A 41,203-nucleotide genomic window follows, 5' to 3' on the forward strand; every position below is an offset into this window, starting at 1 on the left:
ATGAAGTAGCCGTCGTTCTCCACCAGCGACGGCAGCGCCGGGGAGTCCTCGCCCCACTTCCCGTGGATGTGGGGGCACTGGGCGTGAACTCCCGAGATCTCCGCGAGAAAACCCTCTCGCTTGGCGCGGATGGTCAGGGCCAGCGCCAGGTTGGCACCGCCTGACTCTCCGGCTACCACGATGTGGGAGATGCCCAGCTCCGCCGTCCGGGACGCCACCCAGCGCAGGCCGTCGGCACAGTCGTCGAGCCCCGCCGGGAACGGGTGTGGGCCGAGCCGGCCGGCGCCGTTGCGGAACTCGACCCCGACCACGACAAGCCCGGTGGCGGCGAGCTCACGGCGCCACCGGTCGTGGGCGGAGTTGGCGGCCGACGCGATGACCATGCCGCCGCCGTGGAGGTGGAAGACGCAGGGCAGCGGGTGCGACACGCCGACCGGGCGAGTCACGTACAGCTCGATGGTGTGCCCGGCGGTCGCGGTGATCGTCAGCGTCTCGGTCTCGACTCCTTCGACCTCGGGCAGCCCCGTCATCAGCGCGTCGAACATGGCCTCTGTGCCGGATTCCATGCCCTCCGCGAACTCCAGCAGCTCGGCCCGCGGGCTGCTGGGGCCGACCGGCGGTGGCGAAGCCGGCTCCGCTGCCCCGAACGGCGCCAGTGCCGCGACGACCCGGGGGTCGACGCGAGGATCGGTCGCGAGCGACCGAGCGGGATCGCCGAGACGGCCCGGGGCCCCGTCTCGGATCTGCGTGGTAGGGGATGTGGTCATCGTTCGCTTCTCCTCGTGAGGACCCCGCGTCGGGGCCGGGTGCTTGTGCGGTGCGGGTTCGGTCAGTCGCGGAACAGCGCGCCGGCCGCCGGCACCGGGACGTGGACGCCGAGCGCGGACAGCACCTGCCACGACGTGGCGGTCGCGGCGGTGACGACCGGGAGCTCGACCACCTTCTCCGCGGCGGGAATCGCCGCCAGCGAGGGCATCTGCACGCACGCGCTCAGCACGACGGCGTCCGCTCCACGGGTGTCGAGCCTGCCCGCGATCTCCGGCAGCCGGGACGGGTCGAGGCGTCCGACGGCCAGGTTGTCGTCGACTTCGAGACTGATCGCGTCCTGCACTTCGATGCCTTCGCCCTCGATGTAGTCGACGACTCGCGCGGTCAGCGGCTTGAGGTAGGGCGTGATCAGCGAGACCTTGCGCGCGCCGAGCCGATGCAGGCCGGCGACCAGCGCTCCGGCGCTGGACACGACCTCGACGGCGTCGCCGGCTTCGGCCGAGGTACGGGTGAGGCGCTGCTCGATTTCCCGATGCGCGCCACGGCCCTGGGCCATGATCGCGACGAGGCACGCGTAGGCCATCACATCCATGCGGGCATCGGCCAGTTCGACCACCGCCCGGTCCGCGTCGGCGTTCATCCTGGCCAGCTCCTCGGCGCTGACCGTGTTCATGCGCATCCGGCTGGAGTGGAACGTGAACCGGTCGCCGGTCGCGGCCGCCACCCGGCGCAACACCTCGGGGACCTCGGTCTCCATCGTCGTGTTGGAACTCGGCACCAGCAGGCCGATGCGGTAGTCACTCACCGGGCTCATTGCTCCTTCGGGTCACGGGCCACGGGGACGGCCCGGATTTCGACGATGCCGCTCATCGACCGGTGGTGGAACGCCCTGCCGATAGTCGTATCCGGGGGGAGAGGCTGACGTGGCCGCCCGGAGGGTCTCCCTGCAGGTACGGGTATTCGCAGAGCGTTGTCCCGCGTTGTGCGCCGGCGTCATCGTCCTTCTCGACGATCAACCAGCCGATCGGAAGGACCGCTCGTGAACTACACACCCATGACCTCGTGGATCCAGCAGCGCAGAGGCACGGTCCTGCGCCAAGCGATCACCGGTTACGACGCGCTCGACGGTCTGCACGAGGACATGCTGACGCGGCAGGGTTTCGCCGGCCGGGACACGCAGCTGTACCGTCGCCACGAGCCGACGAAGTGGACGCGCGTGGAAGGCAACACCAACCACGTCGACATCGACGGCGCGCGGCTGGAGCCGACGGACCTGGCCGACCCGGCGGGCGGCCCGATGCGGTTGTTCCACAACGACGCGGTGTCGATCTGGGTGAGCCGGCGAAGCGCCGACATGCCGTTCTCGGTGCGCAACGCCGACGGCGACGAGATCTACTTCGTCCATCGGGGAACCGGCACTTTCTACACCGAGTTCGGGCCGCTTCCGTACGAGCCCGGAGACTGGGTGCTGGTGCCCAAGGGCGTCACTTACCGGATCCGCCCGGAGACCTCCGACAACTACCTGCTGCTCATCGAGTCGACCGAGGAACTCGGGCTCGCCGACGCCGGCCCGATCGGCCGCCGGGCGCCGTTCGACACCGATCTTTTCGTCGTCCCGACCCCGCAGCTCGACGAGCTCGGCGACGGCCGCAACGACGCGGGCGAGTACCCGTTGCGGCTCAAGTTCCGCAACGAGTACACCTCCATCTTCTACGACTTCGACCCCATCGACGTGGAGGGGTGGAAGGGCGATCTGTTCCCGATGAAGATGAACATCCGGGACTACCGGCCGGTGATGAGCGACCGGATCCACATCATGCCGAGCGCATACGGCATCTTCGCCTCGCCCAGCTCGTTGGTGGGCAACATGGTGCAGCGGCCGTACGAGACCGCTCCGGACGCCGAGCCGGTGCCGCCGTACCACCGCAACATGGACTACGACGAGTTCATCTTCGTCCACGGCGGCACGGCAATGGGCCTGCCGGTCGCCCCGGCCAGCATTTCGCTGACCCCGCAGGGCATGCACCACGGCCTCCCGGCCGACGTCGCCGAGAAGGCCCGCGAGACCATCCGCGGCGGCGGGGGGTCGGTGGACATGCAGTACATCATCGTGGACACGAAGGGCCAGCTGCACGTGGACCCGGGTGCCCTGAGGTTCAAGCGGGACGGGGACCAGATTCGCGAAGGGGTGACGGCCAAGTGACGGGTTCCGGCGAGGCCTCCGCGGCCGACGAGCAGCCCAGCGTCGGCACGGTCGGCATCGGCGTGGTCGACTTCGACCGGCTGCCCGCCGGTACCGCGTCGACGGTCGTGCCCATCCGCGCCGCTGACGGCGCCGCCTCGCGCGGCGTGCTCTACGCCCGGGGCGGCGAAAAAACCGTGATGGTGGTGTCGCATCCGCGCGGCGACCTGAGCCGGTTCTACGCCGCACCAGCGATCGTGGAGGCGGGATACGCCTTCTACGCCCACCAGACCCGGACGCTGAACAACGACGTCGACTGTGAGCACGAGCGGCTGCTCCTCGACCTCGCCGCCGCGCTGACCCACCTGCGCGACGAGCGCGGATTCGACCGGGTGATCCTCCTCGGCAACAGCGGCGGCGGTTCGTTGATGGCGTTTTACCAGCAGCAGGCGAGCACACCGCCTCCCGATCGGCTGCGTGACACCGCCGCGGGGGAACCGCTGGACCTCAACGAGGTCGCCATGCCGAAGGCGGACGGCGTCGTCCTGCTCGGGGCCCACCCCGGCCAGGGTTCGTTCATGCTCAGGGCGATCGACCCGTCGGTGATCGACGAGGGAGACCCGCTTGCCGTGGACCCCGAGCTGGACATGTACAACGCCGCGAACGGCTACCGCGAGCCACCGGAGCCGAGCACGTACTCGGAGGAGTTCCTGCAGCGGTACCGCGCGGCCCAGCGGGCGCGGGTGGCTCGGTTGGACGCCCGGGCTCGGGGGTTGATCGCCGAGCAGCGGCGCTACCGCGAGATGCGCGACGCCCCCGGCTTCGCGGACCTGCCGATCGAGGAACGAACCCGGATCACCCGCCGCGCGACCGTCGGGCACTACCTGGTCGTGCACCGGACCGAGGCCGACCCGGCGTACCTGGACGTGCGGCTGCACGCCGAGCGGTCCACCCGGAGGGCGGCTTCGATCCTCGGCCCGCGACCGGATGAGATCAACTACGCGCCCGGCGGCTTCGGCCGGCTGGTCACCCCGCGGGCGTGGCTGAGCACGTGGTCAGGACTGTCCACCCGGGCCGTGCTGGTCGAGTCGCTGAAGTCGGTGGACGTGCCGTTGCTGCTCGTCGGTTTCACCGGGGACAACCTCGGCTTCCCGGACGACACCCAGGCCCAGTACGACGCCAGCCCGGCCGCGGACAAGACAATCCGGTTCCACGACGGCGACCACTTCGGTTTTCCGGTCGTGCAGCGCGAAAAGGCACTGCAGACGGTCGTCGACTGGCTCACTCCGCGATTTCCCGCGGCTTCCGGCTCGCCCGAAGGAGTTCGATGATGGCGCACGTTGTCGTGACCCTCGCCTTCGTCGACGGTCCGCCCACCCCGGACGTCGCCGGTGCACAGAAGGAATTCCTGGAGCGGCTGCGGGCCGACGGTCTGCTCGGCCTCACCGGCGGGTTCACCGACGGCGTCGGCGGCATGGCAGTGCTTCGCGGCCTGTCACTGGATGAAGTGGCGACGCGGTACCGGGACAGCCCGATCGTGCGTGCCGGGCAGGCGACGGTCGCGGTCCGCGAATGGAACATCCAGATCGGAGCGATCGCGTAGTACTCCGGCCTGTCTCCGAAATCCCGGGGCCGATCTTGTTCGGCTCCGGGATTTCGACGGCCGGTACGACGCGGGAAATTGTTCTTCGAAAATCCGGCAACCCCAGTCCGCAGAAGGCGATGTCGTTGCTGGGCGGTCGCTTTCGTCACACGTTTGGTTGGTGCGGACCGAGCAGGCCGACGGGCATCATCTGACCATGGTCGATGGCGTGGCCGAGTTGGCGGCATTCCTCCGGGCACGGCGGGAACAGATCAAACCCGAGGACGTGGGTCTGGTCTCCCACGGCCGGCGGCGGACGCCCGGGCTGCGGCGCGAGGAGCTGGCCACCCTCGCCGGCATCAGCGTCGAGTACCTGGAGCGGCTGGAGCAGGGCCGCGACACCAACCCGTCCATCGGGATACTGACTGCGCTGGCCGAGGCGCTGCGCCTGTCCGAGGACGAGAAGCGGCATCTGGCTGCCCTGGCCGTCCGGCGTCAGGGGGAGGGCCTGCTGCCCCGGCACCGGCCCGAAGACGAAGTCCGCCCGAGCCTGCGGGTGCTGCTGGACCGGCTCGGTCAGACCCCGGCGTGCCTGCTCGGGGGGACGTTCGACGTGATCGCCTGGAACGGCGCGTGGGAGTCGATCGTCCGGCCGTTGGGATTCCTCGACCACGATTCACCCAACCTGCTGCGCTACCACTTCCTGCACCCGAGTGCGCGCCGGGTTTTCGGCGAGGATTGGGCGAGCACCGCCGACGAGCTGGTCGGCTGGCTGCGGGCGATTCAGGCCGACCAGGGCGTCGACGCTGCAGGCGCGGCGTTGGTCGACGAGCTGACCGCGGTGCCGGACTTCAGCACCCGGTGGACTGCTCACCCGGTCGCCTATCGCCGGGCCGGCGTCACCCGGCTGCGGCACCCCGACACCGGGCCGATCGACGTCAGCATCGAGATCCTCAAGGCCGCTGAGAGCAGCCACTGGCTGCAGGTCTGGGTCTCCTACGACTGAACCGGAACTTCGATCTTCCGCTGCGCAGCGGCTGACAAGTCGGGGCCGACTCGGTACCGTGTTTGTAAGCAGGTGCTTACAAACCGGACTTTCCGTCAGATTGGGAGTTCCCCGCATGACCACCACGCAGTCGGAGCCGCTTGCGTACCCGTTCAACGAAGAGGCGGGGCTCGCGCTCAACGCGGCGTATGCCGCCGCCCGTGACGCGGAGGGCATGATCCGCGTGCAGATGCCGCACGGTGAGCCGGCCTGGCTCGCCACGCGGTTCGCCGACGCCCGGCTCGTGCTGGGCGACCGGCGGTTCTCGCGCGCGATGTCGGAACAGAAGGACGAGCCGCGGATGGCCGCGCACCGGCGTTCGGGCGGCATCCTCACCATGGACCCGCCGGACCACACGCGGCTTCGCACGCTCGTCGCGAAGGCGTTCACCGTCCGGCGCGTGGAGCTGCTGCGGCCGCGTGTCGAGGAGCTGGCGACCGGGCTGATCGAGGACATGAAGGCGGCCGGGCAGCCCGCCGACCTGGTCGACGCGTACGCGCTGCCGATCCCCGTCGCGGTGATCTGCGAGCTGCTCGGCGTGCCGACCGAGGACCGCGCGAAGTTCCGCGTGTGGAGCGACGCCGCGCTGACCTCGAGCGGACTGACCGCCGAGGAGTTCGAGCGCAACCGCGCGGAGCTGCGTGAGTACATGTCGGGCCTGATCGCGCAGCACCGTGAGCAGCCGCAGGACGACTTGATGACGGCGCTGATCGAGGCGCGCGACGTGCGTGACCGGCTCACGGAGCTGGAGCTGGTCGACCTGTGTGTCGGGATCCTGATCGCCGGCCACGAGACCACGGCGAGCCAGATCCCGAACTTCGTCTATGCGCTGCTCGACCAGCCGGAGCAGTGGAAGAGGCTCGTCGAGGACCCGTCACTGATCAACGCCGCCGTCGAGGAGCTGCTGCGCTTCGTCCCGCTGGGCGCCGGCGCCGGCTTCGCGCGCTACGCCACCGAAGACGTGCAGGTCGGCGACGTGCTCGTCCGCGAGGGCGAACCGGTGCTCGTCGCGATCGGCGCGGCCAACCGCGACCGCCTCCAGTTCGCCGACGCCGACACCCTCGTGTTCGACCGCGAGGACACCCACCACCTCGGCTTCGGCCACGGCGTGCACCACTGCCTCGGCGCGCCGCTCGCCCGCCTGGAGCTGCAGGAGGCGCTGAAGGCTCTGACGCGCGAAATGCCGACTCTCCACCTCGCCGGCGATATCGTGTGGAAGACCCAGATGCTGGTCCGCGGACCACGCTCCATGCCGATCGGGTGGTGACGATGACCTGGAAAGTGGAAGTCGACGAACACACGTGCATCGGCTCCGGCATGTGCGCCTCGCTGATGCCGGAGCTCTTCGAACTGGACGGCCCGGTCGCCCACCCGCTGTCCGACACCATCGCCCCGGACGAAACGGCGCTCGACGCCGCCGACTCCTGCCCGGCCATGGCCATCACCATCACGGACGGCGCGGAGGTCGTAGGCCCTCGGCCTTGAGGTGAGCTCGGTGAAGGGCCCTTCCGCTTGCTGCGGAGGGGCCCTTTTTCCTATCCCCGCCCGAAATCGTGTTAACGCGCACCCCGGTGAACCGTAACGCGGCGGGGCGCATGTAACACGGCAGTGTTCCGGATGAAACGGTTCGGACTTCGCCCAGCGGTGCACTGTGCGGCATGAACTTCCAGCTCGACGGCCTGCACCGGCCGGTGATCGTGGTCGGCGGCGGACAGGCGGGGCTCTCGATGTCCCAGTGCCTGACGACCGCCGGGGTCGGGCACGTGGTGCTCGAGCGCGAGAGCGCGGGGCACGAGTGGCGCGACCGCCGGTGGGACAGCTTCTGCCTGGTGACGCCCAACTGGCAGTGCCGGCTTCCCGGTTTCCCCTATCCGGGTGATGATCCGGACGGGTTCATGGTGCGCGACGACATCGTCGCCTACCTCGAAGACTACAAGAAATCCTTCGACGTGCCGATCGTCGAGGGGGTCGAGGCGACGCGCCTGACGAGGGTGCCCGGGGGCGGGTTCCGGGTGGCCACCACGCAGGGTGAGCTGACGGCGGACCACGTCGTGGTGGCGACCGGCCCGTACCAGGTGCCGCTGACGCCGCGGCTGGCCGAGCGGTTGCCGGCGGCCACGACGCAGCTGCACAGTTCCCAGTACCGCAACCCGCAGCAGCTGCCCGACGGCGAAATCCTCGTGGTGGGCACCGGCCAGTCCGGCTGCCAGATCGCCGAGGACCTGCACCTCGCCGGCCGCCGTGTGCACCTCGCGGTGGGGTCGGCGCCTCGGGTGGCGCGGCGTTACCGGGGCCGCGACGTGGTGGCCTGGCTCGACGACATGGGTTACTACGCCAGGGGAATCGACGAGTTCGCCGACGCCGACGCCGTCCGGTTCCGTGCCAACCACTACGTGACCGGGCGCGACGGCGGCCACGACATCGACCTGCGCGCCTTCGCCCGTGAGGGCATGCAGCTCTACGGGCGCCTCACCGACGTCCGCGACCACACGCTGACCTTCGCCCCCGATCTGCGCCGCAACCTCGACGCGGCCGACGCCGTGTCCGAAGGCATCAAGGACTCGATCGACGCCTACCTCACCAAGAAGAACATCGACGCCCCGGTCGAACCGCGCTACACCCCCGTCTGGCAGCCGGACGACGAGCCGCGGACCCTCGACGCCACCAGGATCTCCGCCGTAGTCTGGAGCACCGGTTTCGGCCGCGACCACCGCTGGATCGACGTCCCCGTGTTCGACGGCAAGGGCTACCCGACGCACCGCCGCGGCGTCACGAGCTGCCAGGGGCTGTTCTTCCTCGGCCTGCCGTGGCAGCACACCTGGGGCTCCGGCCGCTTCTGCGGCGTCGGCGCCGACGCGGAGTACCTGGCGCGCCGGATCGTCGCGGGCGAGCGCGCGGCCGACGTCCGCTGGATCTCCGGCACGCCCCGCAACACCGCGCCGGCCGACGACTGGGTCGCCCCGAGGACGGTCGCGTGATGCGCTGGATCGCCGACGCCCACCGCCACCTCGGCGTGCTGCCCGCGTACCCGTTCTACGGCGGCCCGCCCGTCGCCCCGGACCTCGGTGCGCGGGCGACCATCGACGAGCTGCTGTCCGATCTGGACCGCGAAGGCACCGAACGCGCCCTCGTGATCCCCAACTACGGGGTGCCCGACCCGGAGATCGCGTTCTCCTTCAATGAGCTCTGCGTCGAAGCGTCCGAAAAGGACGACCGGATCGCGGCGGCCCTATGGGTGTCGCCGCGAAAAGAAGACGCCGCGAGAACCGACCAGGCGCTCAAGCTGGCCGGCGAACCCGGTGTCCGCGCGCTCAAGCTCAGCTTCCTCCTCGGCGGCCGCGCGAGCGACCCGGATTGCAAGCCCCAGCTCGACAAGATCTTCGCCACCGCCCGCGAGCACGACCTCGTCGTCCACGTGCACACCTCGCCCGGTGCCGCGTCCGATGTGGACGAAGTGGGCAAGCTCGTGGACGTCTACGCCGACGACGCGAAGCTGCACCTCGTGCACTTCGGCGGCGGGATGAGCGGGCACATCAAGCTCGCCGGCGGCCGCTTCTTCGACTGGATCGCCGCCGGCAAACAGGTCTACACCGACCTGTCCTGGGCGATCGGCTTCACCCCGCGCTGGCTCGCCGAGGAGATCTCCCGGCAGGGCATCGGGCACGACCGCGTGCTCTTCGCCTCCGACCAGCCTTGGGGCGACTACGAGGGCGAGCTCGCGAAGCTGACCGCGGTGGTCGGCGACGGCGAGCTGGCCGACCACGTTTTCCGGAGCACGTTCGAGGTGCTGTACGGACCGAAGAAAGGGAAATGACCGATGGCCGAGCTGACCGACCTCGAGAAGACCAGCCTCGACGAGATTCCGCACCCCTCCTTGCCGCAGGGTTCGAACCTCTACGGCGCCACCAAGATCTTCCCCGACTACCAGGCGGAGAACGGGGAGACGTACTTCACCCTCGTGCACGGCATCGCGCACGAGTCGTCGGTGAGCTTCGTCGCGATCCTGCAGGCGACCCGCGCGCTGCGCAAGGGTTTCGAGACCGCGATCTACTTCTACGGCCCGGGCTCACTCAACTGCCTGGCCACGCGCGGGTTCCCCACCACCGGCAACGCCGCGTTCCCCGGTGAGCTGAACATCAACGACCAGCTCAAGACGTTCATCGCCGAGGGTGGCAAGGTCTACTGCTGCCGCTTCGGGCTTTCGCTGCACGGCGCGCGCGAAGAAGACCTGATCGAAGGCGTGATCCCGGCACACCCGCTCGACGTGCAGGACGCTTTGATCCACTACGCGCGCAAGGGCGCGATCATCAACTCCACGTACATGTTCTAGGAGGCGGGCGTGCGCGTTGGCACCACTGACATCGACACCGAAGACAGTCTGGACACCCGCGCCGACATGGCCGTCCGCGGGGTGCGGATGGACGCACCCGTGCAGCGCAGCAAAGGCGCCGGGCCGAGTGACGACGGGCACCTGGTCGTCGACGGTGCCAACGCCACGCTGCCGCTCAACGACGAAAGTCCTTACCGAGTAAGGGAAGGCCGCGTCTTCCGTGGCTCGCTCGATCTCGGCCTGAGCGTCGAGCCCGTGGCGCGGCCGAAGTTCTACGATCTGTCCACCGCGGACGGCGTGCCGTACCGCAAGATCGCGCTGCTGCACGGGAAGGACGTGCTCGCGAGCACGGTCGTGCAGACGTGCATCCGCTACGTCGAAGACCAGCGCTGCCGGTTCTGCACCATCGAAGAGTCGCTGCGCGCCGATTCGACGGTCGCGGCCAAGACCCCGGCGCAGCTCGCCGAGGTCGCGGAAGCGGCGGTGCGGCTCGACGGAGTGAAGCAGATGGTGCTCACCACCGGCACCACGGCCGGGCCGGATCGCGGCGCGCGCCACCTCGTGCGCTGCGTCCGCGCGGTGCTCGAAGCCGTGCCCGGCCTGCCGATCCAGGTGCAGATCGAGCCGCCCGGCGACCTCGCCGTGCTGACCGAGCTGCACGTGGCGGGCGTGACGTCGATCGGCATCCACGTGGAGTCGCTCGACGACGACGTGCGCCGGCGGTGGATGCCCGGCAAGTCGAGCGTGTCGATGGCGGAGTACGAGGCGGCGTGGGACGAGGCCGTGCGCGTGTTCGGCCCCAACCGCGTGTCGACGTACCTGCTGATCGGCCTGGGCGAGGACCCGGACGAGCTCGTCGACGGCGCCGGCCGGCTGATCGAGCGGGGCGTGTACCCGTTCGTGGTGCCGATGCGGCCGATGCTCGGCACGCTCGCCCGGCGCGACGGCGCGGTGGCTCCCTCGCCCGCACTGGTGCGGGACGTGACGCGCCGGGTGGCGGAACTGCTGCGGGCCGCGGGCATGGTCGGGGCCGACCAGGGCGCCGGCTGCGCGGCTTGCGGAGCGTGCAGCGTGCTGAGCGCGGCGGGAGGCTGACGTGGACCACGACATCCTGGCGTTGCTCGGTGATTCTCGCAGCGCCGTTGCCCCGCCCGCGTTCCGGATCGAACCGGCCGACCACGGTGGACTGACGGCCTACCGCGCGCTGCGGCACGCGACGTTCGTGGAGCGCCAAGGCCTGTTCGACCACCACGACGTCGACGACCGCGACACCGACCCGCGGACGCTGGTGCTCGTCGCGCGCGACGCCGCCGGCACCGTGCTCGGCGGCGTCCGGCTCGGCCCGGCACAGGACGGTCCGGACTTCGGCTGGTGGACCGGCGGGCGGCTGGTCGTCGCGCCGGGCAGCCCGCACGGTGTCGGACGCGCACTCGTGCGAGCCGCGTGCGCCCGCGCCGAAACGGAAGGCGCGTTGCGCTTCGAGGCGACCGTGCAGGTGCAGAACGAGCGGATGTTCACGCGCCTGGGCTGGCAGAACGTCCGGCCGGTGACGGTCGCGGGTGTGGAGCACGTGCTGATGCGCTGGCCCATCGGCCGCGTGGCCGCGCTGGCGCAGGCCACCAAACGTCCACTGGGGACACTGCTGCCCGGGCTCACCGGCAGCCCGGGGTTCTTCGGTGACGACGGTGTGCCGATTCCGGACAGCGACCTGGTGGCGGCGTGCGACGCGATCGTGCCGTCGATGGTCGAGCGCGACCCGGAATGGGCCGGCTGGTGCTCGGTGCTGGTGAACGTGAACGACCTGGCCGCGATGGGCGCGGAACCCGTTGCGCTGCTGGACGCGCTGGGTGCGCGGGACGCGTCGTTCGCCGCGAGAGTCCTTTCCGGACTCCGGAAGGCGAGCAATGCGTACGGCGTGCCGGTGCTGGGCGGGCACACGCAGTTCGGCGTGCCGGCTTCGCTGGCCGTGACCGCGCTGGGCCGCGCGGCCGAGCCGGTGCCGGGCGGCGGCGGGAAACCCGGCCAGACGGTGTACCTGACCGCCGACCTCGAGGGCCGCTGGCGGCCCGGATACACCGGGCGGCAATGGGATTCGACGAGCTCACGGCGCACGCCGGAGCTGCGGGACCTGCTCGGCGCCGTCGCCCGGGCGCGGCCCGCGGCGGCCAAGGACGTGTCGATGGCGGGCCTCGCCGGCACGCTCGGGATGCTCGCCGAGGCGTCGGGTTGCGGTGCGGTGCTCGACGTCGCGAAGGTGCCACGCCCGGCCGGGACGACGGTGGGCGACTGGTTCACGTGTTTCCCGGGCTTCGCGATGCTCACGGCCGGGGCGCCCGCTCCGGCCCGCGCCGCCGTCACCGCCGGATGCGGTGAGCTCGTGGCGGGATCCGGCGTGCGGCTGCGGTGGCCGGACGGCGAGGTGACGACCGTCGTGGACGGCGGGGTCACGGGGTTGGGGGAGGCAGCATGACCGAGGAGAGAACATGAGCACGGTGCGGATGGCCGCGGTGGCGGCCCCCTTCGACCGCGATGTCGAGAGCGACTTCGCGCGGATCGAGAAGCTGATCGCGGAAGCCAGGGCCGAGGGCGTCGGATTGCTGGCGCTGCCCGAGGCGGCGCTCGGCGGGTACCTCGCGAACCTCGACGGCGACGCGGAGGGACCGCCCGCGCTCGACCCGGCGGGCCCGGAAATCCGCCGGCTGGCCGAGCTGGCGGGCGACCTCGTCGTCACGGCCGGGTACTGCGAGCGCGACGGCGACCGGCGCTACAACTCGGCCGTGTGCGTGACCGGCGACGGCGTGCTGGGGCACCACCGGAAGGTGCACCAGCCGTTGTCGGAGGACGCGAGCTACGGCGCGGGCAGCGGGTTCGCCGCGTTCGACACGCCGGTGGGCCGGCTGGGCATGATGATCTGCTACGACAAGGCGTTTCCGGAGTCGGCGCGGGCGCTGGCCCTGGACGGGGCCGAGGTGGTCGTCTGCATGTCGGCGTGGCCGGGCAGCCGGACCAACCCGAGCGCCGACCTCGCCGAGGACCGCTGGAAGCGCCGCTTCGACCTGTTCGACCGGGCGCGGGCGCTGGAGAACCAGATCGTGTGGGTCTCGGCGAACCAGTCGGGCACCTTCGGTGACCTGCGGTTCGTGGCGAGCGCGAAGATCGTCGACCCGGGTGGTGACGTACTGGCCGACACGGGCGTGGCCGAAGGCCTGGCGATCGCCGAGGTGGACGTCGCCGCCGCGTTGGCGGGCGCGCGGCGCGCGATGGCGCACCTGGCCGACCGCCGGCCCGCCGCGTATGCGGTGGGCGGGTGAATGGGCCGGCTCCGGATCGCCGCGGTGGCCGCGCACTTCGGGCGTGACCTCGAGTTCGACCTGCGGCGCATCGCCACGTTGATCGACCACGCGCGCCAGAGCGGTGCGGACCTGCTGGTGCTGCCCGACGCGGCGCTCGGCGGCTACCTCGCCGACCTGCGCCACCCCGACCCGGACGCGCTGCCGCCGGCGCTCGAACCCGGGTGCCCCGAGCTGAAAACGGTGCAGGCGCTGGCCGCGGAGATGACCGTGTGCGTGGGCTACTGCGAGGCCGACGGCGCGCGCCGCTACAACGCCGCCGTGTGCGTGACGGGCGACGGCGTGCTCGGCCACCACCGGAAGGTGCACCAGCCGCCGGGGGAAAGCGTTGCGTACGACGCGGGGGATTCCTTCGCCGCGTTCGACACCCCGGTCGGGCGCGTCGGGATGCTGATCGACTACGACAAGACGTTCCCGGAGTCGGCGCGCTCGCTCGCGGTGGACGGTGCGGAGATCGTCGCGTGCCTCTCGGCGTGGCCGACAAGCATCACCGACCGGGCGCCGCGGATGGCGCAGGACCGCCAGTCGCGGCTGTTCGACCTGTACGACCAGGCGCGCGCCGCCGAGAACCAGGTCGTGCTCGTGTCGTCCAACCAGACCGGCGCGATGGGCGGCATGCGGTTCCTCGGCCAGGCCAAGGTCGTCGGCCCCGGCGGCGAGATCCTCGCGCGCACCTGGTCGAAGGCGGGCCTCGCGGTGGCCGAGGTCGACGTGGTGGGGGAAGTCGCGAACGCCCGCCGCGTGCTGCACCACCTGGGGGAACGCAAACCTTTCGCGTACCGGGAGGGCTGACGTTGCGCATCGCGTTGCTGAGCTATTCGACGAAACCCCGCGGCGGCGTGGTGCACACGCTGGCGCTGGCCGAGGCACTGGCCGCGCTGGGTGAGGACGTGACCGTGTGGACGCTCGGTCGCGGCGGTGACAGCGGCTTCTTCCGGCCGGTGGACCCGCGGGTGACGACGGCGGTGGTGCCGTTTCCCGACGTGCCGGGTGAGTCGGTGGGCGCGCGGATCGTGCGCTCGATCGAGGTGTTGCGCGCGGCTTTTCCGGCCGGTGCGTACGACATCGTGCACGCGCAGGACTGCATTTCGGCCAACGCCGTGGACCGCTGCGTGCGGACGGTGCATCACCTCGACACGTTCACCACGCCCGAGCTGGCCGCGTGTCACGAGCGGGCGATCACCCGGCCGTTCGCGCACGTGTGCGTGTCGGCGTCGGTGGCCGAGGAGGTGCGTGCGGGCTGGGGGATCGAGGCCACGGTGATCCCCAACGGCGTTGATGCCGCACGGTTTTCTTCGGCGCCGTACGGGGATTGGCGGGAACGGTTCGGCCGGTACGTGCTCGCGGTCGGCGGGATCGAGCCCCGCAAGGGTTCGCTGGATCTGCTGGAGGCCGTCGCGCTGCTCGACCCTCCGGTGCGCTTGGTGATCGCGGGCGGCGAGACGCTCTTCGACTACCGCGACTACCGCGAGCGCTGGGACAAGCGGGCGGCCGAGCTGGGCGTGGATCCGGTGGTGCTGGGGCCGGTTGAGCATGACGTGCTGCCGTCACTGGTGCGTTCGGCGGCGGTTTTCGCCTTTCCTTCGACGAAGGAGGGCTTCGGTCTGGCGGCGATGGAAGCCCTCGCCGCCGGAGTTCCGTTGGTGACGCGGGATCTGCCGGTGTTGCGCGAAGTTTTCGGTGGGGTGGCGCGGTTCGCCTCCACGCCGCACGGCTTCGCGGCCTCGATCCGGGCCGCGCTGGATTCCGGGACGGAAGACCGCGCGGCGGGGGTGGCCTTGGCCGAGCGCCACACGTGGGCGGCTGCGGCGCGGGCGCATCTGCAGCTGTACCGGTCGCTCGTGGGGTAATTGCCTTGCCGGGCGGTCGGTCGGCTGGTCCGATGTGGCCGTGTTCAAGCTGAGGTGGGAACGGCCGCTGCACCAGCGACCCGTGACCGAGGGGTTCGCCGTCGCCGACGCTGACGTTCTGGCGCACGAACGGTCCACTCGCCTCGTCCGCCTCGCGGGCTCCGACGGCACGGTCCGCTGGGACGCACCGCTCGGCACGTGGCCGCACGCCGTTGTCGTGGACGGCCCCGACGTGTTCGCCCTGCCCCAGCTGCCCGGCCGCCTGTTCTGCCTCTCCTGGGCGAATGGCGAACCGCGCTGGACCCGCGACGTCGGGTGGCCTGCGGGCCACGTCGTGGCCTCCCCGAACCTCGTCCTCGTCGGCGGCCGGCGCGGCGACACCCCGCTGCGCGCCCTGGACCGCGCGACGGGGGAGCTGCGGTGGACCCGGTCCGGTGCCGTGGTCGGCGGCCGCACGCTGGACCCCACCTCGTGGCGTACCCACCCGGCACCCGCGGCCGCCGTCCCCCGCCCGACGAGCGGCGAACGCCTGGTCGGCTCGGTCGCGGTGGCCGACGGCCTGGTGACGCTCGACAACGCAGGCCACCTCGAACGCTGGGCCTCCGACGGCACCCGTCTCACGCGGACCCGTGTGGCCGGCCGGGCCGTGGGGCTGCACATGCTCGGCCCGGGCCGAATCGTCGTGGCAGGAAAGGGAACCGTCGCGGTCTACGACGTCGGCTGAGGAGTCCGGACGCCGTTTTCGGTCACCACGGCCGTGATGAGTGCGGCGGGAGTCACGTCGAAGGCCGGGTTGAAGACCTCGGCGCCGTCGGGGGCGATTCGGACGTCACCGAACCGGGTGAGCTCCGAAGGCCGGCGTTCCTCGATCTCGATGTCCGCGCCCGTGGCGATCGAGGCGTCCACAGTGGACTCCGGAGCGACGACGACGAACGGCACGCCGTGGTGGGCGGCGGCGATCGCGAGGCCGTAGGTGCCGATCTTGTTGGCGACGTCACCGTTCGCGGCGATGCGGTCGGCGCCCACGAGGACGCAGTCGACGAGGCCGCGGGACATGGCGAGAGCGGCGGCACTGTCAGGCTGGACGCGGTAGGGCACGCCGGCCTGGGCGAGCTCCCACGCGGTGAGGCGGGAGCCCTGCAGCAGGGGCCGGGTTTCGTCGACCAGCACGGACTCGACGAGGCCCCGCTCGTGCAGGTGCCAGACGACGCCGAGCGCCGTGCCCCACCCGACGGTGGCGAGGTGGCCCGCGTTGCAGTGGCTCAGCAGCCGCAGCGGGCGGCGGGTGGTCTCGCGCAGCACGACGTCCGCCGCGTGGCCCGAGGCGGTGCGGTTGAGGTGCTCGTCCTCGTCGAGCATCGCGAGCGCCTCGGCGAGGACGGCTTCGGGGCCTTCGCCGAGCTTGCCGAGGGCGCGGGTGACGCCCCAGCGGAGGTTGACGGCCGTCGGGCGGGCGGTCGCGAGGCGTTCGGCTTCGGCTTGCACGTTGTCGCCGGCGAACGCCGCCAGCGCGACACCAAGCGCCCCCGCGGCACCCAGCGCGGGAGCGCCCCGCACGGCGAGCCGCTGGATCGCGTCGACGAGGTCGTCGACCGTCCGCAGCTCCAGCGTCCGGTACGCGCCCGGCAGCGCGACCTGGTCGATGATCACGACGGCGCCGTCGGCCCAGTCCACGGTCCTGCGCATCTGCCCTCCCGAGCCCCGAAAATCGCTGGCCGGCCGCGCGGCGGGTGCACCACCATGCGGCCCCGTGACCATTCAACGGCAGAACCCGCCCGCCCTGCACGCGACGCCCGGCTACCACCACGTGACCACCGTCTCGGGCCGCACGACCGTGCACCTCGCCGGCCAGTGCCCGCTCGGGCTGGACGGCGCCGTGGTCGACGGTGACGTGCTCGCGCAGGTGGACCAGGTCGTCGCCAACACCGCCACGGCGCTCGCGGCCGCCGGCGCGGTGGCCGACGACGTGGTCCGTACGGTGATTTACGTGGCCACGGCCGACCGCGCCGTGCTCTCCGCCGTGTGGGACCGGTTCACCGGCTCGGCGATCCGGCCGGCGTTCAGCACCGCGAGCACGCTGCTGGGCGTGACGTGCCTGGGTTATCCGGGCCAGCTGGTGGAGCTGGACGTCACCGCCGCCGTGTCATAGGCCCGCCATCAGGTCCGTTTCCGTGATGCCGGGTCCGTGGCCCTCGCGGATGAACCACTCGACGCCGAACGCGTGGCCGAACGCCTCGTCGGGCATCGCGAGGAACCACGACTCCTCGCTGATCTGGCTCGGGTGCGCCCGCATGGCCGCGCGCTTCGCCGCGAGGTACGGCTTGACGTCGACCGCCGCCGTGATCTCCGCCTCGGGCTTGCCGAGCTTCTCCTGCGCGTCGACGTCCGGCACCTCCTCGCGCGGCATCGCCCCCATCTCCACGGCCAGCTCCAGCCCGCGGCGCATGTGGTCGCGGTTCGTGGTGGCCTGGTAGACCCGCGGCGTGCCCGCCAGCTCGGCGGCCCGCACGCCGACGCGGTGGACCTGGATGTGGTCGGGGTGGCCGTAGTTGCCGTAGTCGTCGTACACCGTGAGGACCTCGGCTTCTTCCTCACGCAGGATCTCGGCCAGCCGCTGGGCCGCCTCCTCGACCGACGCCCGCCAGAACGCGCCCGGCTCGTCGTTGGTCGGCTCGCCCATCATCCCGGAGTCGCGGTAGCCCAGGAACTCCACGCGCTTGACGCCGAGCACTTCGGCCGCCGCGTGGGTCTCGCGCACGCGGCGCTCCCACAGCTGCTCGCCGTCCGCGAGGAACCCGTCGGGCACCTCGCCCACCTCACCTCGCGTCGCGACCACCAGCACCACGCGGTGCCCGTCGTCGGCGGCCTTGCGCATCACGCCCCCGGTCACGATGCACTCGTCGTCGGGGTGGGCGTGGAACGTCACCATTGTTGCCATGTCATCGAACTTACCCGGGGGGACCGACAAAAGCCGAAGGTTCGCTCACGGCCGGACCTCGCCCGGGTAGGGGAGCCAGCGATAGCCGGGGGAGAACTCGCCGAACTCCGCCGGGGCGCCTTCCTGCCGCCAGAGGTCGTCGTCGACCACGAGCCCGGGAAACCGCCGCAGGTCCTCACCCCGCAGCTCCGCGAACGTCCGGAACAGGTCGGTCTCGACGCCGGCCAGGGCGAAACGGCACACGGGCGGGGCGGTCCGGAGCCGGTCGTAGAGCGCGTGCCCGGCCGCGGTCATGGCCTCCGCCTCGGCCGCGGACTTGGCGCCAGACCGGCTCAACCCCTCGGGAAGCACGCCGCACCACCAGTCGTCGCCGTCCGGGAAGACCCGCGTCGGCCAGTCGGCGAAATGGCGCGCGAGGGCCTGGGCGCGGTCCTCGTGGGGGCCGCATTCGGCGTTCAGGGCGTAGACCCAGGCCATTGGTTCACGACCTCATCTCTGCAGGCTCTGTTCCTGGTCCATGTGCGACAGCTTCTCCGGGTTCCGCACCGCGTAGATGCCGGTGACGAGCCCGTCGTCGATGCGCAGGGCCAGGACGGTGTCGAGGGCGCCGTCGAAGTGGACGGTGAGGGCGGGGTGGCCGTTGACCTGCGTGGGCAGGCGGGTGGCCGTGGCGAGGTGGCCCAGGCCGGCGCCCAGGATGCGCGCGACGCGTTCGGCGCCGACGACGGGCTTGAGGACGGCCTGCTTGACGCCGCCGCCGTCGCCGAGGAAGACGACGTCCGGGGAGAGGATGTCGAGCAGGTGCTGCAGGTCGCCGGTTTCGATGGCGTGCTGGAAGGCGTCGAGGGCGTCGCGGGTGGCGGTGCGCGAGACGGGCCCGCGCGGCCGGCGCGCGGCCACGTGCTCCCGCGCCCGGTGCGCGATCTGCCGCACGGCGGCGCCGCTCTTGCCGACGGCGTCGGCGATCTCGCCGTAGCCCAGGTCGAACACCTCGCGCAGCACGAACACCGCGCGTTCGGTCGGCGTGAGCGTCTCCAGCACGAGCAGCATGGCCATCGACACGCTGTCGGCGAGCTCCACGTCCTCGGCGACGTCCGGCGCCGTCAGCAGCGGCTCCGGCAGCCACGGCCCGACGTAGGACTCCTTGCGGCGCCCGAGCGTCCGCAGCCGGCCCAGGGCCTGGCGCGTGGTGATGCGCACGAGGTACGCGCGGTGGTTCTGCACCCCGTCGAAGTCGACGTCGACCCAGCGCAGCCAGGTCTCCTGCAGCACGTCCTCCGCGTCGGCGGCCGAGCCGAGCATCTCGTAGGCGATGGTGAACAGCAGGTTGCGGTGCGTGAGGAACAGCTCCGTGCTGCGGTCGGCCATGCGCTTCCCCCTTCGGTTTCGACAGTGTCCCCCACCAGATGCCGCCCGGTTGTGTTTCGTGACATGTCACAACGGCCGGGTCGCCGGCATCTGGTGGGCATCAGTTCGCGAAACGACGAGTGAGGACGACCCCATGACCCGCATGAACCCGATGGACACCGAGATCGGCGGCAAGTTCGCCAAGCGCTTCGCCGGTGTCAGCTCGCTGCTCGACCGCTCGCCGCTGCCCCGCGAGGTCCAGGAGCTGGTCAAGATCCGCGCCAGCCAGATCAACGGCTGCGGCTTCTGCCTCGACATGCACACCAAGGACGCCGTCGCGGCCGGCGAAACCCCCGTGCGCCTCGCCCTCGTCGCGGCCTGGCGCGAAACCACGGTCTACACCGACGCCGAACGCGCGGCCCTCGCGCTCACCGAGGAGGCCACCCGCCTCGCCGACTCCACCGGCCTCTCGGACGACACGTGGGCCCACGCCCGCAAGCACTTCGACGACGAGCAGCTCGCCGCGCTGGTGTGCCTCGTCGGGCTGATCAACGCGGCCAACCGGATGAACGTCATCGTGGGCATGCCGGGAGGGTCGTACGAGGCGGGAATGTTCGCGGATTTCGTGGAGCAGTGACCGGGTGCTTGGCTCGGGGTTCGGCCCCGGGCCGGGTGGGTCGTTGTCCCGGTGCGGCAACGAATCCAGCACTTCGCTGACGGGTTACTCCGCGGCCGACCCCAGCCGCGGATGGGTGAGCGCGTCGAAGAGCGTGGTCAGCCGGATCCGCAGCGCCGGTTCGGGCTGCCCGGTGATGGTCACGACGACGTGGTCGGCTTCGTCGGTCTCGATCCGCGCCGTCAGGGGAGCCTTGCCGACGAGCGGGTATTCCACTGCGCCCTCTTGGTCGAGGGCCGTGGAGATCGCCAGCCAGTCGGAGTCGTCGAACTCGTAGCCGACGTAGCCGCTGGTCAGCTCGAGGAACGACCGGAGACGCCCGGGTACGAGCCAGCCGGACGCCAGGTCCACTGTGGTCCGCGCGGGTTGCGAGGGGAAGTACGCCGGGCGAATTCCGTGCTCGGCCATCGCCGTCTCGTACGCGCCCAAGATTCCTTCGAGTTCCTCGGCCAGGTCTTGGGCGTGTTCGTGCGCTTCGGGTACCCCTTTCGCTTCGGCCGCCAGCTCGCGGAGCTCGGCCACGAGGATGGAGAACGAGTCGCCCGCGATGTGGATTCCGGGGAACGACCGTCCGGGCAACCGCAGGACTGTGTAGTTGCCCTGGCGCGAAAGCAGCTCGACCTCGAGTGGCGTCATCCGGCCATTGTGGTCAGTCGGCGAGTTCACCGTCCATCGATTTGCCCGCCAGGGCAACGATCTGCGGCTCGACGTCAGGTGTCTCGCGCGCCGGGAAGTCTGCGTCGGCACTTGCTCTCCCAAGATCCTCTGCAGACTCCGACCGCGCCATCGCGTACAGCCGATAACGGCACATCACCGCACCTCGGCCGACGCGGTGGTTTCCCACGCGAAACCGTCCGGGTCCGTGAAGGCTTCCGCTCCGCCGGTCACCGCGATGCGGTGCGAGCCGGTCCCGGCGGGGGCCACGCCGGCGTCCTTCGCCAGGGCGCGGCGGCGGTACAGGGCGAGCTTCACCGGGCCGGTCTCGAACTCCACGTACATGCGCCCGAAGCTCTTGCCCACGGTCAACCCGCGCGAGGCGTAGAACTTCTTGCTCGCCACCACATCGTCGACGCCGAGCAGCAACACGATGGCGTCGAACTCCCGCGAGGCGGGGCCGGTGTCCTTCTTGGCGGACGTCGCGACCTTCCAGATCGTGCCGTCGGGGGTCTGGACGACGCCGCCGTAGCCCCACATCGATTTGGCGGGCGCCTTGAGCGTCGTGGCGCCGGCGGTGAGGGCCGACGAGATGAGGGCGTCGACGTTGGCGGGCTGGGAAACCGTCAGCGAGAGGGTGAAGCCGCGGAAGCCGTCGGACGGTTCTTGCGACGCCCGCACCCGCAGGCGGGAGCCGAGCCCGAAGGCGTCGGCGTAGAAGCGTTCGGCGGCGGTGGGATCGGTCACTTCGAGGGTGATCGTGTCGATTGAGGTCATGTCCGGAACGGTAGGCGCGCACCCGTGACCAGTGCTTCTCCATTCCTGCTCGGTATTTCCGCGTGGCTGCCTCCTGCCACGCTTCTTTGACTGACCGCCGCCGTCCGGTAGATTTTCGACCATGGGTGGCGGAGGGGGCGCACGCTCAGCTCGAGCGCGGCCGCGCGGCACATGACCAGGCAACTCACCGAAACGACCAACGTCGATCCACCGCCGCCGCGCGAGTCGATCCGGGCGCTGCTGCGGCGGCGCCGCCGGGGTGTCGGCCGGTTCCGGGGCATCCAGTACTGGCTGCGGGTGCGGGGCTACTACTTCCTCGCCGCGTTCGCGGGCCTGTTCGTGGTCAACGCCGTGGTCATCGGGGGCCGGGTCGCCTACGACGTGACCGTGCAGATCGACTCGCCGTGGGACACCTCGAGCCCCGCGCTCGCTCTGCCGCTGTCGCTCGCCGGCTGGCTCGTGGTGACCGGGTTCGCGGGTGCCGTCGCGGGTTACGTGGTGACCGAGGTGACGGACAACCGCAACATCGGGCGGATGCGCGGCCGCGGCAACGCGCGCCGCATCGCGCTCATCCCGCTGCTCGACCGCCTGCAGTACCGGCGGCACGGGTTCGAGGTGCCGCACTACTTCGGCATCCGGTTCGCCCTGCGCCACGACGGGGATTGGGCCCGCGCGCAGGACCACTGGGAGATCATCGTCGAGAAGTTCCTCAACGCCGCGGAGTCCGATCGCACGCACGGGCCGCGGCAGGCGATGTGGCAGGCCGTGCTGGAGGCCTCCTACGTGCTCGACGGAATGTCCGGAAAGTGCCCGGTGTGCGAGGAGGCCGCGGTGAAAGCGGAGGGAAAAACCGATGCCCGCCCATGACCCGCAGCCGCCGCAGACCGTCGACGAGATCGCCCGGAGCCTGTACCGGACGGCCTACCCGGAGATGACCGACGATCCCGACTGGGTCGAGGAGCAGGTGTCGGTGGCCGTCGAGCGGATCAGCCGCGCGGAGCAGGCCGACCCCTCGACGTCGCCCGGCGCCCGCCGGCTGGACAACGCGGTGATCAACCGCGCCGCGCCGAAGCCGAGCCGGGGGCCGCGCATCGCCGCCGCGGTGGTTTTGGCCGTGGTGGTGTTCGTGGCCGTCGTCCTCGGGATCACGCAGCGGCAATGGGTTGCCGAGACCGCGATCAGCAGCGACGGCATCCTCGGCCTGTCCATCGCGGCGGTGGTGGCCGCGCTGGCCACGAGCGTGAGCTACGTGCGGGTGCGCCGGCGGAAGATCCTGTCGTGCCGGGTGCGGATCGACGCGCCGTTCGGCGTCGACATCGGCGAAACCGTGCGCCTGGAAGGCGAACACGCGGCGGTGAGCGACCCGGGTGTGGTCGTGGTGCGGGTGAAGAACACCGGCGGCTCGACGATCGCGGCGGAGGACTACGTGTCCCCGCTCGCCCTGCACTTCCCGGGGCGGCAGGTGATCTCCGTCGACGCCACCGAGTTCGAGCCCGCCGAGCTGCAGCGGGTGATCAGCAAGCTGCCCGGGTTCACGATCGACGAAGACCGGGTGCAGCTGCCGGAAGTCCTGCTCGAACGGGAAGCGTCGTACAAGCTCGTGATCGTGCTCTCCGGGACGATTCCGGGGGAGAAGCACCAGATCGCCGTCGAAGGCGTCCTGCGCGACGGCCGGATCACCACCCGCGAGGGCAAGGAAAAGGTCGGTCCGGGCACGCTCGCTTGGGGCGGCCTGACGGCGATCTGCGCCGGCGCGCTCGCGGTGGTGCTGCTGCTCAACAATGTCGCGCCGTTCACCAAGCTGCCGCGGGGCGTGGCGTGCGAGGCGGGCTCGCTGAGCGTGGAGGGGTCCAGCGCGTTCGGCCGGGCCGCGACGGAGCTGGCCGGCTCGTACGAGGCGTACTGCCCGGGGTCGGCCGTGAAGGTCGGCACGCCCGGCAGCGTCGAAGGCCTGCAGCGCCTGCACGACGGCACCATCGACCTCGCCCTGTCCGACGGCAAGTTCGACGAGCCCGACTTCACCCGGTTCGTGCCGCAGAAGCTCGCGATCGTCCCGTTCACGTTGGTGGCGAGCAAAAACGTGCCCGTCGACAGCCTGTCGGTCGCCGACGTGCGGAAGATCTTCACCGGCGGCGCCCGCGTCTGGAGCGACATCACCGGCAACCCGCGCGACACGGGCGTGATCCGCGTTGCGGGCCGCTCCACTTCGTCCGGCACGCGCCGCACACTGGAGAAGTACCTCCTCGGCACACCCTCCGCGCCGACCGGCCAGGCCCCTGCCACGTCCGACTCCTGCCGCGACCTGCGCCCCGGCCTCGCGGCCTCGTCGCCGATCATCTGCGAACAAGGCTCGACCGGTGACCTCATCGACCGCATCGCCACCCTCGGCGACGCCATCGGCTACGCGGACGTCTCCGACGTCGCCCAGTCGACCGCCGTGAAGAAGATCAGCCTCGACGGCCGCGACGCCACCCTCGACGACATCCGCGGCGGCTATCCCTTTTGGACGGTCGAGTACGTGTTCAGCCGCGGTCCCTTGGAATCGGGCTCCCTGGCGGCCGCCTTCCGCGACTACCTGCTGACGCCCGAGGCCCGCAACGCGATGGCGGGCTTCGAGTACTACGCGTGCGCGGCGGGGGAGCAGGACCTGTGCAGCCAGCGGTGACGCGGGGTTTCGCGCTGCGCCGGCATGATCGGAACTGACGCCATACGCTTGAACTGTGGTCGACTGGCGCAACACCACCCACGACTGGGCCGGCACGGTGGACACCGCACATCTCGACGCCATCCGCTCGGAGCCGGCCGAGTTCGCCCCGGGCGGTGCGCGGCATCTGGTGCTTGAGGTCTTGGCCTACGCCGCGGAGGAGGCAGAGGCCCGCGGCGGCGGGATCGCCGTGGTCACCGGGCACGCAGATGGTTCGATCTCTGTAGCCGACGACGGCCGCGGCACCGACACGCGCGTCGACAAAGCCGGGCGAACAGTCAAGAAGCCGGTCATGGCCACCAAGGACCTGCGGTTCTTCGACCACCCGGCGGCCGCCACTCTGCCCGACGGGCATCCGCGCCGGGGCATGTCGGTGGTGGCAGCGCTGAGCGAATGGCTCGAGCACGTGAACCGCCGCGCGAACGGATCGTGGAGGCAGCGCTACGAGCACGGCGTCCCCACGACCGATCTGACCCCGATCCGCGATGACGGCACCACCGGCACCACCGTCCACTTCCTTCCGACGCTGCGCGGTCCGGTGGACTTCAGGGGGCTGGACTTCGGACCGCAGTTGACCTTGGTCCTCCGCTGATCGGTCGGCGGAGGACCGGCTGAGACCGATCCGGCGCGCGGTGAGAACAGTGGTCGTCTCTCGGGTCAGTACTCGTTCTTGATCACGAAGTAAGACCCGCGGATCGTCCCCGCCAGTTTGGACTTCTGGCGCGCGAACTTGAACGCCGAGAGCTCCTCCGGAATCTCCATCCCGTCGGACAGCTTGAATCCGACGGCCCGCTTGCCGGACTCGTCGATCGTGTACATGACGTTGATCGACAGCCCGTTCTCGTAGAAGACGTAGGCCATCCGGATGTTCTCGACCTGGAACTCGGACGCTTCCAGCGGCGGGGAGGCGATGACGATGCCGCGTTCCTCCGAAAGGATCCGGTGGACCCACTCGACGGTCGCCGCGGCGTCGGCGGCGGGCTCGACGGTGAAGACGTGGTCGTACTTGTTCTTGAAGTACCGGGCCTCGTTCGCACGCAGGCCGGCGAGGGCGGCGGCGACCGGCGAGGACGCCAGGCCGTCGGTGGAGACGGTGGTGAAGTCGACGGTGTAGGGCATGGGTACCTCCGGGTCCGGCGTCGGACCCCGAGCCTAGGCGCAGGGGCGCCCGAGCGCGCTCCTGCGGCCCGCCCCGAACGAGGGGCGGGCCGCAGGAAAACGGTCAGCGAAGCCCGAAAGCCCGCACGATCGTCTGCGTGACGGAGTTGCCCGCGGAATCCGAACCGGTCACCCGCAGCGAGGCGAACCGCGCCTTCTTCGGGGCGTCCAGCCGGTAACCGCCTCGGTGGTCGTCGGAGAGGTGGGTCCAGGTGGTGCCGTCGTCGTAGGAGACCTCCACGCGGGGTGCGCGGACGGTGCCGCCGCCCGCGATAGAGACCGGGGTCAGGCCCACGGACACCGGGGCGCGCTGCTCGACGGTGACGCCGAGCTTCGAGTTGCGGGCCACGGGTCCGGTGGCGTCGAGGTCGTAGCGGATCTGCAGCAGTGGCAACAGGTCCTGTTCACCGGAGACCTTCGGGGCGGCCGAGGTGAACGTCCACGCCGTCGTGGTCGAGGACGAGTAGGGGCTCAGCGCCGCGTCGCGCTGGTTCGCCACGACGAGGCGGTACTGCCGCGGCCCGGAGCTGGGTGCGGTGGGATACATGATGAGCCCGTTGTCGGATTCGCCCAGCTTCGTGTCGCCCTGGAACAGCGTCACGGTCTGGCTCGAGTGCTGTGCGTCGGAGATCGCGCCGACGTGGTCGGCGTTGCCGTAGCCCGGCACGTCGATCCGCATCTGGTCGCCGGTGCGCGTCGGGCCGAGGTAGTTGTTGTTCAGGTACGGCCGCTGGATCGGGGTGAACCAGTCGTCGTCGGTCACGGTGCCGGGCCGGTACGTCCGCGCGACGCCCCACTCACCCAGCACGCCGTCGGTCACCTCGTGGCCCCAGCGGTTCGCGCCGTCGGTGGTGACCCAGTCGGTGCGGTGGCCGCTGGCGGCCATCGCGACGTAGGTCCCGATGCCCCACTCGGAGTACGACGGGAAGTCGTACCGCCACTCCTCACCGCCGCCGCTGGGGACGGCACCCGCGAACGTCTCGTCGACGCGCGCGAGGTTCTTGCCCGTCGCGTGGACGACCATGTCCTTGGGCAGGTCGTTGTCCCACGTGTGCATGAGGTCGTAGAGGTACGCCGGCGCCGGGTGCGACTCCGTCCGCAGCGTCGCGTTGCGCTGCTTCGCCTGCGCGATCAGCTTGGTGCCCTCGTCGAGGCTGAGGAGCCCGACGTCGACGGGGCTCGGGTGCAGCGAGTCCGTGCCGAAGAACAGGCTCTGGCGCCCGGGCCGGTCGTTGGCCACCAGCAGCAGCTTGGCCCCGGCGTCGGCCGCGGCCTGGGCCAGCCCGGCCGGGTTCGCCGACGCGGTACGCCGGATGACCACCGCCTTGCCCCGTGCGTTGAGGCCCGCGTAGTCCGACGGCGCACCGTTGCCCGCCCAGACGAGCGGCAGGTTCCGGGTTCCGTCGGGCAACGGGGTGACGCCCGCCTGCCGCAGGACGTCGGTGTAGTCGGTGCCCCGGGCGGAAACCGTGAGCGCCGGCTGTTCCTTGCGCCACCGCGCACCGACGACGAAGTCGCCGTGTGTCACCTTGCCCTGCGGCTGGATCCACAGGCTGTCGACGCCCGCGTCGGCGAGGCCGAAGTCGTGCCAGCGGCCGTCCTGGTTGAGCATCCGTGAGTACTCGAGCCGCAGGTAGCTGGGGACGCCGGGCTGCGGGGTGGTCTCGTCGACCAGCCGGACGTGGCCGGCGTCGAGGGTGATCGTGCGGTCCCCATCGAACGTGAAGTCGGGATCGCCGAGCAGCGCCACGCCCTGGGAGTTCGGCCCGTGGACACCCGGCACGGTCAGGAAACCGAGCGCCGAGTACTGGTCGTCGGGCGTGTAGAAGCTGACGCTGCCGTCGACCGGCACCGGGATCGGGTTCGGGTCGCCCGCGCGGAGCACGATGACGAAGGCCGACGCGGGTTGTCCGGCGGAGTCCTTCACGTTGATGGTCAGCAGGTGCGTCAGCGCGCCGAGCGAGACGGCGGTGTGCGCGGCGGCGGCGCCGTCGGGACCGGTGGCCAGGATCTGGCCGGTGAAGCCGTCGGACCCGGTGGGCGCGGCGTGCGGGTCGATGGTCACGGTGACCGCGGCGGTGCCGTGCGCGGGCACGGTGACGTGGTCGGCCGACAGCGTGAACAGGCCCTTCGGCACGCCGGGCGCGGCGACCGACAGGGCGAGGTTCACCGGCGTGGCACCGAAATTCGTGTACGTCACCGGGCGGCTGACCGCGTCCGAGCCGTTCTGCCCGGCGTACGCGGTGGCGGAGGCGAAGATCCCGGCGCGGGCGGCGGCCGCGACGTCCACGCGGCCGCTGCCGGCCTGGAACGCGGTGTAGTCGGGCGTCTGCTTCGAGGTGCTGGTCAGCAGGTCCTTCAGCTGGGCGCCGGTGAGCTCGGGGTGCTCCGCGGCGAGCAGCGCGGCGGCGCCGACCACGTGCGGCGTGGACATCGACGTGCCGCTGAGCGTTTGGTAGAAGCCCTCGCCTTCGGCCGCGTACTGCGACCGCGCGGCGAGGATGTCGACGCCGGGGGCGGTGATCTCCGGCTTGAGCGCGCCGTCGCCGACGCGGGGGCCCTGGCTCGAGAAGTCGGCGAGGTGGTCGGTGCTGTCCACGGCGCCCACGGTCAGCGCCGCGTCGGCGGCGCCGGGCGAGCTGACGGTGCCGGCGCCGGAGGTGTTGCCCGCGGCGATCACGAACAGCGCGCCGGTCTGCGCGCTGAGCCGGTCCACCGCCTGGGACATCGGGTCTGTGCCGTCGGAGGGCTCCTGCGTGCCCAGGCTCATGTTGATGATCTTGGCGTGCTCGTCGACGGCCGCCCATTCCATGCCGGCGAGGATCTCGGAGTCGCTGCCGGAGCCGGAGTTCGCGAGCACCTTGCCGATGTGCAGCCGAGCGCCCGGGGCGACACCCTTTTCGGTGCCGCCGGACGCGGCGCCCGTGCCGGCGATCGTGGAGGCGACGTGGGTGCCGTGGCCGTGGAGGTCCTTGACGTCCTCGCCGGGAACGAAGCTGCGCGTGTCGACGATGCGTCCGGCCAGGTCGGGGTGGCCCTCGTCCACGCCGGTGTCGAGCACCGCGACGTCGACGCCCTGGCCGGTGTCGCCACCGGTCCAGACCTCGGGCGCGCCGATCTGCGCGGTCGACTCGGCCAGGTCGGCGTAGACCTTGCCGTCGAGCCAGATCTGCTTGATGCCGCCGGCGAACGCCGGTGCGGCCGCGAAGGACGACGCCCCTGCTGTCACCGCGGTCCAGAAGTCCCGCGCCTGCGCGTGGTTCTCGGTGACGGCGGCGCCGTCGACGCTCGCCAGCGGCCGCACCAGGGCCGAGCCGCGGGGCGCGGTGTTCGCGCGGAATCCCGGGGAAGCGTTGGTGTACGAGACGATCAGGGGCAGGTCGGCGCGGTGGGCGTCGTCGTAGCCGGCGGCGATCAGGTCCGTGACGTCGAAGAGGCGCCGGTCGAGGATTCCCTTGGCGAGGTAGGACATCGCCGAGGACGGGTAGACGTACACGTCGCCCGCCGACTCGAGGATCCGCGCGTCGGAGGGGCCGCCGTCCGGGCCCTTGACCGAGATCGTCCCCCCGCTGTCACCGGCGTCGCCGGTCGTGTTCACCGTGACGACATCACCGGTGACCAGGGTGACGGTGTGGGTTGACGGGGCCGTGGGCCCCGACGATCTGCCGGCGGCGGCCGAGGCCGGGCCGGCGACCAGGATCGTGCTGAGCGACGACGCGAGGCACGCGGCCGCCGCGACGGCCCGACGCTTGCGTGAAGTTCTCAACGAGGGGATTCCTTTCTGCGCAGGGGCAGACCGGCGAGCGCACTTGCCACACCGGAACGGCCGAACAGTGCCAGCCGCCGGAACCCGTCACAAGATCCCTGCGTGGCTGCTCACTGCCACCTGGCACAATCTCGACAACTCGGGTAGGACATTCGCATGGAGCTCGGGGTCCTGGGGTTGTCCGCCGACGAGGAACGGGTCTATGAAGCGCTCGTCGCCCTGCCCGGGTCGACGGTCGCCGCGCTCGCCGACCATCTGTCGGGCCCGGCCGGCCCGTTGCAGCGGACGCTCGACGCCCTCGTCGACAAGCACCTGGTGGCCGCGAGCGGCAACCCGGCGCGGTACCTGGCCGCTCCGCCGGACATCGCGATCAACCAGCTCGTGCAGCAGCGGGAACGCGAACTGAGCGCGGCGCGCGCGAAGGTGCACTCGCTGTCGGAGATCCACCGCAGCGCGCACCGGACGAGCCCCGAGCTCGTGATCGAGCAGCTCACCGACCGCGAAACGATCGCCGCGGCCGTCGCGCACCTGGAATCCGAGGCGCTGCACCAGGTCCGCGTGTTCGACACGCCGCCCTACTACGAGCCGCCCGGCGGCGAGGGCGCCGCCCGCAACACCCAGGCGCAGATCGCCCGCCACCAGAACGACGGCGTCGCGCACCGCGTGATCTACAGCCTCGACGCGGTGGCCTGGCCCCAGAAACTGGAGACCGACATCCTGCCCGCCGTCCGCGGCGGCGAAGAAGCCCGGACCCGCCGCACCCTCCCCATCAAACTCATCATCCGCGACGACCAGGACGCCCTCATCCCGTTCGACCTCAGCCACAGCGGCCTGCAGGTCGCCTACCTCGTCCGCCGCTCCCCCCTCCTCACGGCGCTGGAGGCCCTCTTCGAGGGTGAGTGGGCCCAGGCCGCGCCGCTCGACGCGTCCGCCGTGACACCGGGCCCGTTCGGCGGCGGTCCCCGCCCGGACGACGAAACGCGCGCCCTGCTCACGATGATGATGGCGGGCTTGACCGACACGGCCATCGCCCGCGTGAACGGCTGGAGCACCCGCACGACCTACCGCCGGCTCCAACGCCTGATGACCGAGCTGGGCGCGTCGACCCGCTTTCAGGCCGGCAGCCTGGCCGAACGCCGCGGCTGGTTGTGAACGTCCTGTCTTGATCAACGGGCCAGGGCGAGCAGTGCCTCGATCTCCGGCTCCGGACCGCCTCGGGTGAGGCGCGCGATGGCTGCCATCGGTGCGATCACCTGGCTCCAGGCGTACAGCCGGTTTTCGTCGAGCCCGCACGCGGCCGCGACCTGGCGGCAACGGACCGTGACACCCTCGTGCCCGGCACCGGCCACCACGTAGTCGACGGCATCGAAGCACGGATCGCCGACGCACGCCTTCGGGTCGATCGCGACCAGTCCCCGCGACGGGCCGCCGTCGAGGACGTTGCCGAGATGCAGGTCGCCGTGCACCAACACGAGCCTGGTCTGCGTGGCCAGCAGCGTCTCGCCGCGCCGAACCGCGCGCTGCCAGGTGTCCTGATCGATCCGCGCACCGACGGCCGAGTCGGACCGCTTCCGGCCGATCCGGGCGAAGGCCTCGTCACACCGGCCACGCAGGTCCCACGGCCAGTCCGCGGGCGGGGCCACGGCGTGCAGCGCGGCAAGCAATTCGCCCCACCGCTGCGGCATCGCTTGCCGAGGCAGGCTTTCGGCCTCGGTGCCGGGCACGACCTCCTCCATGACCATCGCCCCGGCTTCGCCGTCTGCGGCCAAGACGACCGGCACCCGACCCGATGGCGCGAACACGCGCAGCATCCGCACCTGTTTGGTCAGCAGCGCCCGATCCGGGCTGAGCTTGAGAACCGCCGGCCTCCCGTCGGGCCATCGGCAGCGCATGACCACCGACGAGGCGCCGCTCGCGAAAAACTCTCCGAGCGCGAGGCCCCACCGGGAGGACAGCCGCGCGGCGACGGCCGGAACCTCAGCGAGCCAATCCGCGGCCGCGGGACCGAACCGCTCCGCCAAGCGGGCACCGACGTCAGCCATGTCCACTCCGGAAGTCTCCACCCTGACGGCCGGCTTCACCCTCGCTTCCGGGCTGGGCACCTGACACAGTGGACCGATGCTGAATCAGGTGGCCGACGGCGTCTGGGTGCGGCAGAGCGAGTGGGTCTGGAGCAACGCGACGGTCGTGCGCGGGGACGGCGGGCTGGTCCTCGTCGACCCCGGCATCAGCGGCGCCGAGCTGGACGAGCTCGCCGACGACGTGGCGCGGCTCGGGATTCCGGTCGTTGCCGGCTTCGCGACCCACCCGCACTGGGACCACCTGCTCTGGCACTCCCGTTTCGGCGACGTGCCGCGCTACGCCACGGCCGCCTGCGCCGAGGTCGCGAGCGGTGCCCGCGAGCGCGCGCAGGCGATGGCGGCGGAGAGCACGTCGGGCGTCCCGCTCGACCTGGTCGCGCTGGTCACCGCGCTGCCCGCGGACGGCGGCCCGCTGCCGGGCGCCCTCGTCGAGCACGACGCGCACGCCCCCGGCCACGCCGCGGTTCTCCTCGCGGACCGCGGCGTCCTCCTCGCCGGCGACATGCTGTCCGACGTCCTGATCCCCCTGCTGGACCCCCGCCGCCCCGGCCAGCCGGCCGCCTACGCGGCGGCCCTCGACCGGCTCGACGAGGCGGCTCGCCACGTCGACGTCGTGGTGCCCGGCCACGGAGCCGTCGCTTCGGGGCCTGAGGTGGCGGCCCGCTTTGCCGCCGACCGTGCGTATCTCGAGGCTCTGCGGCGAGGCGAGGAGCCGGTGGACGTGCGGCTCGAACAGGACTGGCTCGCGCGCGCGCACCAGGCGAACCTGGAGCGATCCGCGGCCGGTTGACCCTGCCTTCAGGCCGGCAACGTTCGACGTAAGAACTCCACCGTCAGCTCCCGCACGGACAGTGGCTGAACATCGGATGCGAGCCCACCGCTGTCTCGATCACGGCGACATCCGGACGCCACCGAGCTTTGTTCACCTGGCGCGACGGAATCCGACCGCCGCGGCCGTCGGTGTCCAAGCGCGAATTCCGTTTCCCTCAAGGAATTTCAGGACTTGATCGACGAGAGCACGCGGACACTAGAAGCGGTCGAGGCGGCAGCCCGCCAGCGCAGGCTCGACTGTTGCGTCGACCAGCTCCTGCGCGACCAGGCGGCCCACGGCCGCGGCGAGCGTGACCGCCGAGTGCATCACCGCCAGGTAGAGGCCGGGCACTTCGGGGACCGGGCCAATGATCGGCTCGCCGTCGGCCGGCATGGGGCGCACGCCGACGCGTGCGCTGAGCAGCTCGACGTCCGCGGCGCCGCGGAAGGTGGAGCGGACGGCGGCGAGCGTCCGCTCGGGCGAGTCCGCGGCGGCGTGGAGCCGATCCGTGGCGACCTGCCGGAGATCGAAGTCCCCGTTGTGGACCACGGTGCGGACCAGCCCGGCCGGGGCGCGGAGCCGGAAGAGCGTCGCCGGCGACGGTTCGACCGGGACGCGAATGCCGAGCGGCGCGGCCAGCGCGGCCGTCGCCACTCCGGCCGCGAGCACCACGGTCGCGCCGGCGAGGGGTCCCGCGGCCGTCTCGACCCCGGCAACCCGCCCCGCGGTGTCCCGGCGGACGGCGATGGCCGGGGTGTCCGGATGAACCCGGGCACCGTGGTCGCGGGCGCCCGCGACCAGCCGCTCGGTCACGCCCACCGGGTCGGCGGCGCCGTCACCGGGCGCCCAGACGGCCCACTCCGGGGGCCGGCGCAGGGTGGGCTCGAGTGTCGCCACCGTCTCGGCGTCCACGATCTCCTGCCCAGGCCCGGCCTCCGGCGCGGTGTCCGCCGCGCCCCAGGACAGTGAGCCGGACCAGGTCACGGGGAGTCCCGGCAGCTCGGCCCCGAGCCGGCGGTACTCCGCCGCCGCGGTCACCCGCAGCCCGGCGGCCGGACCGGTGCGCACCCCCGCCGCTCCGATCCAGGCGAACGATTCCGCCGTCACACCGGCGCCCACCCGCCCACCGTCGACCAGCGTCACGCCAGCACCGGCCCGCGCGGCGTGATACGCCACCGACGCGCCGACGATTCCGGCGCCGACGACCACCAGGTTCCTGCTTATCGGCGGGCTCCCCACGGCGATGATCTTACGGTCGGCGGGGGCTTCGCTCTGTTCAGAGGGCGAGTGGGGAAGTGTGGTCGGGCCGTGATCCTCCCGTCCCATCGCCACTCGAGGGTCGGCGGCGCCTCGGTCCAGCCGTCACGCGGTCGGAGGCGAGACCGGCAGAGTCCGCTGCAGGAACTCCACTGTCAGGTCCCACGCCCGAGCAGCCGCCTCCGGCCGGTAGAACATCGGCGCCACCCGGTTGGGAAGGCGTGCCCGGCGTCTTCCACAACGTGGATCTCCGCTCCCGGATGCCCGATGACCGCCGCTTCCACCACAGCGACATCCGAGCGCGGAATGAACGGATCCTGCCCACCGAGGCGGAGTGAGTTTTGTTTACATACTCGTGTCTCGCGCGAAGCGGGCGCCGCTCACGAGTGGGCCCATCGTCCCTGCTTTGGATGGGTGAACCACTCGGCAGCGCGCCGAGCCAGGTCCTCGACCGACGATCCGTTCGCTGGGACAAGCAGACCGTCGGGTCCTGCCAGGTCGATCAGGGCCTCCTCGGCTCTCACCCCGTCGTCCCAATTGAGGCAAGACGGGCTCCAGCCGCTGCGGAGTCCGCGGGCGTCGAAGTCCAGACGCAGAGTGTCGCGAATGACGTGTTCCTGGATGAGATCGAGGGACACCAGTAGCCACGGTGTGCCGTCGTCGTCCGCGTGCAGCCAGTAGTCCAGTCCTGGAGCCAATGCGTTGAGCGATGTTGTGAAGGCGAGCTCTTCGGCCGTCGGCCCATCCTCGCGCTGTCCACCCCAGTCAATGTGCTCGGCGGTCACCGGCTGACCCTACAGTCGTGATGCCACCCCTATGGCCACTACGTCTTGCTCGGGAACTCCACCGTCAGCGCCCACGTCTGCGCCGCCTCAGGTCGGTAGAACATGTGCGCCACCCGGTTGTGGAAGGTGTGTCCGGCGTCCTCCTGGACGTGGATTTCGGTGCCCGGGTGGGAAGCCACCGCTTCCTCGACAACGCGCACGTCCGAGCGCGGAATGAACTGGTCCTGGCCCCCGAGGCGGAATGTTTTTGTTTACAAATACGTGACGTGGGCGACTGGTGCGCATGGTTTCTGTCACCGCCCAGCGTGCCAACCGCGGGCTCGACACCGACAGCGCCCGATGACCACGAGGCGCGTCATCGATGCTGCGCGTCTGCATTCCCAGCTGGGTCGGGCGCACGTCGACGGGCAACTGCCCGCTCGGCGTCGTCGTGCTTGGCGACGGCCAGTAGTGATGAAGCAGGACTTGCCGGGACCGTTCGCACCCCGATCTGACAGCGAGAAGCCCCGACCTTGCGGCTCAGATCATCTTCGGTGGTCCCGGGCCTTGTGGGCGTGTGGCAACGGGAGTTCGGCATGCAGGGTGGTGCCTGCGCCGGAGGCGCTGTGGATCACCAGTCGGCCGCCGAGTGCTTCGGCCCGGTCCTTGAGCCCGACGAGGCCGGTGCCGCGGGTGAGGTCGGCGCCGCCGCGGCCGTCATCGCGGACGCGGACGCGCAGGACGTCGCCGGTCTCCTGGTCGGTGGTGTCGATCGTGACGCCGACGGTGGTGGCGTGCGCGTGCTTGGCGGTGTTGGTCAGAGCTTCGGCGACCAGGTAGTAGGCGGCGATCTCGAATTGTTCGGGCAGCCGCTGCGGGATGGTCACATCCAGCTCGACCGGGACCGACGAGCGGCGGGACAGGGCTTTGAGCGCGGAGTGCAGCCCACCGTTGGCGAGGACGGCCGGGTGGATGCCGCGGGCGAGCTCGCGCAGTTCGTCGAGTGCGGTGATCGCTTCGGTGGCGAGATTGTCCAGCTGGGCTCGGAGGTCGGTGTCGTCGAGACGTGCTGATGCTTGTGCCGTGCGGGCGTGGAGAGCGAGGGAAACCAGCCGTTGTTGCGCGCCGTCGTGAAGATCGCGCTCGATGCGGCGGCGGGTCTGGTCGGCGGTGGTGACGACGCGGGCGCGTGAGGTTGTCAGCTCGGCGTAGAGCTGCGCGTTGTCCAGCGAGACGGCCAGTTGCCCGGCGATGAGGCTGACCGCGTCGAGCCGCTCGGCGGTGAACGCGGCGCGGATCAGCCGGTTCTCCAGCAGCAACACCGCCCGCAGGCTGCCGCGGCTGAGGATGGGCACGGCCAGGAGGGCGCAGCGGTCGAAGTCGGAGAAGTAGGGGTCACGGGCGAAGCGGTCGTCCTCGGTGGCGTCGGCGACCAGCACCGATTCGCCGAGGCGTTGGACATAGCGGAGCACAGACAGCGGGACCATGGTTTCCCCGGCGGCGCTCGGGGCGGTGCGTCCGATCTGAGTGGTGTCTTGGCTCTCGGTGGTGCCGGTCTCGCTGTCGGGAGCGGGGAGCAGCCAGTCGTCGCGTTCGGGGTTCCACAGCAGCAGCTGCACACCGGTGGCGCCGGTCAGCGCGCTGAGGACCTCGATGACGCGAGTTCGCAGGCGTTCGATGCTGGTCTCGGAGCTCAGGGCCTGGGAGGCGGCCAGGATGCCCAGCAGGTCCAGGGTGCCGGTGGTGACCGGGCCGGTTTGCTGCGCCAGATGAGCGGGCGGATCTCCGCTCGGCCCAGTGGTCACGTCGGAGTGTGGCCGCAGTCTGGGGTAGGCCCAGTCGAGTTGGTCGACCTTCGCGCTCGCGCCCCAGGCGGCATAGGTCTGGCGGGCCTGGGCGAGCAGCTCACCGCCGACGCGGTCCAGGCCGCGGGCCAGGTAGAAGCGGGCTGCGCGTTCGGTGATCAACGCCCGGTGCCAGGGCCGCGCACGGCCGGCGACCTCGCGGCGAGCGGCGTCGAACGCCAGCTCGGCGGCCCGGGCATCCCCCACCACCCACGCCCGCTCGGCCTCCAGCCACCGCTGCAGATGCAGGAAGTTGTCCGGCGCGGCTGCGGCACGTGCAGCCAGCCACCGCGTCGTCTCGTCCAGCTCGGCCAGCAGAGCGGCGCGCTCGTCACCGGCCGTGTTGCGGGCTTGCCCGGCCAGGGCCAACCCACGCAGCAGGCGGGCCACGGCGGTCGTGTAGTGGCCCAGGATGGCCGGCAGTAGCGGCATCGCCGCCGCGGTGTGCTGTGCCAGGCCGGATGGATCGCCGAAGACGGCGGTGGCGAGCGCCCGGCTGAGATGCGCGTACAAAAGCGCCATCGGATTGTCGGCGTACCTGTCGGTGGGATCCGCCGTACCGATCGCGTCCGAGCTTCCGCCACGCAGCACACCGGCCAGCCATCGGTGACCGTCGAGCACCTGGCCGATCTGTTCGTTGCCGGTGCGCCGGGCAAAGGCGACGCCCGCCTCCAGCTGCTCGACGAGGTGGTCGAGGGTTGGCGGGCAGTCGAGCAAGAAGTACTCGATCGAGTGATAGGTGTAGCCGGTGTACGCCAGGTCGCCACCTGCGATCAGTCCCTCGCGGGCACGCAGCATGGCGTGGAGACCGTTTTCGAGGGGCTCGAACCAGCAACTGAGGATGGCGAAGTAGTAGTGCGCGTACGAGGTCTCGGGCTCGTAGCCGCGGGCTTCGCCCCATGCCCGGAGCCGCCGCAACGCCCGATATCCGGCGCTGTCGCCGCGCTGCACCACGGTGTAGTACGAGGCGAAGCAGGCGGGGCAGACCAGGGTACGTCCGGGTCCGTGCTCGAGCCAGATCCGCAGGGCTTCCAGGGTCAGCCAGGCGAGCCTGGTGTGGTCGGCGAGGAAAGAGACCGGCGGCAGGGTCGCGTCGAGGAGGCGGGCGGCAGCGAGCAGCGTGGGGTCGGTGATCTCCGGCCGAACCAGATCCTCGGCGGTGTCGGTTTCCAGCCACCGGTACAGGTACTCGTACTGGTGGTCGAGATCGGCGGCGAGCTGGTCGGCGGCCGGGATGGTGATGCCGCACGCGCCCAGCGACTTCAGGCCCAGATCGATCGCCTCAGTGAAGCGTTTGCGGTGGGTCAGGCTGCGCACCTGCACCGCTGTCGCGTCGGCGCGTCGGATCGCGTCGGGACACAGCCGCGCGATCGTGTGGTACTCCGCGTCCGCCTCGTCCAGCCTCCCGAGGCTGTAGAGGGCGGCGTGGCGGCCGGTGCGCACCTGGATCAGGGTGGCCGTCTCCTCCGAGCCGATCAGCCGCAGCGCGGCGACCAGCAGCGCGTTCACCAGCGTGTACTCGCCGATCAACGCCGCTTGGTCGGCGGCGCGGCGCAGCAGCCCCACCACCTGCCGGCGCTCCGCCGCATCGACGACGGCGTCGATCACCGGCAGGTACTGCTCGGCCGCCACCGCGAACAGCTCCGGTACCCCGGCCAACCGTCGCGCGATCGCCAGCTGCAGGGCGCCGCGCCGAGGCGGGTCCAGCCCGCTCAGGATGACTTCACGGGTGCGGTCGTGGCGAAACCGCACGGCCTCCCGCAGTCCCGGCTCGACCACCAGGACGCCCTCGTCGAGGGCGGGCGCCAGCTGCTGGTCCACCACGCCCGCCTGCGCGGCGGTGGCGGTCTGCAGCAGACTCACCTCGGTTCGCCCGCCCAGGCACGCCATCGCCTCGACCAGCGCCCGCGAGGACGGCGGCAGCGCCGCGACCCGCGCCGCCAGCAGCCCGGCCACCTCGGACTGGCCCAGCCGAGCCCGCACCGCGGCGTCATCCCACCGCCACCCGGCGGCGGTCGCCGCGAGCACGCCCTCCCGCTGCAGCGCGTTGAGCAGCTCCACCGTCTCGTACAGGTTGCCGGACGTGCGCTCGCTGATCATCTCGGCCAGTCCCGCCACGGTCGCGCGATCCGCGCGCAGCATCTCCGCCACCATGGCGACCAGGCTCGGCACCGCCAGATTTTCCAACCCCAGCCAGCGCACGCCGGCCTGCTCGCGCCACCGCGACATCAGCGCGGTCAGCGGATGCGCCGCGTCCACCTCGACGTCACGGTAGGCGCCGACCAGCAACAGGCCTTCCACCGGTTCCTCCGACAGCACGAGATCGACGAAACCGAGCGGGGTGCGCCCGCCCCACTGCAAGTCATCGAGGAACACCACCACCGGCCGGTTCCGCGACGCGATCGCCCGCAGCCCCTGCACACCGGCTTGCTGCATGCGCGCCTGCGCGGTCAGCGGATCCCCCGCATACGGCGGCACCCCCAGCAGCACGGCGAACTCCGGCACCACCGCGCTCAACAGACCCGCGGCCGCCCCGACCGAATCGACGATCCGTTCACGAATCGCGGCGAGCACGTCCTCCGGCTCGGCCAGCAACAGCCGGCCCAACGCCCGGAACGCCTGATATCCCGCGTTGAACTCGATATCCCGCCGGTACTGGTCGAACTTGCCGGCCACGAACCAGCCGTCCCGGCCCGTCACCACCGACCGCAGCTGATCGACCAGCGCGGTCTTGCCCACTCCCGGCGCCCCGCCGACCAGCACACCCTGACACCGACCGGCCAGCGCCTCCTCGAACGCCACCTCCAGCGCTGCCACCTCGGCATCGCGTCCCACCAGCCGTGAGGGCGGCAGCAGCCGCTGCGGAACGTCGTGCTCGCCGATGCGTACCCGAGCCGCCGGATGCGCCTGGACGTCGCGGACCTGGTGCAGGTCGTGCGCCAGGCCCTCGGCGGATTGGTAGCGGTGGTCGGGTTCCTTTTCCAGCAGCCGCATCACGATCTCGGACAGCGGAGCGGGGATCGCCGGGTTCAGCTGGGCCGGCGGTACTGGCACCCGCGCCAGGTGATCGTGGGTCAGGCGCAGCGGGTCGCCGGAACCGAACGGCGGCCGGCCCGTGGCCAGCTCGTAAAGCGTCGCACCCAACGCATACAGGTCCGCGCGCTGGTCGACCGAACGGCCGGTGCGCCCGGTCTGCTCGGGGGCGAGGTAGGCGAGCGACCCGACGATCTCACTATGGTGGGTGAACTCGGGACGGATCTCGGCGACCGACGTCGCCAGCGCGAAGTCCACCAGGCACGGGTCCCCGCCCCGGGAGACGACGATGTTGGCCGGGGTGATGTCGCGGTGCAGCACTCCGCGGCGGTGCATTCCCGCGACCGCGTGGGCCAGTTTGGCCGCCAGCCGGATCAGCTCATCGATGGCCGGCGGCTCGGCCGGCCCGGAAAGAGTGGTGTCACCGGCGTCCACCAGCACGATCGATCCCGGGTACCGCGGCGCATCCAGCAGCTGCGCGACGCCCTCGACACCGCGCAGCCGCTCCAGGATCGCCACCTCGTGCCGCAGCCGCCGCCGCGCATCCGGCCCCAGCGGCTCCTTGCGAACGACAGCACCGCCCTCCGGCGGGGACACTCGGGTCACCCGAGCGCGCGTGCTCTGGTGCAGCAGGACCGCGTCGGGCGGATCGCGGCCCGGTAGGGCCCCGCCTGTGCCCATCCCCAGTGTCTACGCTTTACCACCTGCTTGCACAAGTTCCTGCCCATCGCGGCACGTCCCTCGGGACAAGTGCCGAGCTGGTGACGGATCGCTCGATCACGCCGTTGGTTTGCGGTGCGCCAACGCGGGCGCGGACGTGCCGCGGCAGCGGGTCAGGTCCGGCGAACGCGGTCTTGAACACCTCGCCCCGGAAGCACGGCCCGTTGTCGGAGACCACCGCGATCGGCACCGCCGCTTTACCGATCACCTCGTCGGCTGATCCGGTGACCTCGACGTGGTCACAATCGGTTCGCAGATCCGCCAGATCCCGCCTCTGGTCGTCTCGAATCCGCCGAAATCGGTTTGCCACAACCGGTTCCGTCGCGTGGGTGGATCACGGAACACCTGGCGATGGAACGTCGCCGACGACTTGCGGTCGGCCCGAAAACCACACGGCAGCAGCAAACCACGGCGCCACGCGGTGAGTCACCGGCCCGTGACCGGGCGAGTTTGCGCCGGTAGGTGCGTTCGGGGATACCGGCCAACGGGGCGAACCCTGAAACCGGCGCGCCCGTTGCCGTCTTCCCGGCTCCTGCTCGCGCTCGACGCCGCGGGCATGTGGAACTTCGCCAGGCCCACGTCCGCACGAGCATCAGCAGCGCGACGGTGACCACCAGGTAGTTCAACTCGAGCGTTTTCGCCGGCCGAGCCTGGCGGTCGTCAGCTCGGTTGCGTCCAGGTTTTCACGGTGTCGGTCACCCAGGCGCGGACCGAGTCCGCGTAGTGCTCGGCGCGGAATGTGCCGTCCCCGGCAACGTCGACGATGGTGGTGTCGAAGGTCGAGGGCGGGTCGATGTCGGGGATCGGTGGGGCGTCCGGGAAGTCGCTGACGCGGGGCGTTCTTCCCCCGCCTCGGTGGGAGTTGAGCCGGCGGGCTCGTTGGGTCAGAGCAGCCAGCCCAGCCGGCCCGTCCTGGAGGTAGACGTGCAGCATTCCCCAGTACACCGGCCGAGCCGAGGCGGGCTGGCGGGACGGATGCTGAAGGAAGAAGCAGGCCACCGCGACGCCGTGCAGCGGGCCCCAGGGCGCCTGCCGGGAATGATCCAGCGCCAGCAACCTCTGGAACAGCGTGTCGCACGAGTGCGGAAGGACCGGGGCTCCGCATTCTGGACACTGGCGCATCACCGCACTATCCCAGCGGAATCGGCCTGCTGGACACCCCGTGGCCCAGGGCCGGCGGCGAACCGTCCAATCTGGCTGCTCCGAAGGCCGAGGTGGCCCGCCGGTGGGGCACGATCGACCTGCTCGACATCCTGAAGAACACCGACTTCCTCACCGAGTTCAGCGGCGAGTTCGCCTCGGTGGCCACCCGGGAGAACCTGCCCCGCGACGTGCTGCGCCGCCGGCTGCCGCTGGCCCTTTCCCGCTGGGGAACAACATTGGGCATCCGGTAGATGGCCGGAACCGGCGAACACGAAGAGGACGAAACCGCGCACACCGCGACCGTCAGGCCGAGCCGTGGGGGGGGGGGGGGGCCCCGGGGGGGGGGGGCCCCCGCGGGGGGGGGGGGGGGGGGGGCCCCGCGCCCCCCGGCCCCCCCGCCCCGCGGCGGCGCGGGGGGAGCAG

38 protein-coding genes and 1 pseudogene (1 of these 39 running past the window's edge) are annotated in these 41,203 nt (G+C 71.2%); 23 read left to right on the forward strand and 16 right to left on the reverse strand.

Features of this window, described 5'->3' with window-relative positions; translation table 11 throughout:
- Together ACFY1H_RS18575 and ACFY1H_RS18580 are read right to left on the reverse strand one after the other, a co-directional pair.
- Positions 1-767, reverse strand: partial view of an alpha/beta hydrolase fold domain-containing protein gene (locus tag ACFY1H_RS18575; RefSeq protein WP_386947734.1) — the 5' portion only. 325 nt of this gene lie to the left of the window's left edge; only the first 767 of its 1,092 coding nucleotides appear in the window; it begins with the start codon at positions 765-767; the stop codon falls past the left edge of the window.
- Between the two features lie 62 nt (positions 768-829).
- The gene (locus ACFY1H_RS18580; RefSeq protein WP_366582830.1) at positions 830-1,582 is read right to left on the reverse strand and encodes an Asp/Glu racemase; all 753 of its coding nucleotides are present in this window, start codon (positions 1,580-1,582) and stop codon (positions 830-832) included.
- Positions 1,583-1,807: 225 nt separating this feature from the next.
- Here ACFY1H_RS18580 and ACFY1H_RS18585 point away from each other — a divergent pair, with 225 nt between their 5' ends.
- The 15 genes from ACFY1H_RS18585 (at position 1,808) to ACFY1H_RS18655 (ending at position 15,831) form a co-directional block, all read left to right on the forward strand.
- Complete coding sequence (locus ACFY1H_RS18585; protein WP_386947737.1) at positions 1,808-2,971, forward strand: homogentisate 1,2-dioxygenase; 1,164 nt, start codon at positions 1,808-1,810, stop codon at positions 2,969-2,971.
- Positions 2,968-4,281 carry an alpha/beta hydrolase gene (locus tag ACFY1H_RS18590; RefSeq protein ID WP_386947738.1) on the forward strand — a complete coding sequence of 438 codons (1,314 nt, stop codon included), beginning with the start codon at positions 2,968-2,970 and terminating at the stop codon, positions 4,279-4,281. The genes ACFY1H_RS18585 and ACFY1H_RS18590 overlap by 4 nt, the downstream gene beginning before the upstream one ends.
- Positions 4,281-4,553 carry a hypothetical protein gene (locus ACFY1H_RS18595; RefSeq protein WP_386947740.1) on the forward strand — a complete coding sequence of 91 codons (273 nt, stop codon included), beginning with the start codon at positions 4,281-4,283 and terminating at the stop codon, positions 4,551-4,553. The genes ACFY1H_RS18590 and ACFY1H_RS18595 overlap by 1 nt, the downstream gene beginning before the upstream one ends.
- A 160-nt stretch (positions 4,554-4,713) precedes the next feature.
- Positions 4,714-5,538 (forward strand): helix-turn-helix domain-containing protein, encoded by an 825-nt coding sequence (locus ACFY1H_RS18600; RefSeq protein WP_386947742.1) that lies wholly within the window; start codon positions 4,714-4,716, stop codon positions 5,536-5,538.
- A gap of 115 nt (positions 5,539-5,653) precedes the next feature.
- Positions 5,654-6,844, forward strand: coding sequence for a cytochrome P450 (locus tag ACFY1H_RS18605; RefSeq protein ID WP_366582825.1), 1,191 nt, complete (start codon positions 5,654-5,656; stop codon positions 6,842-6,844).
- A gap of 2 nt (positions 6,845-6,846) precedes the next feature.
- Complete coding sequence (locus ACFY1H_RS18610; RefSeq protein WP_366582824.1) at positions 6,847-7,062, forward strand: ferredoxin; 216 nt, start codon at positions 6,847-6,849, stop codon at positions 7,060-7,062.
- A gap of 173 nt (positions 7,063-7,235) precedes the next feature.
- Entirely contained in the window at positions 7,236-8,555 is a 1,320-nt protein-coding gene (locus ACFY1H_RS18615) for an MSMEG_0569 family flavin-dependent oxidoreductase (protein WP_386947745.1), read from the forward strand.
- Positions 8,555-9,391, forward strand: coding sequence for an amidohydrolase family protein (locus ACFY1H_RS18620; RefSeq protein ID WP_386947937.1), 837 nt, complete (start codon positions 8,555-8,557; stop codon positions 9,389-9,391). Before ACFY1H_RS18615 ends, ACFY1H_RS18620 begins: the two co-directional genes overlap by 1 nt.
- 3 nt (positions 9,392-9,394) lie before the next feature.
- Positions 9,395-9,907: an MSMEG_0572/Sll0783 family nitrogen starvation response protein gene (locus ACFY1H_RS18625; protein ID WP_220243137.1), complete on the forward strand. Its 513-nt coding sequence runs from the start codon at positions 9,395-9,397 to the stop codon at positions 9,905-9,907.
- 9 nt (positions 9,908-9,916) lie between these two features.
- Positions 9,917-11,002, forward strand: coding sequence for an MSMEG_0568 family radical SAM protein (locus ACFY1H_RS18630; RefSeq protein ID WP_386947747.1), 1,086 nt, complete (start codon positions 9,917-9,919; stop codon positions 11,000-11,002).
- 1 nt (position 11,003) lies between these two features.
- A complete protein-coding gene (locus ACFY1H_RS18635) occupies positions 11,004-12,377 on the forward strand; it encodes an MSMEG_0567/sll0787 family protein (protein WP_366582821.1) in 1,374 nt (457 codons plus the stop codon).
- Between the two features lie 13 nt (positions 12,378-12,390).
- A complete protein-coding gene (locus ACFY1H_RS18640; protein WP_366582820.1) occupies positions 12,391-13,218 on the forward strand; it encodes a carbon-nitrogen hydrolase family protein in 828 nt (275 codons plus the stop codon).
- On the forward strand, positions 13,219-14,049 hold the full coding sequence (locus tag ACFY1H_RS18645) for a carbon-nitrogen hydrolase family protein (protein WP_386947750.1): 831 nt from the start codon (positions 13,219-13,221) through the stop codon (positions 14,047-14,049). It begins immediately after the preceding gene.
- Positions 14,050-14,051: 2 nt separating this feature from the next.
- Positions 14,052-15,107: an MSMEG_0565 family glycosyltransferase gene (locus ACFY1H_RS18650; RefSeq protein ID WP_386947752.1), complete on the forward strand. Its 1,056-nt coding sequence runs from the start codon at positions 14,052-14,054 to the stop codon at positions 15,105-15,107.
- Between the two features lie 40 nt (positions 15,108-15,147).
- On the forward strand, positions 15,148-15,831 hold the full coding sequence (locus ACFY1H_RS18655; protein WP_386947754.1) for a PQQ-binding-like beta-propeller repeat protein: 684 nt from the start codon (positions 15,148-15,150) through the stop codon (positions 15,829-15,831).
- Here ACFY1H_RS18655 and mtnA read toward each other — a convergent pair.
- Positions 15,816-16,793 carry an S-methyl-5-thioribose-1-phosphate isomerase gene (gene mtnA / locus ACFY1H_RS18660; RefSeq protein ID WP_386947756.1) on the reverse strand — a complete coding sequence of 326 codons (978 nt, stop codon included), beginning with the start codon at positions 16,791-16,793 and terminating at the stop codon, positions 15,816-15,818. The two genes, ACFY1H_RS18655 and mtnA, sit on opposite strands and share 16 nt — an antisense overlap.
- Before the next feature lie 64 nt (positions 16,794-16,857).
- On the opposite strand from mtnA, the gene ACFY1H_RS18665 reads away from it, so the two are divergent.
- Positions 16,858-17,256: a RidA family protein gene (locus ACFY1H_RS18665; protein ID WP_386947758.1), complete on the forward strand. Its 399-nt coding sequence runs from the start codon at positions 16,858-16,860 to the stop codon at positions 17,254-17,256.
- Here the strand turns inward: ACFY1H_RS18665 and ACFY1H_RS18670 are convergent.
- From ACFY1H_RS18670 to ACFY1H_RS18680, 3 genes are read right to left on the reverse strand one after another with little or no spacing between them, the layout of a single operon-like run.
- Positions 17,251-18,045, reverse strand: coding sequence for a PIG-L family deacetylase (locus tag ACFY1H_RS18670; protein ID WP_386947760.1), 795 nt, complete (start codon positions 18,043-18,045; stop codon positions 17,251-17,253). The two genes, ACFY1H_RS18665 and ACFY1H_RS18670, sit on opposite strands and share 6 nt — an antisense overlap.
- Before the next feature lie 45 nt (positions 18,046-18,090).
- Entirely contained in the window at positions 18,091-18,522 is a 432-nt protein-coding gene (locus ACFY1H_RS18675; protein ID WP_366582813.1) for a hypothetical protein, read from the reverse strand.
- 12 nt (positions 18,523-18,534) lie between these two features.
- Positions 18,535-19,413 carry an RNA polymerase sigma-70 factor gene (locus ACFY1H_RS18680; RefSeq protein WP_366582812.1) on the reverse strand — a complete coding sequence of 293 codons (879 nt, stop codon included), beginning with the start codon at positions 19,411-19,413 and terminating at the stop codon, positions 18,535-18,537.
- A 142-nt stretch (positions 19,414-19,555) separates the two neighbouring features.
- Here ACFY1H_RS18680 and ACFY1H_RS18685 point away from each other — a divergent pair, with 142 nt between their 5' ends.
- The gene (locus tag ACFY1H_RS18685) at positions 19,556-20,029 is read left to right on the forward strand and encodes a carboxymuconolactone decarboxylase family protein (RefSeq protein WP_386947940.1); all 474 of its coding nucleotides are present in this window, start codon (positions 19,556-19,558) and stop codon (positions 20,027-20,029) included.
- Positions 20,030-20,113: 84 nt separating this feature from the next.
- On the opposite strand, the gene ACFY1H_RS18690 is transcribed toward ACFY1H_RS18685, so the two are convergent.
- Positions 20,114-20,704 carry a DUF6959 family protein gene (locus tag ACFY1H_RS18690; protein ID WP_386947762.1) on the reverse strand — a complete coding sequence of 197 codons (591 nt, stop codon included), beginning with the start codon at positions 20,702-20,704 and terminating at the stop codon, positions 20,114-20,116.
- A gap of 174 nt (positions 20,705-20,878) precedes the next feature.
- Positions 20,879-21,499: a glyoxalase gene (locus ACFY1H_RS18695; RefSeq protein WP_386947763.1), complete on the reverse strand. Its 621-nt coding sequence runs from the start codon at positions 21,497-21,499 to the stop codon at positions 20,879-20,881.
- 171 nt (positions 21,500-21,670) lie between these two features.
- On the opposite strand from ACFY1H_RS18695, the gene ACFY1H_RS18700 reads away from it, so the two are divergent.
- From ACFY1H_RS18700 to ACFY1H_RS18710, 3 genes are read left to right on the forward strand one after another with little or no spacing between them, the layout of a single operon-like run.
- Complete coding sequence (locus tag ACFY1H_RS18700; RefSeq protein WP_386947765.1) at positions 21,671-22,366, forward strand: DUF6313 family protein; 696 nt, start codon at positions 21,671-21,673, stop codon at positions 22,364-22,366.
- A complete protein-coding gene (locus ACFY1H_RS18705; protein WP_386947767.1) occupies positions 22,353-24,164 on the forward strand; it encodes a PstS family phosphate ABC transporter substrate-binding protein in 1,812 nt (603 codons plus the stop codon). Before ACFY1H_RS18700 ends, ACFY1H_RS18705 begins: the two co-directional genes overlap by 14 nt.
- Positions 24,165-24,219: 55 nt before the next feature.
- Positions 24,220-24,795, forward strand: a complete 576-nt coding sequence (locus ACFY1H_RS18710; protein ID WP_386947769.1) for an ATP-binding protein — start codon at positions 24,220-24,222, stop codon at positions 24,793-24,795.
- 65 nt (positions 24,796-24,860) lie between these two features.
- On the opposite strand, the gene ACFY1H_RS18715 is transcribed toward ACFY1H_RS18710, so the two are convergent.
- Both ACFY1H_RS18715 and ACFY1H_RS18720 read right to left on the reverse strand, forming a co-directional pair.
- Positions 24,861-25,322: a phage tail protein gene (locus ACFY1H_RS18715; protein WP_366582806.1), complete on the reverse strand. Its 462-nt coding sequence runs from the start codon at positions 25,320-25,322 to the stop codon at positions 24,861-24,863.
- Between the two features lie 103 nt (positions 25,323-25,425).
- A complete protein-coding gene (locus tag ACFY1H_RS18720; RefSeq protein ID WP_386947771.1) occupies positions 25,426-29,127 on the reverse strand; it encodes a S8 family serine peptidase in 3,702 nt (1,233 codons plus the stop codon).
- A 156-nt stretch (positions 29,128-29,283) separates the two neighbouring features.
- Here ACFY1H_RS18720 and ACFY1H_RS18725 point away from each other — a divergent pair, with 156 nt between their 5' ends.
- Positions 29,284-30,279 (forward strand): helix-turn-helix domain-containing protein, encoded by a 996-nt coding sequence (locus ACFY1H_RS18725; RefSeq protein WP_386947772.1) that lies wholly within the window; start codon positions 29,284-29,286, stop codon positions 30,277-30,279.
- Between the two features lie 14 nt (positions 30,280-30,293).
- On the opposite strand, the gene ACFY1H_RS18730 is transcribed toward ACFY1H_RS18725, so the two are convergent.
- Complete coding sequence (locus tag ACFY1H_RS18730) at positions 30,294-31,208, reverse strand: aminoglycoside phosphotransferase family protein (protein WP_386947774.1); 915 nt, start codon at positions 31,206-31,208, stop codon at positions 30,294-30,296.
- 37 nt (positions 31,209-31,245) lie between these two features.
- Here ACFY1H_RS18730 and ACFY1H_RS18735 point away from each other — a divergent pair, with 37 nt between their 5' ends.
- Positions 31,246-31,998: an MBL fold metallo-hydrolase gene (locus tag ACFY1H_RS18735; RefSeq protein WP_386947776.1), complete on the forward strand. Its 753-nt coding sequence runs from the start codon at positions 31,246-31,248 to the stop codon at positions 31,996-31,998.
- Positions 31,999-32,235: 237 nt separating this feature from the next.
- On the opposite strand, the gene ACFY1H_RS18740 is transcribed toward ACFY1H_RS18735, so the two are convergent.
- The 5 genes and pseudogenes from ACFY1H_RS18740 to ACFY1H_RS18760 form a co-directional block, all read right to left on the reverse strand.
- Entirely contained in the window at positions 32,236-33,258 is a 1,023-nt protein-coding gene (locus tag ACFY1H_RS18740; RefSeq protein ID WP_386947778.1) for an NAD(P)/FAD-dependent oxidoreductase, read from the reverse strand.
- 398 nt (positions 33,259-33,656) lie between these two features.
- Positions 33,657-34,061, reverse strand: a complete 405-nt coding sequence (locus tag ACFY1H_RS18745; protein WP_386947779.1) for a hypothetical protein — start codon at positions 34,059-34,061, stop codon at positions 33,657-33,659.
- A 38-nt stretch (positions 34,062-34,099) separates the two neighbouring features.
- Positions 34,100-34,291, reverse strand: a pseudogene (locus ACFY1H_RS18750) (dienelactone hydrolase family protein); the annotation flags it as partial.
- A gap of 294 nt (positions 34,292-34,585) precedes the next feature.
- Positions 34,586-39,598 (reverse strand): AAA family ATPase, encoded by a 5,013-nt coding sequence (locus ACFY1H_RS18755; protein ID WP_386947781.1) that lies wholly within the window; start codon positions 39,596-39,598, stop codon positions 34,586-34,588.
- 699 nt (positions 39,599-40,297) lie between these two features.
- Positions 40,298-40,759, reverse strand: a complete 462-nt coding sequence (locus tag ACFY1H_RS18760) for a DUF5946 family protein (protein ID WP_386947943.1) — start codon at positions 40,757-40,759, stop codon at positions 40,298-40,300.
- Positions 40,760-40,851: 92 nt separating this feature from the next.
- Here ACFY1H_RS18760 and ACFY1H_RS18765 point away from each other — a divergent pair, with 92 nt between their 5' ends.
- The gene (locus tag ACFY1H_RS18765; RefSeq protein ID WP_386947782.1) at positions 40,852-41,031 is read left to right on the forward strand and encodes a hypothetical protein; all 180 of its coding nucleotides are present in this window, start codon (positions 40,852-40,854) and stop codon (positions 41,029-41,031) included.
- Positions 41,032-41,203: the final 172 nt, after the last annotated feature.

The organism is Amycolatopsis sp. NPDC001319, from assembly GCF_042896185.1.
GTDB lineage: Bacteria > Actinomycetota > Actinomycetes > Mycobacteriales > Pseudonocardiaceae > Amycolatopsis.

Bases quoted from the DNA above. Each gene is read 5' to 3' on its own strand.
- ACFY1H_RS18580 (WP_366582830.1), bottom strand. From the start codon at position 1,582: ATGAGCCCGGTGAGTGACTACCGCATCGGCCTGCTGGTGCCGAGTTCC.
- ACFY1H_RS18595 (WP_386947740.1), top strand. From the start codon at position 4,281: ATGGCGCACGTTGTCGTGACCCTCGCCTTCGTCGACGGTCCGCCCACC.
- ACFY1H_RS18605 (WP_366582825.1), top strand. From the start codon at position 5,654: ATGACCACCACGCAGTCGGAGCCGCTTGCGTACCCGTTCAACGAAGAG.
- ACFY1H_RS18610 (WP_366582824.1), top strand. From the start codon at position 6,847: ATGACCTGGAAAGTGGAAGTCGACGAACACACGTGCATCGGCTCCGGC.
- ACFY1H_RS18615 (WP_386947745.1), top strand. From the start codon at position 7,236: ATGAACTTCCAGCTCGACGGCCTGCACCGGCCGGTGATCGTGGTCGGC.
- ACFY1H_RS18620 (WP_386947937.1), top strand. From the start codon at position 8,555: ATGCGCTGGATCGCCGACGCCCACCGCCACCTCGGCGTGCTGCCCGCG.
- ACFY1H_RS18625 (WP_220243137.1), top strand. From the start codon at position 9,395: ATGGCCGAGCTGACCGACCTCGAGAAGACCAGCCTCGACGAGATTCCG.
- ACFY1H_RS18640 (WP_366582820.1), top strand. From the start codon at position 12,391: ATGAGCACGGTGCGGATGGCCGCGGTGGCGGCCCCCTTCGACCGCGAT.
- ACFY1H_RS18645 (WP_386947750.1), top strand. From the start codon at position 13,219: ATGGGCCGGCTCCGGATCGCCGCGGTGGCCGCGCACTTCGGGCGTGAC.
- mtnA (WP_386947756.1), bottom strand. From the start codon at position 16,793: ATGCGCAGGACCGTGGACTGGGCCGACGGCGCCGTCGTGATCATCGAC.
- ACFY1H_RS18670 (WP_386947760.1), bottom strand. From the start codon at position 18,045: ATGGCAACAATGGTGACGTTCCACGCCCACCCCGACGACGAGTGCATC.
- ACFY1H_RS18675 (WP_366582813.1), bottom strand. From the start codon at position 18,522: ATGGCCTGGGTCTACGCCCTGAACGCCGAATGCGGCCCCCACGAGGAC.
- ACFY1H_RS18680 (WP_366582812.1), bottom strand. From the start codon at position 19,413: ATGGCCGACCGCAGCACGGAGCTGTTCCTCACGCACCGCAACCTGCTG.
- ACFY1H_RS18685 (WP_386947940.1), top strand. From the start codon at position 19,556: ATGAACCCGATGGACACCGAGATCGGCGGCAAGTTCGCCAAGCGCTTC.
- ACFY1H_RS18690 (WP_386947762.1), bottom strand. From the start codon at position 20,704: ATGACGCCACTCGAGGTCGAGCTGCTTTCGCGCCAGGGCAACTACACA.
- ACFY1H_RS18695 (WP_386947763.1), bottom strand. From the start codon at position 21,499: ATGACCTCAATCGACACGATCACCCTCGAAGTGACCGATCCCACCGCC.
- ACFY1H_RS18700 (WP_386947765.1), top strand. From the start codon at position 21,671: ATGACCAGGCAACTCACCGAAACGACCAACGTCGATCCACCGCCGCCG.
- ACFY1H_RS18705 (WP_386947767.1), top strand. From the start codon at position 22,353: ATGCCCGCCCATGACCCGCAGCCGCCGCAGACCGTCGACGAGATCGCC.
- ACFY1H_RS18715 (WP_366582806.1), bottom strand. From the start codon at position 25,322: ATGCCCTACACCGTCGACTTCACCACCGTCTCCACCGACGGCCTGGCG.
- ACFY1H_RS18725 (WP_386947772.1), top strand. From the start codon at position 29,284: ATGGAGCTCGGGGTCCTGGGGTTGTCCGCCGACGAGGAACGGGTCTAT.
- ACFY1H_RS18735 (WP_386947776.1), top strand. From the start codon at position 31,246: ATGCTGAATCAGGTGGCCGACGGCGTCTGGGTGCGGCAGAGCGAGTGG.
- ACFY1H_RS18755 (WP_386947781.1), bottom strand. From the start codon at position 39,598: ATGGGCACAGGCGGGGCCCTACCGGGCCGCGATCCGCCCGACGCGGTC.
- ACFY1H_RS18760 (WP_386947943.1), bottom strand. From the start codon at position 40,759: ATGCGCCAGTGTCCAGAATGCGGAGCCCCGGTCCTTCCGCACTCGTGC.